Annotated in this window: 40 protein-coding genes, 1 tRNA gene, 1 other RNA gene and 3 pseudogenes; 28 read left to right on the top strand and 17 right to left on the bottom strand. The window is 43.1% G+C overall.

The window, feature by feature from the left end:
• The first annotated feature begins 1090 nt into the window (after positions 1 to 1090).
• From O9334_RS04165 to O9334_RS04125, 9 genes are all read left to right on the top strand, one after another.
• On the top strand, positions 1091 to 1372 hold the full coding sequence (locus tag O9334_RS04165) for a hypothetical protein (RefSeq protein ID WP_199308146.1): 282 nt from the start codon (positions 1091 to 1093) through the stop codon (positions 1370 to 1372).
• Positions 1373 to 1752: 380 nt separating this feature from the next.
• Complete coding sequence (locus tag O9334_RS04160) at positions 1753 to 2037, top strand: hypothetical protein (RefSeq protein WP_287999529.1); 285 nt, start codon at positions 1753 to 1755, stop codon at positions 2035 to 2037.
• Positions 2038 to 2251: 214 nt separating this feature from the next.
• Positions 2252 to 2527: a hypothetical protein gene (locus tag O9334_RS04155; protein WP_002752924.1), complete on the top strand. Its 276-nt coding sequence runs from the start codon at positions 2252 to 2254 to the stop codon at positions 2525 to 2527.
• Positions 2524 to 2892 carry a clan AA aspartic protease gene (locus O9334_RS04150; RefSeq protein WP_190357208.1) on the top strand — a complete coding sequence of 123 codons (369 nt, stop codon included), beginning with the start codon at positions 2524 to 2526 and terminating at the stop codon, positions 2890 to 2892. Before O9334_RS04155 ends, O9334_RS04150 begins: the two co-directional genes overlap by 4 nt.
• A gap of 109 nt (positions 2893 to 3001) precedes the next feature.
• Positions 3002 to 3142 carry a PEP-CTERM sorting domain-containing protein gene (locus O9334_RS04145; RefSeq protein ID WP_287999527.1) on the top strand — a complete coding sequence of 47 codons (141 nt, stop codon included), beginning with the start codon at positions 3002 to 3004 and terminating at the stop codon, positions 3140 to 3142.
• Between the two features lie 190 nt (positions 3143 to 3332).
• On the top strand, positions 3333 to 3578 hold the full coding sequence (locus O9334_RS04140; RefSeq protein WP_002770883.1) for a UPF0175 family protein: 246 nt from the start codon (positions 3333 to 3335) through the stop codon (positions 3576 to 3578).
• Positions 3575 to 4060 (top strand): PIN domain-containing protein, encoded by a 486-nt coding sequence (locus O9334_RS04135; protein ID WP_045356113.1) that lies wholly within the window; start codon positions 3575 to 3577, stop codon positions 4058 to 4060. The genes O9334_RS04140 and O9334_RS04135 overlap by 4 nt, the downstream gene beginning before the upstream one ends.
• A 292-nt stretch (positions 4061 to 4352) precedes the next feature.
• Positions 4353 to 4595 (top strand): antitoxin family protein, encoded by a 243-nt coding sequence (locus tag O9334_RS04130; RefSeq protein ID WP_002763431.1) that lies wholly within the window; start codon positions 4353 to 4355, stop codon positions 4593 to 4595.
• Complete coding sequence (locus tag O9334_RS04125) at positions 4582 to 4989, top strand: PIN domain-containing protein (protein WP_045356115.1); 408 nt, start codon at positions 4582 to 4584, stop codon at positions 4987 to 4989. Before O9334_RS04130 ends, O9334_RS04125 begins: the two co-directional genes overlap by 14 nt.
• A gap of 54 nt (positions 4990 to 5043) precedes the next feature.
• Here the strand turns inward: O9334_RS04125 and bioF are convergent, their stop codons facing one another.
• Together bioF and O9334_RS04115 are read right to left on the bottom strand one after the other, a co-directional pair.
• Positions 5044 to 6201, bottom strand: a complete 1158-nt coding sequence (gene bioF / locus O9334_RS04120; protein WP_287999525.1) for an 8-amino-7-oxononanoate synthase — start codon at positions 6199 to 6201, stop codon at positions 5044 to 5046.
• A 190-nt stretch (positions 6202 to 6391) separates the two neighbouring features.
• On the bottom strand, positions 6392 to 6751 hold the full coding sequence (locus O9334_RS04115) for a DUF6464 family protein (protein WP_045356117.1): 360 nt from the start codon (positions 6749 to 6751) through the stop codon (positions 6392 to 6394).
• Positions 6752 to 7165: 414 nt separating this feature from the next.
• Between O9334_RS04115 and O9334_RS04110 the strand changes: the two genes are divergently transcribed.
• Positions 7166 to 7714 carry an RDD family protein gene (locus tag O9334_RS04110; protein WP_045356119.1) on the top strand — a complete coding sequence of 183 codons (549 nt, stop codon included), beginning with the start codon at positions 7166 to 7168 and terminating at the stop codon, positions 7712 to 7714.
• Positions 7715 to 7839: 125 nt separating this feature from the next.
• Here O9334_RS04110 and O9334_RS04105 read toward each other — a convergent pair.
• A tRNA-Arg gene (locus tag O9334_RS04105) sits at positions 7840 to 7913 on the bottom strand.
• A gap of 162 nt (positions 7914 to 8075) precedes the next feature.
• Entirely contained in the window at positions 8076 to 8267 is a 192-nt protein-coding gene (locus O9334_RS04100; protein WP_045356121.1) for a hypothetical protein, read from the bottom strand.
• 206 nt (positions 8268 to 8473) lie between these two features.
• Between O9334_RS04100 and O9334_RS04095 the strand changes: the two genes are divergently transcribed.
• The gene (locus O9334_RS04095) at positions 8474 to 10999 is read left to right on the top strand and encodes a mannose-1-phosphate guanyltransferase (RefSeq protein ID WP_045356123.1); all 2526 of its coding nucleotides are present in this window, start codon (positions 8474 to 8476) and stop codon (positions 10997 to 10999) included.
• 79 nt (positions 11000 to 11078) lie between these two features.
• Here O9334_RS04095 and O9334_RS04090 read toward each other — a convergent pair whose 3' ends face one another.
• Positions 11079 to 12461, bottom strand: coding sequence for a flavin monoamine oxidase family protein (locus O9334_RS04090; protein WP_287999521.1), 1383 nt, complete (start codon positions 12459 to 12461; stop codon positions 11079 to 11081).
• 109 nt (positions 12462 to 12570) lie between these two features.
• On the opposite strand from O9334_RS04090, the gene O9334_RS04085 reads away from it, so the two are divergent.
• On the top strand, positions 12571 to 13419 hold the full coding sequence (locus tag O9334_RS04085) for a M28 family metallopeptidase (RefSeq protein WP_045356125.1): 849 nt from the start codon (positions 12571 to 12573) through the stop codon (positions 13417 to 13419).
• A 158-nt stretch (positions 13420 to 13577) separates the two neighbouring features.
• On the opposite strand, the gene O9334_RS04080 is transcribed toward O9334_RS04085, so the two are convergent.
• Together O9334_RS04080 and O9334_RS04075 are read right to left on the bottom strand one after the other, a co-directional pair.
• A complete protein-coding gene (locus O9334_RS04080; RefSeq protein ID WP_061433420.1) occupies positions 13578 to 14270 on the bottom strand; it encodes a helix-turn-helix domain-containing protein in 693 nt (230 codons plus the stop codon).
• 13 nt (positions 14271 to 14283) lie between these two features.
• The gene (locus tag O9334_RS04075; protein WP_041804185.1) at positions 14284 to 14565 is read right to left on the bottom strand and encodes a ParB N-terminal domain-containing protein; all 282 of its coding nucleotides are present in this window, start codon (positions 14563 to 14565) and stop codon (positions 14284 to 14286) included.
• Between the two features lie 115 nt (positions 14566 to 14680).
• Between O9334_RS04075 and O9334_RS04065 the strand changes: the two are divergent.
• The 11 genes and pseudogenes from O9334_RS04065 to O9334_RS04020 all read left to right on the top strand — a co-directional run bounded on the left by O9334_RS04065 (position 14681) and on the right by O9334_RS04020 (position 26963).
• A pseudogene (locus tag O9334_RS04065) lies at positions 14681 to 16443 on the top strand (SWIM zinc finger family protein).
• A 173-nt stretch (positions 16444 to 16616) separates the two neighbouring features.
• Positions 16617 to 18728 (top strand): bifunctional arginine dihydrolase/ornithine cyclodeaminase, encoded by a 2112-nt coding sequence (gene argZ / locus O9334_RS04060; protein WP_287999514.1) that lies wholly within the window; start codon positions 16617 to 16619, stop codon positions 18726 to 18728.
• A 436-nt stretch (positions 18729 to 19164) separates the two neighbouring features.
• Positions 19165 to 20499, top strand: a pseudogene (locus O9334_RS04055) (GUN4 domain-containing protein); the annotation flags it as partial.
• A gap of 192 nt (positions 20500 to 20691) precedes the next feature.
• A complete protein-coding gene (locus O9334_RS22790) occupies positions 20692 to 21123 on the top strand; it encodes a GUN4 domain-containing protein (RefSeq protein WP_312675909.1) in 432 nt (143 codons plus the stop codon).
• A gap of 114 nt (positions 21124 to 21237) precedes the next feature.
• On the top strand, positions 21238 to 21432 hold the full coding sequence (locus O9334_RS04050; RefSeq protein WP_190380465.1) for a RelB antitoxin-like protein: 195 nt from the start codon (positions 21238 to 21240) through the stop codon (positions 21430 to 21432).
• A gap of 49 nt (positions 21433 to 21481) precedes the next feature.
• Positions 21482 to 21802, top strand: coding sequence for a DUF6883 domain-containing protein (locus tag O9334_RS04045; protein ID WP_024968524.1), 321 nt, complete (start codon positions 21482 to 21484; stop codon positions 21800 to 21802).
• 12 nt (positions 21803 to 21814) lie between these two features.
• Positions 21815 to 22051: a DUF4926 domain-containing protein gene (locus O9334_RS04040; RefSeq protein WP_002743276.1), complete on the top strand. Its 237-nt coding sequence runs from the start codon at positions 21815 to 21817 to the stop codon at positions 22049 to 22051.
• Positions 22052 to 22209: 158 nt separating this feature from the next.
• Positions 22210 to 23202: a DNA cytosine methyltransferase gene (locus tag O9334_RS04035; protein WP_287999510.1), complete on the top strand. Its 993-nt coding sequence runs from the start codon at positions 22210 to 22212 to the stop codon at positions 23200 to 23202.
• A gap of 96 nt (positions 23203 to 23298) precedes the next feature.
• Positions 23299 to 24810, top strand: coding sequence for a threonine ammonia-lyase, biosynthetic (gene ilvA / locus O9334_RS04030; RefSeq protein ID WP_287999508.1), 1512 nt, complete (start codon positions 23299 to 23301; stop codon positions 24808 to 24810).
• A gap of 259 nt (positions 24811 to 25069) precedes the next feature.
• Entirely contained in the window at positions 25070 to 25942 is an 873-nt protein-coding gene (gene rsmH / locus O9334_RS04025; protein ID WP_287999507.1) for a 16S rRNA (cytosine(1402)-N(4))-methyltransferase RsmH, read from the top strand.
• Between the two features lie 171 nt (positions 25943 to 26113).
• Positions 26114 to 26963, top strand: a pseudogene (locus O9334_RS04020) (IS630 family transposase).
• Between the two features lie 65 nt (positions 26964 to 27028).
• Here O9334_RS04020 and O9334_RS04015 read toward each other — a convergent pair.
• From O9334_RS04015 to O9334_RS03985, 7 genes are all read right to left on the bottom strand, one after another.
• Positions 27029 to 28195: a pyridoxal phosphate-dependent aminotransferase gene (locus O9334_RS04015; protein WP_287999505.1), complete on the bottom strand. Its 1167-nt coding sequence runs from the start codon at positions 28193 to 28195 to the stop codon at positions 27029 to 27031.
• Between the two features lie 9 nt (positions 28196 to 28204).
• Positions 28205 to 28595, bottom strand: a transfer-messenger RNA (tmRNA) gene (gene ssrA, locus O9334_RS04010).
• A 1010-nt stretch (positions 28596 to 29605) separates the two neighbouring features.
• The gene (locus O9334_RS04005) at positions 29606 to 29845 is read right to left on the bottom strand and encodes a DUF2442 domain-containing protein (RefSeq protein ID WP_002773190.1); all 240 of its coding nucleotides are present in this window, start codon (positions 29843 to 29845) and stop codon (positions 29606 to 29608) included.
• Positions 29846 to 30018: 173 nt separating this feature from the next.
• Positions 30019 to 30303, bottom strand: coding sequence for a hypothetical protein (locus tag O9334_RS04000; RefSeq protein ID WP_287999503.1), 285 nt, complete (start codon positions 30301 to 30303; stop codon positions 30019 to 30021).
• 131 nt (positions 30304 to 30434) lie between these two features.
• Positions 30435 to 30842 carry a ferredoxin gene (locus tag O9334_RS03995; protein ID WP_190380429.1) on the bottom strand — a complete coding sequence of 136 codons (408 nt, stop codon included), beginning with the start codon at positions 30840 to 30842 and terminating at the stop codon, positions 30435 to 30437.
• A complete protein-coding gene (locus tag O9334_RS03990) occupies positions 30842 to 31228 on the bottom strand; it encodes a DUF1257 domain-containing protein (protein ID WP_002784281.1) in 387 nt (128 codons plus the stop codon). Before O9334_RS03990 ends, O9334_RS03995 begins: the two co-directional genes overlap by 1 nt.
• A 44-nt stretch (positions 31229 to 31272) precedes the next feature.
• Positions 31273 to 31488 carry a DUF2997 domain-containing protein gene (locus O9334_RS03985; RefSeq protein ID WP_002752708.1) on the bottom strand — a complete coding sequence of 72 codons (216 nt, stop codon included), beginning with the start codon at positions 31486 to 31488 and terminating at the stop codon, positions 31273 to 31275.
• Between the two features lie 310 nt (positions 31489 to 31798).
• On the opposite strand from O9334_RS03985, the gene bioU reads away from it, so the two are divergent.
• Complete coding sequence (bioU, locus tag O9334_RS03980) at positions 31799 to 32800, top strand: (S)-8-amino-7-oxononanoate synthase BioU (protein WP_045356156.1); 1002 nt, start codon at positions 31799 to 31801, stop codon at positions 32798 to 32800.
• On the opposite strand, the gene O9334_RS03975 is transcribed toward bioU, so the two are convergent.
• The 3 genes from O9334_RS03975 to O9334_RS03965 form a co-directional block, all read right to left on the bottom strand.
• Positions 32797 to 33723 (bottom strand): RluA family pseudouridine synthase, encoded by a 927-nt coding sequence (locus tag O9334_RS03975; RefSeq protein ID WP_045356158.1) that lies wholly within the window; start codon positions 33721 to 33723, stop codon positions 32797 to 32799. The genes bioU and O9334_RS03975 overlap by 4 nt on opposite strands.
• 459 nt (positions 33724 to 34182) lie before the next feature.
• The gene (locus O9334_RS03970) at positions 34183 to 34524 is read right to left on the bottom strand and encodes a phage holin family protein (protein ID WP_045356160.1); all 342 of its coding nucleotides are present in this window, start codon (positions 34522 to 34524) and stop codon (positions 34183 to 34185) included.
• A 37-nt stretch (positions 34525 to 34561) separates the two neighbouring features.
• Positions 34562 to 35365, bottom strand: coding sequence for a hypothetical protein (locus tag O9334_RS03965; RefSeq protein WP_287999499.1), 804 nt, complete (start codon positions 35363 to 35365; stop codon positions 34562 to 34564).
• 74 nt (positions 35366 to 35439) lie between these two features.
• Here O9334_RS03965 and O9334_RS03960 point away from each other — a divergent pair, with 74 nt between their 5' ends.
• The 4 genes from O9334_RS03960 to O9334_RS03945 all read left to right on the top strand — a co-directional run bounded on the left by O9334_RS03960 (position 35440) and on the right by O9334_RS03945 (position 40732).
• Positions 35440 to 35829, top strand: coding sequence for a DUF8738 domain-containing protein (locus O9334_RS03960; protein WP_045356162.1), 390 nt, complete (start codon positions 35440 to 35442; stop codon positions 35827 to 35829).
• A gap of 15 nt (positions 35830 to 35844) precedes the next feature.
• Positions 35845 to 36663 carry a WecB/TagA/CpsF family glycosyltransferase gene (locus tag O9334_RS03955; protein WP_238567714.1) on the top strand — a complete coding sequence of 273 codons (819 nt, stop codon included), beginning with the start codon at positions 35845 to 35847 and terminating at the stop codon, positions 36661 to 36663.
• A gap of 88 nt (positions 36664 to 36751) precedes the next feature.
• Positions 36752 to 37108, top strand: coding sequence for an iron-sulfur cluster assembly accessory protein (locus O9334_RS03950; RefSeq protein WP_045356164.1), 357 nt, complete (start codon positions 36752 to 36754; stop codon positions 37106 to 37108).
• Positions 37109 to 37498: 390 nt separating this feature from the next.
• The gene (locus tag O9334_RS03945) at positions 37499 to 40732 is read left to right on the top strand and encodes an Eco57I restriction-modification methylase domain-containing protein (protein WP_287999495.1); all 3234 of its coding nucleotides are present in this window, start codon (positions 37499 to 37501) and stop codon (positions 40730 to 40732) included.
• Positions 40733 to 40848 lie beyond the last annotated feature (116 nt).

The raw sequence follows: 40848 nt of genomic DNA, 5'->3' as shown, positions 1-40848 counted from the left end.
TACCCCAGAGAGTTTTATACAGAAAGTTGACCTATAATATGTGGTTAGGCGGCATGAAAGCACTATCACTCGTCCTACTCCTATCTCTTGCCACTCCCCTTACGTTAGCGCGTGAGGGCACTGTGCTTGAGAGCGAAATTTTGCTAGGTGGGATCGCGATCGGGGATTCGCCAAGCGAGGTCACAAATAAACTTGGCTTACCGTTACGCAAGGTAGAAGAATTAGGGTATCTGAGTCCCCACTATTACTATCCTCAAGTGCAAGTCTGGTTTAGTGAAAATGTGGTCGCCCAGCTGTATAGCGACAATCCAGCAGGGTGCACTCCAAGGCAGCTATGCCCGGGGGATCCGTTGGATAAGATGCGTTCTCTTTACGGGCTGCCTGTCATTGCTGACAGGGAGACGGGGCGCTTCTATGAATACAACGGGGCGGCCGACACTTGCTGGCTTCAGATCCGCCCCAAGGGCAAAAGGGTCTCATCAATCGCAGTGGTGTGTATACCGTGACGCTGAGGTTTATTTATTATGGGCTGGAGAAATAAGTACCTAAGCAAAATTAATTACACATTTCGATAAAGCTTTTGCCTCTTGCCTATTGCCTCTTGCCTGTCTTCACTAGGAAATTTATTTTGCATGACTACTTAGACGAAATTGATAATAAAGCAAGGATAAGGAAAGGTAATCTTTCAGAAAGATTAGATCATGTAAAAATAAAGCTCATGTCTGAGACCTAAGTAAAGGACAAAAAGCTTGAAAAGTAGTGCGATCGCCGATCTGGTAGGGTGCGTCCCACGCGCTGGGGACCTTAATTGAATGGAAACATCAACTAATTCCCCCTTATTTTTAGACTGAGGTGATTTGAGTTCCCACTCGCTGGGGACCTTAATTGAATGGAAACTATATTTAATTCATTGTGAGGTTCTAAAATTATGCAACTAATCAAATACACTACAGCGATCGCAATTTCTTGTCTACCTATATTCACAACACCTGTATTAGCTCAAAATAAACAAGAAAAGTGGGTAGATTTTGGTCAAACTAATAACGGTGAAATCATAAAATTAAATGAGCGTAGTGTCAAATTTGAAATTATGTTAGCTGACGATACTCTCAATAATGAAGATGGATTTTATAGCGAGAATGATACATACCCAAAGGTAAAAGTTGTTATCTTTGAATACAGTATTGGTGGCAGAACAAGAAATGCTTATACCAAGTCCTGTAATCATGGTAAATTAAGTGCTAATCCTAGCTGGAAAACCTACACTACTTTTATAGATTATTGGCCTCAATATTTTCTAGTTCCCGCTGATAGTATTGCTAGTCAGAATATGTTGCGACGAGTTTGTACTTTAAGTCTATCTAATCAGTAATCCTTTTTGATTATTTGAAGAAATGTAAAGTTCCCACTCGCTGGGGACTTTAATTGAATGGAAACCATCTGTTTATTGGGTAATTGTTGATTAATGGCTTTGTTCCCACTCGCTGGGGACCTTAATTGAATGGAAACATTTGAAGCTATCTTTATCTTCAATCATACTACCCATAGGAGTTCCCACTCGCTGGGGACCTTAATTGAATGGAAACCACTTAGAATCCCACCGACGTTTAGATTCGATCCACCGTTCCACTCGCTGGGGACCTTAATTGCATGGAAACACATATCCCTTTAGAATTAATAAAGATAATTGTTTTAGTCCCCACTCGCTGGGGATATTAATTAAATAGAAAAGCCGTAATCGGGAGTTAGTATATGCAAGCAATCCTTTTAAGCCGTGAAGAAGTTGCTCAACGTGCGGAGAAACTGTACGAAAGCAGAATCCGCCAAGAGGTGGAAGTTGAAGAAAACATTGGCAAGATGGTCATCATTGACATTGAAACAGGTGACTACAAAGTTGATGAAAATGGCTTACACGCTGCTGACTTATTGAGCGAGAAACACCCCCATGCTCGGCTCTTTGGGATCAAAATTGGCTACAACGTTGCTGCCGCTTTTGGTGGGGGTGTTATGGAGCGTGTAGTTAAGTGCGATCGCTGATCTTGTAGGGTGCGTTCCCTAATGCAAGTCCTACTGCTCCACTGATCGATTTTTGGGGAACGCACCATGCACATTGATTGAAGCGCCGATTCAAATTTGAAGTGCACCACTGGGGGGCTTCCGATGAGGCGGCTCATCAGTAGTAGAGCGGGAGCACTTCGTTAGAATAAATCAGAGTATAATTAAGGCAAAATACTGAGTTGAGGTCAACCAGATGGCAGTTCGTCAACGGCGTTATCCCAAAGATGAGTTAGCCGAGCGAGGGCAAAAACTCTACGAATCTGGCATTCGGCAGCAAGTCGAAGCCGGTAATGAAGGTAAGATTGTAGCGATCGACATTGAAACTGGAGAGTTTGAAGTCGATGAAAACGTTGTGCCTGCAACTAATCGGCTCTTTGAACGTCACCCCGATGCCCAACCTTGGATCATTCGTATCGGACATCGCGCTGTTTATCATTTCGGGGCACGGAGTTTGAAGAAAAATCCATGATGGAAGGTGTTGTCAATTGGCGGCGTGAAGCCACGCTAACGATTGTAGTCGGAAACTCAAATCGGCAACTGCAAGCGGTTGACGCGGTGATTGATACCGGGTTCAATGGATTTTTATCTTTGCCCTCTACAATCATCGCTACATTAAATTTACCTTGGAGTGGTTCTGATTTTGTCACGCTGGGTGATGGCAGTGAAACTTATTTTGATCTGTACACTGGGACTGTGATATGGGATGGGCAGTACCAAGAGATTGATATTGCAGAATCAGAAACAGAGCCTCTACTAGGAATGGCGCTGCTTTACAGATATCGGTTGCAGGTCGATAACATTGAGGGCGGTAAGGTCAAGATTGAAGCCTTATGAGCCAGTGCTAGAAGAGATTCGGTGAGGTGCGGTCTAACAACGCAGCCGTGGGGTGCGTTCCCTAATGTGGCTCCTACTGCTCCACTAATAGATTTTTGGGGAACGCACCATGCACATTTACTGTGGGTTTAAGTGCGATGCCGCTCCCCCCGCTCAAACCCCGGAACCCTCTGCCCTCGTTGGTCTGGGGGCTGTCGTCGCTCTGGGGGCTGGCTTCAAGCGCCGCCCCACTCAGGCAGACAAAAACTAAGCTTTAATTGAAGGTATTACAACAGGAGAACCGCAAGGGTCTCTTTTTTTGCTATTTAAAAGAGGATTATTTGATATTTGCTTCTTTTTAACGGAGATTGGAGAAATCATAAACCTCCCTCAAGGCACTAGACACAAGCGAGCTATCATAAAACCATCGCTGATTTGACAATCGCCAACCCCTAAAAATTATGAGCGTAGTTATTCCTAATGACATACTGACCGCATCAGGACTCTCCGAAGACGAGCTAAAACTAGAAATCGCCATCATGCTCTTTAAACAAGACAAAATCAGCATCGGCAAAGCCCGTCATCTTGCAGGCATGAACCTCCTCCAATTTCAACACGAACTTAATCTACGAGAGATTTGTGTCCATTATGACCTTGAAGAATTAGAAGAAGACATCCAAACCTTACAAAAACTAGGCAGACTATGATCGTCGTGAGTGACACCTCACCCATTACCAACCTAGCCGCCGTTAACCAGTTAACCCTTTTGCATCAACTCTATGGAACAATTATCATTCCTCAAGCCGTTTATGAGGAAATGGCGAGTTTAGGTTACGCCGTTCCTGGCACGATTGAAATCATGACCTTATCTTGGATAGAAACACGGCCCGTCACCCAGCAAAACCAAGTTAATCAACTACTCAATAAATTAGACCGAGGAGAATCAGAAGGGATTATTTTAGCGCTAGAATTAGGCGCAGATATATTAATTTTGGATGAAAGAAAAGGACGCAAAGTTGCACGATATCTTGGGCTAAATATTACTGGAATATTGGGCGTTTTACTCGAAGCCAAGCAAAAAGAATTGATTATGAATATTAAACCGATTGTTGATCAGCTAATCTCAAAAGCAGAATTCCGAATTAGCGAAACACTCTACAGAAAGGTTTTGACAATTGCGGGAGAATGAGTCTATTGCAATATTTCAACCCATTTTACAAAGTGCGATGCCGAAGGCACTGCGTAGCAGCACGCTGATCTGGTGGGGTGCGTTCCCTAATGTGGCTCCTACTGCTTCACCGATCGATTTTTGGGGGAACGCACCATGCACATTGATTGAAGCTGTGGGTTAAAGTGCAATGCTGATCTGGTGGGCCAAGTTGAGGAATGTTAGCTTTGGTTAAAATAGAGGGGCAATCCTGTAGGCTAGACTGTAAGCAGCTAACTAAATCACCCCTAATTCTTGTGATAGAGATTTCCCCATGCCCCAAGCTTTGAAAGCGATTTATCATAGTGGTACGTTCATCCTTCAAACAGCTTACGATTTACCTGAAGGCACTGAGGTGGAGCTTTTTGTAAAATCACCTCAAATTATTCCCCCAAAGATTACCGATATTGCGGCTAGGCAGAATTTTTTAAGGCTGCTTGTTGAGCGAATGCAACAAAACCCCATTCCCTCTAATGCTCCCCAGTTTACGAGAGATATGTTGCATGAACGCCGTTGACACAAATGTTTTAATTTACGTCAATGATTCGCGTTATCCTAGTGAGCAGGCAATCGCAGCTTCTCTAGTAGCTAATCTGACAGAGGGAGTTTTAATTTGGCGGGTTGCCTGCGAATATTTAGCGGCAAGCCGCAAACTTGAGCCATTTGGGTATGACAGAGCGCAAGCCTATCAGTACATTCGAGATTTGCAACAGGTTTGGTACACAGCTTTGCCAACTTGGGCTGTGATTAATCGTGCTGAGGACTTGATCAGCCGTTTTAGTTTGTCTCATTGGGATTCGATGGTGGTTGCTGCTTGTTTGGAAGCAAACGTCGAAACTCTCTATACAGAAGACTTTGGCTATTCAGACATTGATGGGCTGAAAATTGTCAATCCTTTCAAGAGTCCCTAAACCTGCCGCAGCATAAGCCGTTCCCATACCCTGCTCCCACCAAAAACTTTTTCCCTATGTGGGGAAAGATTCGCCAATAGACTGGACAAGAACCTCTAGATGGGCGAGGCTATGGGTAGCCATGGCAGTAAACCGCAGACGACTGGTGGGAACGGTAGGAGGACGAATGGCGGGGGCAAAAATCCCTTTTTCTAGCAGTTTTTGCGATAATTCTAGGGCTTGACCCGGATTGGCTACCGGTAAACATAAAATGGCCGCTTCCGAAGGCAATATATTAAGATTATTTAATTTACTCTTGACAAAATTAATATTTTGGTGTAGACGTTGGCGACGTTCCGGTTCCAGACGAATAATCTCTAAAGCCATTCTAGCGGCCGCGGTGTCGGCGGGGGATAAACCGGTAGTATAAATCCAGGTGGCGGCGCGATTGCGGATAAAATCGATAATTTTGGCGTTTCCGGTCACATAACCCCCTAAACTGCCCAAAGCTTTACTCAGGGTTCCCATCTGAATTAATTCCCGTCCCTGACAACCACAATATTCCACGCAACCTGTGCCATTTTCCCCCATAACCCCGGTAGCGTGGGCCTCATCCACCAAAACCATGCAATTATAAATCTCGGCTAGAGCGAGAATTCCCGCTAGGGGACAGATATCCCCATCCATACTAAACACTGTATCGGTGAGCAGTAAACAATGACGATGGTGATGACGGTGGGCTAATAACTGATTTTCTAAATCTTCGAGACTATTGTGCTGGTATTCTTTCACCGTGGCACCGCTTAACTTGGCTCCATTTTTGAGGCTAGAGTGATTGTATTGATCGCCTAAAATCAGGTCTTTCTGCCCCACTAAACAGGTAATTGTCCCCAAATTGGCTAAATATCCCGAACTAAAAACGATCGCGTCTTCGCTATTTTTAAAAGATGCGATCGCTAATTCTAAGTCTCGATGAAGATCTCGGTGTCCACTTAATAGACGCGAGCCGGTGCTTCCGGTTCCATAGCTTTGTGTCGCTGCTATGGCTGCCGCGATCATTCTTTCATCGGCTGCTAATCCCAGATAATCATTACTGGCAAAATTGAGCAGCGATCGACCCTCTAATTCTATAACGGCTCCGCCCCGGCCTTGAATGGTTTTAACCCTTCGATACCAATTGGCCCGATGGAGGGTTTTTAAGCTATCCTCGATCCAAGAATAAGGATGATTCATAGGCGATTGATCAATATAGCGATTAAGCTGTTCTTAATTTAAATTGCTTGTTGAGACGAGGCAAGAGGCAAGAGGCAAAAGGCAACAGTAAAGGGATTGGGGGCGGTTCGGCTAATCTAAGAGTAAGCGGTTTAAATGCGTCTTAGCTTAGCTGGGGAAAATAGCCAGATTGTTGCCGAAAAAGGCTCTTTTAAGGGTTAATAGTTTCGTAAAAACGACAATCTTGACAGGGACCGGAGGGGTTAATCGCACAGCGTAACAGTTCGGATCTGGCGTTAAAACGACAACTAGCATCCCCCATCACCCAACGTCCTTCAATAAAACTTTTTTCGTTAGGAGTGGGAGCAGTTTGTACATAAAGGGATATTTTGCGTAAACAATAGCCACCAATCTTGTATTGATACTGGTGGTGACGTTCCAAAACCGCATAGGTTTGTCCTTTTAAGGCCAAATAATTACCCGGTTGTGGCATCCAATCCAACTGTATCTCTCCCAAACTTTGCCGCGGATGGGTCAGAATAACCTCCGTTGTTAATGAATCTTGCTCCATGATTATCCCTGTATTCTGGGCTACCTTTGCTCAATGGTAGCTTAGATCTCCGAGTCGATTAATAATTATATCTCCTGCAAAAATCAAAAATCTGACCTTAGGTGAGGAGACCCCCAGACAGAAGACTCCGAGACGGGGGGAGAAAAAAGACAAGAGACAACTATCCTAGAATTGCCAATTTCCCGATTAAAGTGGAAGATAAACAGCAGGATTTTTCCGAGAATTTACTTTAAATCTCTTGCATAATTAATTTTTCAGGGTTCAAAAACGGCAAAAATAAGAATTAAATGGCATAAAGTCTGTAAATAGATTATTTAACTGATTATCATTCATTCTTAATTCTCCTGACTCCTGACTACTGGCTACTGACCCCTAACCCTAACAACAATTTTTGATTTTTACAAGAGGTCTTTTATGGTTTACCCCATCCCGCCTGAAGATAATCTACCGCAAAAATTTCCGAAAATTCCCTTAGATCGTCGCGCCTATGCTTTCCTGATCGACTTTGCCTCGATCTGGTTTTTAAGCTCCTTTGCTAATAGTGCGCCTGTACTGCAATTTTTCCTTTTTCTCCTGATCTGGTGGTGTTGGCGGGTGTTATTAGTAGCGCAGAATCAGGGTCAGAGTTTAGGACGTTGGGCCTTGGATATGAAGGTCATCGATCTACGACTTCAGCGTTTACCCGGAATTTTGGAGTTAAGCAAAAGAGAGGCGATCGCTGGTGGCGGGGCAGCTTTAATGATGGTAGGGTTAAATACTTTTTTTGGCAATCCTTTAAGTTTGATTTTATTATCTTCGCCCCTTTTCGCCGACTGTGGTATGGCGATCGGTGATGAGCAATTTAACCGCGCTTTCCACGATCGCATCGGTGGCACGATTGTTATTCCCACCAGTCGGGGTTTTTCTCTCGATCTACGTTTAAGAAGGCTTTGGTATCAAGTTAAGGGCAGAATGAGAAGATAAATATCAGTGATCAGTGATCAGTTATCAGTTATCAGTTTTAAGTTTTGAGTTTTAAGTGAGCAGTATTAAATAGCAGTTTCCCAGCATCTTTTCACTGTTTACTGATCACTGATCACTGAAAAAGGCGGGATCGGCCGGGATCGAACCGGCGGCCTAGTGCTTAGGAGGCACTCGCTCTATCCAACTGAGCTACGACCCCTTTTTTTCCCTAACCATAATAAGCCATCCACAGCTAAATTGCCGATTGCCATGGATTATTTAGGGTTTTTTGGGGGGGGTAATCTCGACTAATCCGGCAGAAAACGCCTCGATACCCACCCACTTTCTGTTTTATGGCCGTGACCTTGGCAGTATGTTAATTTTATTTGCCCTTGAGGGCTTTTTGAAAATTCTTGCGATAGGCGGGATTAACAGCCAACAGAAGCGGCCAGAACAGCGTTAGAGCTAAACGATTGGGTAAACTGGAACTAAAATTAGTGCTTCTGTATCCATTCCAGAATTTCCAACCACCGGCACCATAAACAATTATTAAGAGAAAAATAACCAGTCTCATGCCATCTCATCCTTAGATTTAGACAATTCACATCTCCTATTTTAAGCTTTGGTTTTGCTGGCTTGGGAAAAGAAAATATTGTTCTGAATCGGGGGGACGGTGTTAGAATGCCGGTTAGGGACTAGCTCGATCGAGGTCGGGAAACTCAAGCCAGAATTTGAAAAAAATATTTAAAAACGGCGAAAAGATAGCCTTGGGAGGAAATTATGCGAGCGGTATTAATGGCAGGTGGTTCGGGGACAAGATTACGTCCGCTTACTTGTGATCTTCCCAAACCGATGGTCCCGATTCTCAACCGTCCGATCGCCGAACATATTATCAATTTACTACGAAAACATGACATTACCGAAATTATCACCACCCTGCACTATCTTCCCGATGTCATGCGCGACTACTTTCAAGACGGCAGCGACTTTGGGGTAAAAATCACCTACGCTGTCGAGGAGGATCAACCCCTAGGCACCGCAGGATGTGTGAAAAATATTGCCGAATGGTTAGATGATACCTTTCTGGTGATTAGTGGCGATAGTATCACCGATTTTGACCTGCAAAAAGCGATCGCATTCCATAAAAGTAAAAACTCGAAAGCAACCCTCGTCCTGACGCGGGTTGCCAATCCGATCGAATTTGGGGTAGTGATTACCGACAAAGAAGGCAGAATTCGCCGTTTTATCGAAAAACCATCCACCAGCGAGATTTTTTCCGATACTGTCAACACCGGAACCTATATTCTCGAACCAGAAGTCCTCGATTATCTCCCCTACAAAGAAGAAACCGACTTTTCTAAAGATTTGTTTCCGCTGCTGCTGCAAAGGGGCGAACCTATGTATGGTTATGTGGCCGATGGTTATTGGTGCGATGTCGGTCATCTGGAGGCCTACCGAGAAGCGCAATACGATGCTTTATCCGGCAAAGTTAACCTAGAATTTCCCTATCGAGAAAAATCCCCCGGGGTGTGGGTCGGCACTAATACCTATATCGATCCTAGCGCCCAGATCGAGGCACCGGCCATGATCGGCAATCATTGCCGTATTGGTGCAAATGTTCTGATCGAGAGGGGTTCGGTTATCGGCGATAATGTCACCATCGGTGCTGGTTCCGATCTGAAACGTCCCATCCTCTGGAATGGTGTGGTGATCGGGGATGAGGTCAATTTAGCCGCTTGTACGATCGCTAGGGGAACCAGAATCGATCGACGGGCCCAGGTACACGAAGGTGCGGTGATCGGACAATTATCGATCGTGGGGGAAGAAGCGCAGATCAATTCTGGGGTCAGAGTCTGGCCGAGTAAACAGATCGAATCGGGAGCCATCCTCAATATTAACCTGATTTGGGGAAATACTGCCCATAAAAACCTCTTCGGTCAACGAGGAGTATCGGGCCTCGCTAACATCGATATCACGCCCGAATTCGCCGTTAAACTGGGGGCATCCTACGGTTCCATCCTGAAACCGGGGTCAACGGTAATCGTCTCCCGGGATCAACGTAGTGTCTCGCGCATGGTCAGTCGCTCGCTGATTGCCGGTTTAATGTCCGTGGGGGTGAATATCCAAAACCTACAAGCGAATGCTTTACCGATTTCCAGGACTTTAGTGGCTAAATTAAACGTAGTCGGTGGCATTCACGTTCGTATCCACCCGGATCGCCCGGATTTTCTCTTAATCGAGTTTTTAGACGAAAAAGGGATTAATGTTTCCAAAGCCAAGGAAAAGAAAATCGAAGGTGCTTATTTCAAAGAAGATCTGCGACGGGTGGGAATGCAGGAAATCGGCAGTATGTCCTATCCGGCTGATATTCTCGATAATTACCGCAAAACCTTTGAAACTCAGCTAAATGTGGAGGCCATTCGCAATAGTGGTTCCAAAATCGTCATTGATTACGCCTACGGAGTCTCAGGGGCAATTTTACCAGAATTACTGGCCAAATTTGGCTGTGATGCCGTGGTTCTCAATGCCAGTTTACGTCAGAATGCCCTTTCCATGCAGGAAAGAGAGTTACTGATCCATCAATTGGGCCATGTGGTGGAGGCCCTGAAAGCGAACTTAGGCGTACAAGTTTCGGCCAACGGAGAACAATTAGTCCTCGTCGATGAGAGTGGTTTATCGATTCGCGGGGAACAATTAACCGCTTTAATGGTGAATACAATTCTGACCGCCCATCCTCGCGGTACAGTGGTAGTGCCGGTTCATGCTTCTAGTGCCGTGGAACAGATCGCGCGTCGTCACGATGGCCGGGTGGTGCGGACAAAAGCCAGTCCTAGCGCTTTAATGGAAGGATGTCAAACCAATCCTAATGTGGTTTTAGGAGGATCAGGGCAAACTGGCTTTATTTTTCCGCAATTACATCCCGGTTTCGATGCCATGTTCAGCGTGGCGAAACTTTTGGAGATGTTAACCATTCAGGAACGTTCTCTAGCTCAGGTGCGGGCCGAGTTACCGCGCATTTATAATAAGAATACGGCGGTGCGTTGTCCTTGGAAAGTAAAGGGATCCTTGATGCGCTATCTGGTGGAAACTCACGCTACCGATAATCTAGAGTTGATCGATGGGGTGAAGGTGATTAATCCCCTTAATGATGACTGGGTATTGATTTTACCCGATGCCGGAGAACCTTTAGTGCATATCTACGCTAACAGTGAACATCGGGAATGGGTCGATCGGACAATTAAAGAATATCGTCATCGTGTCCAATATTTCGTCGAACATTACCAGGGCGAAATAGTGATGATTTAGGATTTTTCTGCCCTATTATCCACGAAAATTGACTATGATGACTTTTTTGACCTAAGGAGGTGCGTAGCCCTGTAGATGCTCATTTTTCGCGTAAAAGCAAGGCGATTCGATCGGCCGCTGCCTCACCGGTGCGGATCGCTCCCTCAAAAAATCCCGGCCAGCGATCGGCCATTTCTGTGCCGGCCCAGTGAATCGGTCCGACGGGAGTAAAAAGAGCCTCGCCGAAACTTGTCCAGACTCCGGGGGGCATAAAAGCGGAATATGCGCCACCAGTCCAGGGCTCCCCGGGCCAATCCACCTCATCGTAACTGATCGGGAAAAGGGCCTCTTGACCGAAATAAATAGCTAAATCCGAGAGGACGGCGGCACGGCGCGCCGGGCCACTCATCGAGCGCCAACGACTATAGCGATCGCCAACTAGGAAGGTGGCCATTACCCCGACGCCGGTTTCGGGATCGGAACTATCAGCACAGAGTTCCAACCATTGACAATTCCCTTGAGCAAGTCCCGCTAGTCCCTGTTTTCGCCAGAAAGGTTGTTCATAGGAAATCAGGACTTTAGCGCAGCATCCCATCGGTACTCGTTGGGTTAGTTGTTCTCGCTGGGGTGGCAGCGGGGGATGATAAATAATGCGGCCGGCAAGATGGGGCGGCATGGCAATGATGGCAAATTTGGCGGTAAAAGTGTTCTGGCTGGTTTCTACGGTCACGCCGGCCGAGTCATAATTAAGGCGAAAAACCGGTTCCCCCAGTCGAATTCGCCCTCCTAACTCCGCCGCGATCTTGTCGGGAATTTGTCCCGCTCCGCCATGGATCAGTTCGGCTTCTGGATGTTCAGCTTGAGCGGCGCAATTTTGTCCCCAAAGAACGTGCAGCAGTGATACTTGGTTGGGTTCGGCCGGCCCGAGAAACCCCACTGCACGGGCCATATAAGCAAAATACCATTGACCAAAATCTGTGGTGGTGTTTTCTTCAATCCACTGGGCAAAAGTTTTACTGTCTAGTTTTTTGGTGTGATCGTTGCTTTGGGGATAACCGGAAGGTAGGGTTTTGGCTAGTTCTTGAAAACGCGCCCATGCTGACATCGCATCTTGCCATTCTGCCGGGCCGATATCCGGTATTTCTCCCTCGTGGAAACCTTGAAAAAAACCGTTGAATTCATAGCGTTTTTTGTTAAAGACTAGGACGGTTTTTCCCTGATTGGGAGAGGGAAAACGACGTATTTGATACTCATCAAGGAGGGCTAAAAAACGCTCTTGGGTTGGGCCCACCCACTGACCACCTCGATCGATCCACTGTCCGGAGGGGAGATATTGACCAGACATTCTGCCACCGTAACGATTTCGCGCTTCGATTACCAGAACTTGATGACCTCGCCTCTGGAGATTACGCGCGGCGATTAATCCCGCTAATCCCGCCCCGATCACGATACACTCATAGCTAGTCAATTGGAGATTTGTCATGATTTTAGCTCCACAGAATACTTGATCATTAACAATTGTTATTTTCTCCGATTTTTGCCTCAGTTTCTCTATCCATTGGCTCTTTTAATTAAATTATCTGCTGCTATCAATGTTTGATCTTCTTAGCGATCGCTTAAGCCAACACCTAGAACAAATTGTCCGAGAAAGAAACCCTTTTTTCTCTAGTCAAGGACATTTTTATGTGCGAGAATACCTGCGACAAGAGTTAGGACAGTGGGGAAAGGTTGAATCACATTTTTTCCATTTTCGGGGAAAAGCTTACGAAAATTTAATCTTGGATTTGCCTAACAACAGTCAAAAACCTCCGATTTTAATTGGCGCTCATTATGACACGGTGCCGGGGTCGCCGGGGGCCGACGATAACGCTACGGGATTAGCGGTATTATTAGAATTAGCGAGGTTTTTTGGGGAGAATCATGCTAATTATCCAATTCGTTTACTTGCCTTCGATCTAGAAGAATACGGATTACTGGGGAGCATTGCCTACGCGGAAAAATTAAAACAAACTAAGCAGGATTTAAGGTTAATGTTATCCTTAGAAATGCTCGGTTACTGTGATAAAAATCCCCATTCTCAAAAATATCCGGCTTTTCTAGAATATTTTTATCCCAACACCGGGGATTTTATCGCTTTGATTGGCAATCTCAAAACCCGCAAGGATTTAAATTTTCTCAGTCGAGTCCTGCGGGAAAATCAGACTCCCTGCGAGTGGTTGCCCGTAATTTTTGGAGGTTATATCGTCCCCGATACTCGACGCAGCGATCATTCTCCTTTTTGGAGTCGCGGTTATTCGGCAATTATGGTGACAGATACGGCTAATATGCGTAATCCCTATTATCATAGTTCTCGGGATACAATCGCTACTTTAGACTTAAATTTCCTAACACGAGTGTGTCAAGGTCTTTGTTTTGGATTGCAATCTTTACCGATGAGATAAAAGCAGACCGTGAGAGAAGTTTTCACAGCACATATAAGCAAATTTGTCAAGATGCCAGAAACAATTTCTTTACCTTTGCGATCAATTATCGATATCGTTTTCAGAGAACTTCTCCGAAGACGTTTTCGCGGCGCTGAAGCTATGTAAGAATTATCACTTTAAGCGGTGACATTTTCTGTTTCTGCTGGTTGAATTTCCGGCATTTCTACTTTAATTAAACTCACTCTAGCACGATAAAGTAGTTTTTCCCCATGACGATAGCCCCGATAACGCACTAGAACGGGTGTACCGATTGCTGCTTGACCATCGATCAATTGATGGATTTGCGGATCATAACTCACATGATCACCGACACTGTCAATTGGTTGCACTCCCCAGCGCTCCAGTAACTGCATAATCGGTTTAACTAGGGAGAGGATTTTGACGGCTGCTAGGTCGGGATTTTTGCGGGCAACGGCCTCGGCCGTGGGCCATTGAACTAACCAAGATTCGATCGCTTCGATGCTTTGACGTTGAAATTCTGCGGCTAATTCTTCTTTTTGCTTGTCTAATTTTTGCTGTAAATTTTGATACTCTTGTTCGAGAATTTTTGATTCCCCTGAACGATCCTCTGTCCCCATCGTCGGGATTTGAAAATGAGCGAGAAGATCGCTAACTGGCAGCTGCAGCGCATTAGCTAATTTCACCAAAGATTCAGAGGATAATTTGGCGATTAACCCATGGCGAACTCTCTGCAATTGCCAAGAAGATAGACCCGATAACCGACTCAATTCTTCCAGATTTTTACAGCCAATTTCTGCCATTAACTGCTCTAATTTTTGCCGATGATATTTATATAAGGACTCATTCATGGGACTTCTCAGCTTAAGCGATGTGTTTAGCTAAAACGGATTTAGGGGCGCGACGAACTCGACAGAGAATTGTTTCTTTACCGAGACGCTGATGAGCGGCAAAGCGATGGCAACCGGAAAAACCGTAGTAGTTACCATCCACCTCCAAAACATCGATCGGTTCTCGTAATCCCTCCTCAGCGATCGATTGCATCAACTGATTAACTTTTTCGGGATCGGTTTGTCGCGGTAAAGGACGACGAATTTGGGACAGAGGAATGTTTTTAATTTCCATACTGTCTTTACTATAGCACATTTAGGCTAAACTGAAGATAAGTTGACTCGGTTGCTGATGCAGTGGTCTGTCTCGGTGCTGGCAGTTTTCTTGACACAGACAAGATTTTATCACCCAATCCTCTCCTTTGCTGACTATGACTATTCCTCCTATCAATGAAAAAATTATCCAGCAAAATAGCACCAATGCTTCCTATCAGCGCGGTCAATATTATTACGATAGCGGTGCAGTTATTTCTCTTTGGCAACGGGGGCAAAACCTGCAAGCTTTAGTGAGTGGTAGTGAGGTTAAACCCTATCGAGTTGCCATGGATTTTAACCAAGATAATCTTGAGAATGTCTCCTGTTCCTGTCCTACGATTACGAGGGTTGGTGTAAGCATATTGTGGCGGTTTTATTAACCTGTTATCGTCAACCAGAATTAATTATTAAAAAAGCCTCCCTAGAGGAGTTATTGACACCAATCGATGAAAGTAAATTAAGAAAATTACTTAATCATTTAGTGGCTAAACACCCAGAAATTATCGAGACAATTGATAAGTTTTTATTGCCAGCTACCCCAGTTAATAAAGCGGGAGGGAAGATAACTATTAATGTCAAAGCTTATCGTAATACTGTCCGTAATGAACTGCGGCAATCCCTACGAGCGATCGAAGAAGATTACTACGAAGAAGATCCAATTTCTGATGAAATTTATGCCCTAGTGGATGAGGCCAAAGATTATTATCAAAAGGGAGAACCAGATAATGCGATCGCTATTTTAGAAGCAATTATTAGCGCCTGTATCGAGGAATGGGATGATTTAGAAGATTACGGTGCTGTCAATGATGATTTAAGTGCCAGAATCGATCGAGTTCTAACTGAGGCAATTTTAAGTAAAGAATTTAATCCCCAAGAAAAGCAAGATTTAAGGGAAAAGATCGAGCAATGGCAAGATGAATGGAGTGCCGATTTTGAGATGAGTTTAGCAGCCTTACAACAGGGATGGGATGATCCTGTTTTAGAGAAGATTTTACGAGGAGAATCGGCTAATTTTTCAGAAATGTGGTCAGGGAATATCCCCCATTATGCCCAAAAATTAACTTCTATTCGCTTAGAAATTTTCGAGCAGCAGGAAAAAGATCAGGAATATTTGAATCTAGCTTTAGCTTCAGGACAAGTGGTAGAATACCTAACTAAGTTAGTCTATCTTGATCGCATTGACGAAGCGATGGCAGCGGCAAAAAATATGATAACTAAAAACGATGAAGCTTTCTTTTTTGCCAAAGCTTTACGCGATGAATCCGCACCAGAATCCGCCCTAATAATTGCCAGGGGTGGTCTAAATTTCCCAGGGAATTATTATTATCAATTAGCTCTCTGGACAAGTGAACTAGCGCAATCTTTAGGGGATATAGATACAGCTTTGGCTGCTAGAATTAAGGCATTTCAAGACCAACCTTCCTTTTCCCATTACCAAAAAATTGAGTCTTTAGCGGGGCAAGATTGGCCCGATTTAAAATTAGACTTGTTAGATTACTTGCGCGAGTTTAGCGGTGGACGTTCCACAGAGGCTAAAATCGATATATTTCTCCACGAAAATTTAGTTAGAGATGCAATTAAAGTCGTTTCTGATAATTCCTATGTGCAGTCTCACCTAATTTGGCGGATAATGGATGCGGCTGCTACCGTCGATCCTAACTGGGTGATCGATCACGCGCGTCCTCCTGCGGAAAAGATACTCGACGAAAAAAAGGCTGATCGCTACGAAGAAGCGATTAAATGGCTAAAAAAAGCTCGTAATGCCTTTTATATGTCAGGAAGACGGGAAGAATGGCAAACTTATCGGGAAAATTTAATTAAGGAACACGGACGCAAATCGAAATTTATGGGGTTATTTAAACATCAGGATTTACAATGATTTAAGCTTCTAGCCGTCAGTTATCGGCTAAAACTGGGCTGTTTTTAGCTTGTAGAGCGGTAATTGTCCTAATCTTAGGTTTAGTGACATTTCGGGGCAAAGTGGAGTATAATGGAAGATTGGTCTAAACTTATCTCCAGACTACTTATACTGAATATTCATTGTCAAAAAATATGACTGAAACTATTCGCTTTTTGATGTGTTCTCCCGATCATTACGATGTGGATTATGTGATTAATCCTTGGATGGAGGGCAACATTCACAAATCTTCCCAGGAAAAAGCTAGGCAACAATGGCAGCAGCTTTATCATGTTCTCAAAGATCGGGCGCTCGTGGATTTAGTCACACCAGAAAAAGGCTGGCCCGACATGGTTTTTACCGCTAATGCAGGTTTAGTTCTGGAAAAAACTGTCGTTCTCAGTCGCTTTTTACACAAAGAAAGACAGGGAGAAGAACCCTATTTTAAGCAGTGGTTTGAAGATAACGGTTTTACGGTTCATGAACTGCCCAAAGATTTACCCTTTGAAGGTGCAGGAGACGCACTATTAGATCGGGAAGGACGTTGGTTATGGGCAGGATATGGCTTCAGAACTGAGTTAGATTCTCACCCTTTAATCGCTAAATGGCTCGATATCGAGGTTTTATCCCTACGTTTAATCGATGAACGTTTCTATCACCTCGATACCTGTTTTTGTCCCCTTAGTGGCGGTTATCTACTCTACTATCCCGATGCTTTTGATGCCTATTCTAATCGGTTAATTGAGTTAAAAATTCCCGAAGAAAAACGCATTATCGTTGAAGAAGCCGATGCGGTTAACTTTGCTTGTAATGCAGTGAATATCGGTCAAATAATCGTCATGAATAAAATTAGTGACGACTTACAACATAACTTAGCCGCAAAAGGATTTGAAGTGGTACAAACTCCCCTAACGGAGTTCTTAAAAGCAGGAGGAGCCGCTAAATGTTTAACCCTGCGTACCACGGAACCCCTAATTCCAGACCATCACGCTAATGTCACCATTGAAAGTCGCATTCTCCAGTTAGAAGGTCATCTGCTCGACGCGGGAATTATGAATAAAGCTCTCGATGTTGTGGTGGGAAATGGCGGCAGTTTCAAGGTTTTAAACTTCACTTTGGGGATTGAGCGCCAAAGTACCTCCTCGGCCGAAGTGCGGGTTTCTGCACCCTCTCACGAGGTAATGGAGGAGATCATGGTACAATTGATCGACCTCGGTGCGGCCGCTCGTCCCCAAGAAATCTGTGATGTCAATACCGCCATTGTCGCTCAAGATGGGGTCGCTCCCGATGATTTTTATGTCAGCACCATCTATCCCACGGAAGTGCGGGTTAACTGTGAATGGGTGCGGGTGGAAAATCAACGCATGGATGCAGCCATCGTCGTCACTGAAAGTCCGGAAGGCAAAACGGCAAAATGTACTCTGCTGCGGGATTTAAAAGCTGGCGATCGCGTTATGGTGGGAGTTGAGGGCATCCGTACTATCCGACAGGCGGAATCCAGGGAACAACGCAACAGCACCCAGGAATTTACCTTTATGGGTGCGGGGGTTTCCAGCGAGCGCCGAGTCGAGTTAACCGTCGAGCAGATTGCCTGGGAAATGCGCCAAATTCGCGACCAGGGCGGTAAAGTGGTAGTAACGGCAGGTCCGGTGGTCATTCACACTGGAGGAGCGCAACATCTCTCCCGTTTAATCCGCGATGGTTACGTTCACGCTTTACTGGGGGGAAATGCGATCGCAGTTCACGACATGGAACAGGCGATCATGGGTACTTCTTTAGGGGTAGATATGCAGAAAGGCATCCCCGTGCGCGGTGGCCATCGTCACCACCTCAAGATTATCAACCTCATCCGTCGCCACGGCAGCATCGCCAAAGCTGTATCGGCCGGGGTATTGACAAAAGGCGTAATGTATGAATGCGTCAAGAATAATGTCCCCTTCAGTTTGGCCGGTTCAATTCGCGATGATGGTCCGCTTCCGGATACGGAGATGGATTTAATTAAAGCACAGGAAGAATATTCCCGCTTAATTCAAGGTGCAGACATGATTCTCATGCTCTCTAGTATGCTCCATTCCATCGGTGTGGGCAATATGACACCGGCGGGGGTGAAAATGGTCTGTGTTGATATTAACCCGGCCGTGGTGACAAAATTAAGCGATCGAGGTTCTGTAGAATCCGTCGGTATCGTCACCGATGTGGGTTTATTCCTGAGTCTGTTAACCCAACAGTTGGATAAGTTAACCCGTCCCTTGGTAGAAACGGTTTAAAACCCAAAATAGATATCGGGTGGGTTACGCTTTGCTAACTCACCTATTTTTATCGATATTTTCAACCAATTATCGGAGAAAATTTGCCCACTAGAGTCGCCCTAGCTTGCTTTCTTTTTCTATAATACTAAATCTGGTTATTAAGTAGCTGGTTATAATTAAATTAAAAATGTGTTTTAGGTTCGATCGCCCCTTAGTACTAGGTTTGATTCATAGTAGGGTTGATTCATGAATCAACCCTACCCTTAGTCCCCCCTTGATAAGGGTGGTGTCTGATAATTTTTAACGCCTACCTACTTAAAGACTGATTATTTATTCCCTTTTTTGCATGAGTGCATGAGCAGAAAACGGGTTTCTCGGAGAAACCCGTTTTCTGTGCGTTACTCAACGGATTTAGTATAATAGGGGTTAATCTTCCCACACTTGTCAAACGGCTATGAGTCTCTGTCTCAATCCCGATTGTTCGCACCAAAACACCCCCACGGATAAATTCTGTCATAAGTGCGGTTCTCAATTACTGCTCAGAGAACGTTATCGAGCGCTAAAATTAATCGGTCAAGGGGGTTTTGGTAAAACATTTCAAGCGATAGATGAGGATAAACCTTCAAAACCCTATTGTGTGATTAAACAATTTTTCCCGTCAGCACAGGGAACAGGAACTTTACAAAAAGCAGCAGAATTATTTAAAGAAGAAGCGATTCGTTTAGATAGTTTGGGAAGATACCCACAAATCCCCGAACTTTACGCCTATTTTACCGGTAATGACGGGCGACAATATCTCGTGCAGGAATATATCGAAGGACAAAATCTCGAACAAGAATTAAAACAGGAAGGAGTATTTAATGAAGCCAAAATTAAACATCTTTTGTCAGAGATTTTACCGATTCTAGAATTTATTCATAGTAAACAAGTAATTCATCGCGACATTAAACCCGAAAATATTATTCGCAGAAAAAGCGATAATAAATTGATTTTAGTGGACTTTGGGTCGGCAAAATTTGTCAGTCCTTTAAATCGTTCCATGACAGGAACAATTATCGGTTCTGCTGAATATATTGCCCCAGAACAGGGTAATGGCAAGGCAGTTAATGCCAGTGATTTGTATAGTTTGGGTGTAACTTGCCTTTATTTATTAACTGGAATATCTCCCTTTGATTTATTCGATGGGGGGGAACACCAATGGGTATGGCGACAGTGGTTGGTTAATAATCCTGTTAGTAATGATTCAGGGAATATTCTGGATAAATTAATCGAGTTTGGTACAAAAAAACGCTATCAATCCGCCTCGGAAGTGTTGCAAGCTTTGCAGATAAAAACATCAGTCTCTATACCCCAGACAACTATTACACAAACTCCCCCATCTATTCAGCTTAAAAGTGCCAAAGGAATCGATTATCGGAACTTAGAGGATTTACTGAAACGGCAGCAATGGAAAGAAGCGGACGAGGAAACTGCGAACTTGGTACGAAAAGTAACTAATCGTGTCAAAGACTGGTTAAGAGATGAAGATATACAGAAATTTCCCTGCGAGGATTTGCGAACTATTGACCAATTATGGGTTTATTACAGTAACGGAAAATTTGGCTTTTCTGTGCAGGGGCAAATCTATCGAGAAATCGGTGGCATGGAAGAATATAATGAAAGAAATTGGGATATTTTTGGCAGTTTGGTAGGCTGGCAAAAAAATAATAGTTGGAATTGGCAAGATATTAATTATAGTTTGCAAGCACCTCAAGGTCATTTGCCGCTAATACGCTACGGTTATAAGGGAGAAGGAAGTTATATTATCTATCATCTAACCTCAAGAATATTTGTTTGTCAGACTTCTAGTCACCAGATTATTAATCAAAAACAACCTGTAGCAACAATTATTCAATCTCCCATTATTTCCGTTCCTCAAACTCCCCCATCTATCCAGCTTAAAAGCGCCAAAGGAATCGATTATCGGAACTTAGAAGATTTATTGAAACGGCAGCAATGGAAGGAAGCGGACATAATAACTTTTGAAACTATGCTGAGAATTTGTAACAGACATGGATTTTTAAGAGTTAAAGATATAGATATTTTCCCTTGTGAAGACTTACAAATAATTGATCAATTATGGTTAAACTATAGCCAAGAAAAATTTGGCTTTTCGATTCAAAAACAAATATTTGATCAGCTTGATAATGGTCAACAATATAATGATAAGCTCTGGGATGACTTCGGTTTGATTATAGGATGGCGAAAGGAGAATAAAAACATTAGATACGACAGGGCTATTTTCGATATAAATGCACCTAGAGGACATCTACCATGCCGAATCTTTGATTTGTGGAATTGGGGAGGAGTTGGTGGTGGAACTGGGTCTTTATTTTATTCTCTCGCGTCGAGACTTGCAAAATGTAAAATCTAAGGATTACAGGCGTAGGTGGGGTGTTTTGATCTCTTCTCTCGCGTCGAGACTTGTAAAATGTAACATATAAAGGTAACAGCCAATTTTTAAGAATTGTATCGGAGGGAAAACCAAATGCTAGAAATTAACAAAAACTATGTATTAGACAAGGATCAAAAGCCGATTGCCGTTCAGATTCCCATTGCTGAATTTGAAAAAATCGAAGAAATCCTAGAGAATTACGGACTAGGAAAACTCATCGAAGAAGTTGAAAATGATCAAATCCTAGACAAAGAAAAAGCCTGGCAATACTGCCGGTATATACTGTAAAATCTATTTTATAGAAGTCTATAAAGAAATTGGCTAAATTACAATATAAATGCCTTATTTAAATCCCAATGCGACAATCCCACCAGCTAAATTAACCCGGTATTTGCTAGTTTTACAACCCAAAGATGATAAATCAGGCTTTCTGGCACAAGCGGGATATAATTTAGACAACTGGCAGGTATTGGAACAAGATTTAAGACGTATTCTTCTCAACGAGGCCACCTTAAATAAACAAACAAAGTTCGGTGATATTTATGAAATTAAAGGACTTTTACAAGGGGTTAACGGGATAAACTTACGAGTCTCTACTTATTGGATTATCGACTCACTTACGAAAGAAACAAGATTTGTGACTTTATTACCAGATTAAAAGAGTTAGACTATGAAATTTGATATGTTTTCCGAAGTTCAATTAACCGAAGATTTGCCAGAATCTAATTTGTCTCGTGGCACTCACGCGATTATCGTGGATTATTGTCCTCGACCCGAAGGCCAAGAGGATGGCTATGTTTTAGAAGTGTTAAATAATCAGGGAAAAGCCTATACAGTTATCGCTGTAGAAGTTTCCAAGATTGAATCGATTCAAAATCTTAAACAGGATGAATTGCAAATTATATAATTCTGTTATTCTTTTTTTATGTATGTCCCCAGGGATGACGACTGTTTTCAGTTTGTTACTCTCAAGCGCCAATGAAATATTTACCGTCCGCTCTTTGGTGAAAGTTGAATAAGTTAAAATCAAAGAGAATATCCCTATCGCTACAATTTTAATTATCGATGAATCTCCTGAAAGATAGTAAAAAAATTCGTTTTATTGACCTCTTTTCTGGTTTGGGAGGGTTTCGAGTCGCTATTGAACAAGTTTGTCGCCAACAAAACTTAGAATCTGATTGTGTTTTTTCCTGTGATATAGATAAACACGCTCGGTCAATTTATCACGCTAATTTTGGCGACCAACCCTGGGGAGATATTACCGAAATCCCTGCCCTAGATATTCCCAATCATGATATTTTAATGGCGGGATTTCCCTGTCAACCCTTTAGTATTTGTGGTGATTTAAAGGGGTTTGAAGATACCAGAGGCACGCTATTTTTTGAGATTGCCCGTATTTTAAAAGCCAAACAACCCGCAGCATTTATTCTGGAAAATGTCAAGCAATTGCAGGGACATCAACAGGGAAAAACCTTAGAAGTTATTCTCGATACTCTGCAAGATTTAGATTACTATACCGATTATCGGGTTTTGAATGCTCTTAATTTTGGTTTACCGCAAAAACGGGAACGAATTTTTATCGTTGGTTTCCGAGAAGCACGGGGTTTTATCTGGCCAAAACCAGCTTTATCTAGAACAACTTTAACGGAAATCTTAGAGGAAAATGTTTCGGATTTTTATTATGCTTCCGAAAGAATTCAAAAAAGTCGCTTCCTGAAAAGAGAGGGAAAAAAACCTTATAGTGAACCGACTATCTGGCACGAAAATAAAGGAGGTAATGTGAGTGCTTATCCCTATTCCTGTGCCTTGCGAGCAGGAGCATCCTATAATTATTTGTTAGTGGATGGGAAAAGACGCTTAACAGAAAGGGAAATGCTCCGTTTACAAGGTTTTCCCGATGATTATCAAATTGTCGGCAGTTATCAAACTATGCGAAAATTAACGGGTAATAGTGTGGCGATTTCCTGTGTGGCTGCTGTGGTTAATTCTGCGATCAATTCTTTGTTAAATCTTTATCCAGCTTCAGGGCAGCGGGGAGCTTTTTTCAGTGATCACTGATTCAAGGCTGATCGCATCTTTATTGCTAATCAGACCGACGATGATCTATTCTGGATCCTAGCCCGACTCGCGAATCCCCACCGCCAAAAAAGAATAATGTACTGCGATTACCTGGTTCAAATCCTCACCGCACGCGTCTACGATGTCGCCCAAGAAACCCCCTTAGAACTTGCCCCCAATCTCTCCCAACGCTTGCACAATCAGCTTTTACTCAAGCGCGAGGATATGCAGTCGGTTTTCTCTTTTAAACTGCGCGGTGCCTACAACAAAATGGCGCATTTGTCAAGAGATTTGTTACAAAAAGGCGTAATTGCTGCTTCGGCGGGAAATCATGCCCAGGGAGTCGCTTTGGGGGCGCGGCAATTGGGAACCCAAGCGATTATCGTTATGCCTGTCACCACTCCACAAGTCAAAATCGACGCGGTAAAAGCCCGGGGAGGGATTGTCGTCCTGCACGGTGACACCTACGATGATGCCTACACCTATGCGCGGCAATTAGAAGCGGAAAAAGGCTTAACTTTTATCCATCCCTTCGATGACCCGGAGGTAATCGCCGGCCAGGGTACGATCGGTATGGAAATTTTACGACAATATCAGCAACCGATCGAGGCCATTTTTGTCGCTATTGGTGGCGGTGGCTTAATATCAGGTATTGCCGCCTATGTCAAGCGTTTACGCCCAGAAATTAAAATTATCGGGGTGGAACCTGTGGACTCAGACGCGATGAATCAATCCCTAAAAGCCGGTTATCGGGTGCGTTTGTCTCAAGTGGGATTATTTGCCGATGGGGTAGCGGTGCGCGAGGTGGGAGAGGAGACTTTTCGTCTCTGTCAGCAGTATGTGGATGAGATTATCCTCGTGGATACGGATGATATTTGTGCCGCGATTAAGGATGTTTTTCAAGATACACGCTCGATTTTAGAACCTGCGGGGGCGTTAGCGGTAGCAGGAGCGAAAGCTTATGTAGAAAGAGAAGGAATTGAGGATAAAACCCTCGTTGCTGTGGCTTGTGGGGCGAATATGAACTTTGATCGTCTGCGGTTTGTGGCGGAAAGGGCGGAATTAGGGGAACGGCGCGAGGCGTTGTATGCTGTGACTATTCCCGAACAACCGGGCAGTTTACGGCGTTTTTGCGAATGTGTCGGCAAACGCAATTTAACCGAATTTAGTTATCGCATTGCCGATGAAAAAGAAGCGCATATTTTTGTCGGCGCCCAGATCGAAAATCGCACCGATGCCAAGAAATTAGCCGAGAGTTTTGAAGCTTGCGGCTTTAAAACCCTCGATATTAGCGATGATGAATTGACTAAACTGCATCTGCGCCACATGGTGGGAGGGCGATCGCATTTAGCCGAGCATGAATTATTTTATCGCTTCGAGTTTCCCGAACGACCGGGGGCTTTAATGAAATTTGTCGCCTCCATGAGTCCCCACTGGAATATCAGCGTTTTCCATTATCGCAATAACGGGGCCGATTATGGGCGCATCGTCGTGGGCATACAGGTCCCCCCCGATGAAATGAATCAATGGCAAGCTTTTCTCGATACTCTCGGCTATCGCTATTGGGATGAAAGTCAAAATCCTGCCTATCAGTTGTTTTTAGGTTAGAGTTGGCTGAATAAATCTAAAAACCTTGTTGGATAAGGCTTTTAGACTTTTTTCCCCTCAAAAAGTGCTGACCATTGGAGTGATCGGGGGTAAAATTCAGGCACTTTTTCCCTGAAAATTAGGTAACTGACTACCTCAAAATCGGTAAAACCCTACACCCTACACCCCACACCCCACACCCCACACCCTGCCCCCACCAACAAACTTTTTGCCGCAAACCCTAGGTTAAATCGCCATTTTCAGGAAGTTATCAGCACAGATGAATCAAGATTTTCCCCATATTTCCGTTTTGAGTCAAGAATTAATCGCCGGCTTAAATATTCAACCCGGGGGGCATTATCTCGATCTTACCCTAGGCGGTGGTGGACACAGCCGCTTGCTTTTAGAAGCCCATCCCCAAACGACAGTAACCGCCATCGATCGCGATCAAAGCGCCCTAGAAGCCGCTAAAATTAGTCTCGCCCCCTATCTAGATAGCCGTTTAACCCTCTGGTGGGGGAACTTCGCCGATTATAATGGACAAAATAGCAGTTTTGATGGCATTATCGCCGATTTAGGGGTCAGTTCTCCCCAATTCGATCAGAGCGAGCGCGGCTTTAGTTTTCGCCACACGGCAGCCTTAGATATGCGGATGGATCGCTGTCAATCCCTGACGGCAGCCGATATTATCAACCATTGGCAGGAAAAAGAATTAGCAGATCTTTTTTATCAATACGGAGAAGAACGTTTATCTCGTCCTATTGCTCGCTCGATCGTCCAAAAACGTCCTTTTACTACCACTACAGAATTAGCGGCTGTCATCGCTAGTTCTGTCCCCGCTAGTTACCGTTATGGACGTATTCATCCGGCAACGCGGGTTTTTCAATCCCTACGCATCGCTGTTAATCAAGAATTAGATTCTCTGCAAAAATTGTTAGATCAAGCCCCCCAGTGGCTAAAATCTGGGGGAATTATCGCTATGATCAGTTTTCATAGTCTAGAAGATCGTCTGATCAAGTATGGCTTTCGCGAAGATAATTCCTTGAAAATTATCACGAAAAAGCCGATTATTCCCAGCCGGGAAGAACAGGCTAAAAATCCCCGTTCTCGTTCGGCTAAACTAAGAATAGCCCAAAAGATAAGCTGTTCTTAATTTAAATTGCTTATTGAGATGAGGCAAAAGGCAACAGGCAAAAGGGAGAAGAAATAATCAGTTTTTAATAACTGGATTTAGTCTGAGCTTAAAGTATAGTCATTTCAAATAAGTATGATACAAGTAAAAAATAAGGTAAAATAAGGAGAAACAAGCAACCCATACAGAAAAATGTCCTATAGCCTAGACTTGAGAAAAAAAGTAATTGATTATGTAGAGAATGGAGGAAGCATAACCAAAGCCGCCGCTCTATTTAATATAGGAAGAGCCACAATATATAGATGGCTGAGTAGGGAAAAACTAGAAGCAACAAAGGTAAAACACCGTCAGAGAAAGCTGGACTGGAAAGCACTGTCAAAAGATGTCCAAGAAAATCCCGAGGCAAGATTAAGAGACAGAGCCGAGAAGTTTGGAGTGAGACCAAGTGCCATTTGCTATGCCTAAAAAAAAATGAAAGTTACCAGAAAAAAGAAGTAACTTCGTTATAAAGAAAGAAACCGAGAAGAAAGAATGAAATACTACAGAGTGCTGAGAGAATTGATTAAAATATATGGAAGTAAAAGCCTTGTATTTATTGATGAATCAGGGTTTGAAGAATTTCAAACCTGTTTTTATGCCCGATGCACAAAAAGGGAAGAAAGTATTGGGAGATAGACAAGGAAAACGAGGAAAAAGAGAGAACCTTGTCGCTGGGAGAAGAAAGGGAAAAAAAGACTTTATTGCACCGATGATATTTACGAGAAGCCTGAATGCAGAAGGTTTTGAAGGGTGGTTATCTTTATATTTGTTGCCCTCTCTAACCATAACATCAGTATTAATTATGGATAAGGCACCAATTCATCGGAAGACAGTCATTAAACAACTGGTAGAGGAAGCAGGTCATCAGGTAGTGTTTTTGCCAAAATACTCTCCTGATTTAAATGATATCGAACATGATTTTAGTGCATTAAAGAGGGCAAGAATGTATGCTCCTGTGGGTACACCCCTTGATGAAATTATTCGTACTTATTGTGTCGCCTAGTGTCTCGTTCTTATTTGAAATAACTATAAAAACCAAGAAAGAAAGCTGGTATTTATTCTTGAAAATCATTGACTAAAATAACGCAGTCCTTTTACCAATCTTTCCACTGCCGCTAAAGCCGTTTCTGGAGATAAAGCACCGTAGGCAAGACGCAAATAACAGCCTTCTGTTATCCCAAAAGTTGAACCGGGTAACACCGCCACCCGCTGCCGCTCGATTAAACTTTTAACTAACTGAAAATCATTCTTGTCTGTGGGAATTTTCAGGAAGAAATAAAAAGCCCCTTCCGCAGTGGCAACATCACAGATATCGCCGATTGATTCTAGAGCATTCAGGCAAATTTCTCTAACTTGACTGATGGTTTTTAACTGTTCTAAAGGATAGCTTTTACCCACCTGTAACGCCCCTAGTGCCGCGTATTGCGAAACCACCGGCGGACAGATTAAAATAGTATCCTGAATCTTATTAATCGCCTCAGATAAATGTTCTGGTACTACCATATAACCAATGCGCCAACTGGCAAAACCGTAGGCTTTTGAGAGACTAAATAAGGAAATAGTCCAGGATTCACTACCAACAATTGCCGCCGGAGAAAAGTGGCGAGCATGGTTATAGGTAAAATACTCATAAGCCTCATCGTGAATGTGATAGATGCCCTTTTTTTGACAAATTCGATTGACTTCTCTCAGGGTATTTTCTGGATAAACTACTCCGGTGGGGTTATTAGGAGAAATCGTCACCACTGCCTTAGTTTTTTCCGTGATTGCCTCTTCAATGGCGGCTGGACGCAATTGATAATTTTTGTCTGTGGCGACCAAAATAACTTGACAATCAGCCATTTTTATGGCCATTTCATGATTGAAATAAAAGGGAGTGTTGAGAATAATTTCATCCCCCGGGGAAGTAATGGCTAAAATGGCATTCATAAAAGCCATATTACTGCCCGCCGTCACAAAAATTGCCTGTTTATCGCTGATTTCTATCCGATTATCTTCGGCTAGTTTTTCCCGAATTACTGCTAATAAGGGGGGAATTCCCGCCACAGATTGATATTGATGATTTTTGGGATTAGCTAAGAATAAAGATAGAGATTCGATCGCTTCCCGGGGTGGATAATAGGAAACAACCCCTTGACCTAGGGAAATAGTGCCGGGGTTCGCTTTAATTAATTGACCGACCACGGGAATGATCGGCGTTTGCACCCCGTCCATGCGGGAGAGAAGGTTTTTCATTAAACTAATCAATGGAGCCGAGCAGAGTCGAACTGCTGTCCAAATTAGGTATTGACTGTCCGTTCATTCACAGGTTTAGTTTCGATTACCCTCGAAACGGGGACTGTCACTTATCCCGGACAGTGGGATGCTCTAGTTAAAGCTTAGACGGTTAACTAACTAGAGAAAGTTAAACGTGGCATCCGTTGGGGGTTGATCCATAGTCCTTAACGGAGTCAAACTATGAATGCTCGAGTCGATTAGAGACTATTAGGCAGCTACAGGAGCGGCTTTACGAGCGAAAGGAACGATGTTGTTCGCATTTACTTTTTGTTTGAGCCTTTGATTTACGAGAGGAGACTCACTCTCGACCTGTATCACGGGGGAGCTTTCGCTAACCTGTCGAAACCGTTACGGCCCCTTGTGCTTACATTCTGATTATAGCACATTTTTTGATTAAGCTAGTTTCCTTTCGCTTCGACTGAGGATTTTTCCCCTCTTGCCAAGGGTTAGAGCCTGGCTAGATCGGTAAAAAAGGTTTTTATCGCTGATTTTTCGGCAATAGCATCGGTATTAAAGAGATAAGCCATCAGGTTCTCTCGTCCAAGATATTATCCAGTTCTTCGGCTAATTCTTCTGAATCTTCCCAATTTTCGGTTAAATTCCCTAACCCTCCCCTAATTATTGATTGCCTCGGTTTGAATTGCCACCTATCAACAATCTATCTCCATACCACAATTTAGCCATTTTGTCAAAAAAAATTTGACTTTGCAACAAAACTACACAAAAATTAGATCAACGTTGTTCGGGAAAAAAGGGGCAATTGGCGAAAGTGTTTGGTTTTGCTAAAAGGGAAAGTCTAGATTTAGCAGTGGTTTCAAGGCAAGCTAGACCTTGAAAACTTCAAAAAAGACAAGAAGAAACCATCCTAGCATAATGCAAAATTATACCAGAATCGCTGGAAGTATTGCTATCTCGTAAATAAATAGAAATTATTCTCAATAAATTCTTAAGTAAAAATAAATATTACCAATTGTAAATTTAAATATTTTTAAGTATTGAAGGTATTTGCATATAAAATACTTATCATTTTGCCCCGATTGCCTCTAACTTTTCCCTTCCCACAGCAATCACCGGGTAAATAGAAAATTTCTCATCTTTCTCCTAGAGATGAAGTACAGACTAATCCTTACTCATCAAGTATTTTAGCAACAATAACTAATACTAAATCCAGTTATTAAAAACTGATTATTTATTCTCCATTTTGCATGAGTGCATGAGTAGAAAACGGGTTTCTCCGAGAAACCCGTTTTCTGTGCGTTACTCAACGGATTTAGTATAACCTCATCTTTCTGAGAAAGGCTGTAGCGAAAGAAAATCTGATCAGTGGGAGCGTTACTTTTGTTGTTGGGTTTCCTCGATCGAACTGTTCTAGGTTTGGGAAATGGAGTCAAGATAGAGAGTATCCGGACAGATATCTTGTTCGTTCGGCCAAGTTACCGTACCATCTAAAATTTTTACTTGATTAAAATACTGTTTGTTTTTAAGTTCTTGAAAGATGCCAAAATCGAGCAGTGGTGAACAATCATAAATTTTCTTTTCCTCATTAGTAAAGATGAGTTGTAATTGATAGTTTGGCAAAGGGATAACTTCTTTAACTCTAGGATTCATGATTTATCTCAGTGGTTCAATTTTATACAGTTGTTGTCCTGAAATCGAAGGACTGTCGCTCAGAAATAACCTCGATCAAATAAAATTCTTTCATCAGTAATCGTAAAATAGTTCACAATCAAACTCTCGTATAATTTCCGTTTAACTAGGGGAATATAATCAGCTATCTCCATCTAATTTGATCGTAAACTTATCTCTTTTCTAGCTGCCAATAGCATTTCATAATAAACATTCCACTCGAAATAATCCATAGCGTCCCCTAGCTCACCAGAACGAAATCTAGGATAGAATTCTTCCGAACTCATGCGATATTGATTTTCGTATTGCTTGACACGGGTTTCTAAATCCAAAATTTGAGCGTTAATCTGCAAATTTTCCCGTTGTTGGCTCTCAATTTTTCGATTCAGTAACTCTCTTTCTTCCTCGGAGAGAGAGAATAATTCGCGCGAGAGAATCAATCAGTTGGGTGTTCATTGTCGTTAAAATCCGAGATAGGATTATTTCCCCTGAGAACTGTAGCAGATTCGATCGAGAGCCGCTGCCATGACTTCTAGGAAATAATAGGTGGATGAGGCTGCACCTATCCACCCTAGAGATCTAAATCTGCGGGGCTAAATTTCTTGTGAATCTGAGGAAAACCTAACTGTTTAATCACTTGATGTTTGCGTTCTTCCTCAAGGAATTGCAAATTATTATAATTAACCCAGTGAATACAGTTAACCGGACAAGTTTCGATCGCTTCTTGAATAATTTCTTCTTCGTCACCGTCCTGATTATAGACGCGAGAGCGACCGTATTCACCTTCAATAAAAAAGGTATTGGGGGCAACGTGGGCGCAGTGTTTACAACCGATACAAGTGACCTCATCGACGTAAACCGCTTTCTGGCGCAGTAAACCGCCCAATTCCGGTTCAAAACCGGTGCGATCAGGGGAATCTCTCAGGAATCCCCCTAACTCTGGTTCAAAACCAGAGCGTTTGGGAGAAAAATCAGCCATTAGGCACTCCAACGTTGTACCACTAGACGAATAGAACCATCAGTATTTTTTTCCTGTGCTGCCACCTGAAAACCCTGTTTAGCAGTTTCTGCCAGAATGGTCTGGTAGGCATAACCTTGATTTACTTTTCTTAAAAATCCTTCTACGGTTAGGGGTTGTTGCCAGTATTGCAAATCGGCAACTAACTCGTACTCGTTACCATTCCAGCGAAAACCGATATCGTAATTGTTATCTTGCTCGATTACCACCTCTGCGGTTAAAGTTTGACCTTGATAACCTTTGATGGGGTGAGAACCCTCTTTCCATTCCATCCCCATATCGCTGAGGGCGGCTTTTAGGTAGGATAGATCGCGGATTTTGGTTTTGATATTGCTAAAGTGTGACATGGTTTTTCAGTGGCTTAAATAAAGGGATTGGGAAAGATGAAAAATTACCAGTCGCTAAAAGTGGCTGCGTTGCTGACTTTCTCTGACTGGCTGACGGTTTGATGGTAATAATCCGAGGTTTTCTCTTGAGACATCAGCTGCCCGAGTTGTGCCTCGATCGCCGCCGTCACCTCTTGACAAGATGAACCGACTATGCCTGTCACCTTTTCCATGACGCGACCATCGGGATAGATGATAAACTCTAGGCTTTCCATGCTCATAGGTCTTCTCGGCGTGATCTGGGGTTTGCAAAGCTCCCTATCGTTTTAATTTACGATAGTTTGCTAATCGTAGCAATCTGGTTAAAATTTTAGCAAAACTTTATATTATCTCGGCCAACCACTTTCATTTTTTGTAAGTTTCCCGTAACTTTTCTTTACCGTCAAGGGCAAACCTGTCCCCGGAGGGCATAATTTAACAAAACTACACAAAAAAGACGACCTGAAGCGATAAATTGAAAATAAAGGAGATGCAACGGCGAACCACGACCGCCGAGATCGGAGAATTTTGTCTATAGGAATCAGAACAAATATGAATAAACAAACAGCAGGCGATCGCCTTCGGATCGGTGTTTTAGGTTTTGGTGGTTTGGGACAGGCCGCCGCTAGAATTCTCGCCCCCAAACAGGAAATGCTCTGGACTGCCGCCGCCGATAAAGCTGGTTTTGCATACCACAAAGACGGTCTAGATGTCAATACCTGTAACAAAATTTATCATGACCGGGGTTCGATCGGTTATCTGGAAAATTACGGCAGTCTCAGCGAGAAAAGTATCGAGGAATTAATCAAAACTGCCGATGTAGAGGGCTATTTTCTCGCCTTACCGAATTTACCTAACAATTTCATGGCCGATATCGCTAAAACTTTCATTCGCTTAGGTTGGCGCGGAGTTTTAGTCGATGCCCTCAAACGTACCAGCGCCATGGAACAAATCTTAGCACTACAAGCAGACCTAGAAGCCGCCGGCATCACCTACATGACCGGCTGCGGCGCTACCCCCGGACTGTTAACTGCGGCCGCTGCCCTAGCTGCCCAGAGTTATGGGGAGATTCATAGCGTTAAAATTACCTTTGGCGTGGGAATTGCCAACTGGGAGGCTTATCGTGCCACTATTCGCGAAGATATCGCCCATTTACCCGGTTACGACCCAGAAACGGCGCACCGGATGAGTGATGCGGAAGTGGAAATGCTGTTAAATAAAACCAATGGCATTCTCAGCCTCGAAAATATGGAACACGCGGACGATATTATGCTGGAATTGGCCGGAATCTGTGGACGCGATCGGGTTTCCGTCGGGGGTGTGGTGGATACGCGCAACCCGAAAAAGCCGTTAAGTACCAATGTTAAAGTCACGGGGCGGACTTTTGAAGGCAAAATTTCCACCCATACCTTCACTTTAGGCGATGAAACCAGTATGGCGGCTAATGTCTGCGGGCCGGCTTTCGGTTATCTGAAAGCGGGGGTTTCCCTGCATCGTCGCGGTATCTACGGATTATGGACAGCAGCGGAGATTATGCCGCAATTTGTGCGCTAAGGGTTTCTCTGCCGTAAAATAGCTAAAACTTTCGGGAAAATAGCGGGTAAGGGAGCGATCGCTTCTAGGCTCTCTCCCGTGACCGGATGTATTAAAATTAGACGATGGGCGTGGAGTAATTGCCCGGGTAGATTAATCCCGATGGAACGACCGGAACTATAAAGGGGATCCCCAAGAATCGGATGACCGATGTGGCTGCTATGAACCCGAATTTGATGAGTTCTGCCAGTTTCTAGGCGAAATTCCATTAAGGTGTAGTTGCCTAGTCTTTCCTTGACTTGCCAGTGAGTGACGGCATTTCTACCGCCTTTTTCCACGGCAATAATAGCCATCTTTTGGCGATCGCTGCGGTGACGACCGATGGGCAGATCAATTGTACCTGTCTCCGTTTTGGGGACACCGTGGACGAGGGCGATGTATTCCCGGCGGGCAGTTTTGGTTTTTAGTTGTGCCTGTAGGTGTTGATGGGCCTGGTCGGTTTTGGCAATAACGATCGCACCCGTGGTATCCTTATCTAAGCGGTGAACTATTCCGGGCCGTTGAATTCCACCGATTCCGGCTAAATTTGGGCAGTGATGCAGTAAAGCGTTGACCAAGGTTCCCGATTCGTGGCCGGGGGCCGGATGAACCACTAAATCGGCCGGTTTATTGATAATAATCAGATATTCGTCTTCGTAAAGAATATCAAGATCGATCGCCTCGGCGCTTAATTGCAGGGGTTGACTGTCGGGAATGGTAATCTTTAAGCGATCGCCTTGAGCAACTTTAGTATTTTTATTAGTACAAATTTGACCATTTAACTGTATATATCCCTGTTCTATCAGTTTTTGCAGCCTCGATCTCGATAAATCGGGCAATTGTGACCCCATCCAAGCATCTAAACGTTCTTTTTTTCCCGCAACTTCTAAGTTTAATTGGTTCATCGATTTTTAGTGATCAGGGTGTAGGGTGTAGGGGAATCAAGAAAAACTGACTGGAGATTAGTTAATCTACTTAGCTCAACAATTCCAGTTATTTTAACAGTAATTGAACTTGCTCTGGCTGCTTGAGATGGAAATCTTGGGATTAAATTTTCCTGATTTTTAAGTAGGTAGGTGTTAAAAACGTTGAGATGTCCCCTTGTTAAAGATGGATTAAGGGTAGGGTTGATTCATGAATCAACCCTACGATGAATCAACCCTAGGATTAAGGGGGGATCGAACCCAAAATCTATCTTCAATTTAATTATAACCAGCTACTTAACGACAAAAGCCACAGCAAATCAGTAGAGATTTCCTCATCTCCAAAAAATAGAGAGACGTTGATTATAGCAACGTCTCTAGATCAGAAATTAATCGATTAGAGTAAGCCAAGCTGTTTTAAACAACCGAATTTTGCCCACTTTAGTCACTGAAAATGCTATTTAAAACTCCTGAAACGATCGAAACCACGATCGAACCGAATAAAGCAGCAAAGAATGATTCTACCTGAAAACCAGGGATAAAATAGGAGGCTAAAGAAAAGGAAATGGCATTGACCACAAAAATAAATAACCCTAGGGTCAAAATAGTTAAAGGCAGGGTAAAAAGAATCAACAGGGGTCTAATAATAGCATTAATTAAACCCAAGACGACAGCAGCTATCAAAGCCACGGTAAAATTTTTAATTTCTATACCTGGTACTATTTGCGCTGTAATCAATAAAGAGACGGCGGTAATCAACCAACGGAGGAAAAAAGATAACATAAGTCCATCCATCTAAGATAGTTCATCCTCATCTATTTTAATCGACATCGCCACTTAAAGGGATGCCGGTTTTCAGGGGATGGGAACGAAAAGTGATATTGACTCCTTCTTCTGATTGTTCCAATACCAATAAAGGAGTCGGTTTCGCTTTTTCATCCCAACTCATTAAAACTATTTGTCCATGAATAGTTGGTTGCCAATTAGCTTTATCTGAGTCCGCAGAAAGAAAGGTTTCTATACAATTAGTAATCTCGTTAACGGTAGCGGAACTGGTTTGGGTGGGAAGTTTTGTCAGTTTAATCTGAATCCGAAATAAAACCCCTTTATTCGATTTTCCTTCCTGTGCTTCCACTTCGTAGGTGACATCAAAAGTTTCATTAATCTGTCTTCCTGCACCGACAATTCCTCCGGCATTTTTTGCTGTATTTGGTCGTAAAGCTTCGCCGATTAAGTTAGTTATTTTCATCTTAATCTGGTTAAAAATGACGGAACGAAAAACCGCCTCATCCATCCTCATCCGCAAATAATCGAGATTAAATGCCCTAGAATGGACAAGATCGGGGTCGGTTTCCATTTTTTTGATGGTATGAAGTGCTAACTTCAACTTTTTTTTCAACTCTTTACTTTTAAATTGTTCAATCCTAACTTGTTTCTTGATCTGTTCTATTTTGAATTTGCCGTAAATAATTAAACCGATCAAAGCAATAGTTAAGGCAATTGTGCTATAAAGCCAAGGAGAATTGGAGGGAGAGATTTCAACCGCCGGTTCAGGAGAAGGAACTTGGACGATGGAATTTTCTTGAGAAAACACCGATGGACTCGACAACCAGAGAGGGAACATAGTTTCGATTACACTGATAATAAACAGGAAGATATGATCAGACTATCAATCCCAGAAAAGAGACAGGACTAAACATGATATCTAGAAAGAATTTTAGCCAGAACCGGCCAGGACCAATCGGTACAACGAGAATCGTTCAGGGAGCAACTGCTATTTTAATACTAGGGAGTCTGCTTTCTCTCCTCTTGGTACAACCTAGTTTAGCATCTCCTGGGCCACCTAATTCGGTCATCGAGGCCGCCCGTCAAGATTTGAGTCAGAAAACCAAGATATCCGTTAATCGCTTGCAAATTCAAGCAGCACAACGACAAACCTGGCCCGACGGTTGTTTAGGATTAGCTAAACCGGGAGAATTATGTACTCAAGCACTGGTGCCAGGATGGCGAATTGTTCTGACTGATAACCAAAAAACTTGGGTTTATCGCACCAATAGCAGTGGCGCTAATCTCCGCTTAGAAAAGTGAATTTCTCAATTTCCCTTGATCTTTTCTGGCTGCTTTTTGGGCATCCTCAAAGCAGTTAGTCCGGCAGCAGGAGACAATATGTTTTTAGCACATCGATCGATTATTGGCACTCGTTTGGATGCCACCAGTTATCAAGATGCTTGCGATCGCATTCAGTCCTGGGTGGAAAATAATCTCTCCTGCTATATTGTCGCCGCTAACGTCCATCTGGTGATGATGGGTTATTGGCACAAAGCCTATCGTCGTCTGATTAATGGCGCTAATCTGGTGACACCGGATGGAATGCCTCTCGTCTGGGGATTGCGCTTACTGGGGATTAAACAACAAAGTCGCGTCTATGGCCCTGATCTTATGTTAGCCTGTTGCGAGCGGGCTGCCCGCTGCCAAATCCCCATCTATCTCTACGGTGCCACAGAAAAGACCCTAATTGATCTGCAAGCCAATCTTAAACAGCGTTTTCCTGATTTAATTATCGCTGGTAGCTATTCCCCCCCTTTTCGTCCCCTCAGCGACGATGAAGAAGCGCAAGATAGGGACAGAATCCAGCAATCCGGGGCTAAATTGGTTTTTGTCGGGTTGGGATGTCCCAAACAAGAACAGTGGATGGCCCGACAACAGGGAAAATTAAAGGCTGTTATGTTGGGAGTCGGCGCCGCTTTTCGTTTCCACAGTGGTGAAGTGTCTCAAGCACCCGGTTGGGTGATGAAAATCGGCTTAGAATGGCTCTATCGTTTGTTTCAAGAACCTGGTCGTCTCTGGCAACGCTATTTAATTAATAATCCCATTTTTTTGCTTCTTTTTGCCCTGCAACTCCTGCGAGGCCGGGAAAAGTAAACAGTAATCCAGTCATCAGTCCTCAACTATCGTTAAGATGGATAGGAGAAGGCAAAGTTTTATCTACGTTTAGGAGTTCCTGCTAACGATGACACAAGCTACTCAGATTCAAGGAAAAGGAATTTTACTCAGTGAGGCTGCCCTCAAACACCTTACCACGCTCAAAAAGCAACAGGGCAAGGATTTATGTCTGCGCGTGGGTGTGCGTCAAGGTGGTTGTTCGGGAATGTCCTATATGATGGATTTTGAGCATCCTAGCAATATTGGCCCCCAAGATGAGGTTTTCGATTACGATGGCTTTAAAATTGTCTCTGATAAAAAAAGTCTGCTCTATCTCTACGGTCTCATGTTAGATTACAGCAACGCGATGATCGGCGGCGGTTTCCAATTCACTAATCCCAACGCCAGTCAAACCTGCGGCTGTGGTAAGTCTTTCGGCGTTTAATTAGGGCTTGCTGAATAAATCTAAAAACCTTGTTGGATAAGACTTTTAGACATTTTGTCAATCAAAAAGTACCGGATATGGGAGTGATCGGGGGGAAATTTAGGCACTTTTTCCCTGAAAATTAGGTAATTGACCGCCTGAAAATGGGTAAAACCCTACACCCCACACCCCACACCCCACACCCTGCCCCCACCAACAAACTTTTTCAGCAAACCCTAATTATTTCTCCAGGGTGATACCTTTCACCCCCGCCTCCGGCGATTTTTTTTTGGCCAAAACCCTTGACAAAATCGGAGACTTGACATATACTTTTTGTATAATGGGAATCCGTGCCTGCCTGCGAACCCTTCATTTTTAGGCTAGATACCCTCAATGTTAGGATAATCGGCCATGTCAGGACAAACGGGCAATAAACCACTTTTTTCTCAACACTATCTTGAGCATCGGCTGCCGGATTCTCCGGAATGGCAAGAGGATGTATCGGTGGCATTTTCCCGCTTAGAGAGTCTTTATCAACAAAAAAAGGCGATTTTGCCGACTCTTAACGAAGCGCAAACGGAAGCAGAATTAATACAACCGATTCTAGAAATTCTCGGTTTTAGTTATATACCGCAGGTAAGCAGTAGGGGAAAAGGAAGGTCAGAAAGGCCAGATTATGCCCTATTTGCCGGAGAAAATGACCGTTATCAAGCCTATTCTCTCCAGAATAATGAAAGAGCCTTTTATAGTCAAGTTTTAGCGATCGCTGAGGCCAAATACTGGCAACGTTCTCTTAGTGACGTTTCTAAGAATGATCAGCGAGATATCTGGAAAAATAGTAATCCTTCCTTTCAGATCACCAATTATCTGACGGGGACGGGAGTAGATTGGGGTATTCTTACTAATGGTCGAGAATGGCGCTTATATTACCGTCAAGCGTCCTCCACAGCCACGGAATTTTATCTAGTGGACTTGATGGAACTATTAGAAGGGGGAGACCGGCAAAAATTTCGGTATTTCTGGTTATTTTTCCGTCAAGAGGCTTTTATTAAGGATATTCACGCTCAGAATTTCCTTGAACGGGTCCGGGAGGGGAGTACCACCTATGCCACCAGAGTGGGTAACGAGTTAAAAGAGTTAGTCTTCGATCGCATTTTTCCCGATATTTCTAAGGGTTTTGTATCATTAAATACAGACATACAGCCAGATTTATTGTATGAAGCGAGTTTATCCCTGCTGTATAAATTATTATTTCTGCTCTACGCAGAAGCGCGGGACTTGCTGCCGGTGAGGGGAGACTATCGCGATTACAGCTTATTGCAAAAGACGCGAGAAATTGCCGTTAAAATCGATCGTCAGCAGGCCTTTAGTGGCACCTCGACGGGAATATACGATGCTCTCCTCAGTTTATTTCGTATTGTCGATCGAGGGGATGCTAATTTAGCCGTACCTCGTTACAACGGGGGTTTATTTGACATGGAAGAAGGCCGGGTGAATTGTTTTCTCGGTCAATACAAGTTATCCGATGCGGTTTTAGCGCCCATCTTAGACAAGTTAGCACGTTTTGAGGGACAGCCGATCGACTATAGTTTTTTAGGTGTGCGACAGTTAGGATCAATTTACGAAGGATTACTGGAATATCGCATCGTGATTGAGGGGGAATCGGTGCATCTGGAAAATGATCGGGGAGAAAGAAAAGCCACCGGTTCCTATTACACTCCCGATTACATTGTTAAATATATTGTCAGTCATACCCTCAAACCAATTTTAGAGCAAAGAGCGCGACAGTTCGGGGATGTGATGACAGAAATCGCCACCCGAAGACAAGAAAGCAGCGATAGACGTTTAGGAAATCTCAGTCAGCAGGGATTAGAAAAAGAGCTACAACGCTTAGAAAAAAAAGCGATCACCACCTTACTTGATCTTAAACTCTGTGACCCCGCCATGGGAAGCGGACATTTTTTAGTAGAAGCAGTGGACTATCTCACCGATGAGTTAATCCAGATTCTCAATCTTTATCCCGAAGATAATCCCGTTTTAACCATGTTGGAAACCACCCGACAAAACATTATCGACAATCTCCGACAACAGGGAATTATTCTCGATTCTCCCACCCTTGAACCCACGCAATTATTACAGAGAGTGGTGATGAAGCGCTGTATTTATGGGGTGGATATCAATCCGATGGCTGTAGAATTGGCCAAGGTTAGTCTCTGGTTACATTCTTTCACAGTGGGCGCACCTTTGAGTTTTTTGGATCATCATTTACGTTGTGGTAATTCTCTGATCGGAACTACCGCCAAGGATGCAGAAGCCGCTATGATCGAGGAGGAAGGTGGTCAATTAACTCTTTTAACTGGCCCTTTTGTTGGGTTACTTCGGGCAGCAGAAATTATGCGGGGAATTAGTACCCTCAGCGATGCGACTTTTGCTGAAGTGGAAGCAAGCGAACAGTTATTCCGTGATTTTGATAGTCAAGCTAAACCCTACAAGCGTTTATTAGATGTTTTCCTTTCTCGCTTTTTTGGGGTTAAAACTGCTATCGAGTTTCTGCAGCGCTACGGTGGCAATATATCGGCAATTAATTGGGATAAGTTACCCCGATCAGATCAAGGAATTTTAGACCAAGCAGCTAGTTTATATAAAAGTAAGCGTTTTTTTCATTGGGATCTGGAATTTCCCGAAGTTTTTATCGATCTTGATTCCGCTTCTTGGAAGGATAACCCCGGTTTTGATGCAGTAATCGGTAATCCTCCCTATGTTCGACAAGAAGGATTAAAAGATATTAAACCCTTTCTAAAAGAAAATTATCAATCTTTTCATGGAGTTGCCGATTTATACGTTTATTTTGTCGAAATGGGGTTACTATCCTTACAGCAAGGAGGTCACTTGGGTTTGATTATATCAAATAAATTTATGCGTGCTAATTATGGAACGAAATTAAGACAATTTCTAACCCAGCAAACAACTATAAAAGAAATTATCGATTTTGGAGAATTGCCTGTTTTTTCGGAAGCGGCAACTTTTCCATCTATTCTACTGATTGAAAATAATATTGTAGCTCAACAAAACGTTTTAGTATCAAAGATTAAGTCTCTCAAATTCAATAGTTTAATTGATGTGATTAATGATCTGTCATATTATGTATGTGAAAATAGCTTGTCTGTGGAAGGTTGGTCATTAGCTAAAAATCAGATTGCAAAAATTATTAATAAATTAAATAAGGACAATATTTCTCTAGCTCAATATATACAGCTTCAAATATTTTATGGGATAAAAACTGGATGTAATGAAGCATTTTTTATTGATCAATATACCCGTAGTAAATTAATTGAATCTGATCCAAAGTCAGCAGAAATAATTAAACCGTTAGTAGTAGGTGACGACATTAGAAAATATGAAATTAATTATCAAGAAAATTTTTTGATATTTACTCGGCGTGGTATTAACATTAATGAATATCCAACTATCAAAAAACATTTAGAAAAATTTAAAAGTAAATTAGAACCTAAACCAGAACTACATTCAGGAAGTTGGCAAGGAAGAAAAGCTGGTAATTATAAGTGGTATGAGATACAAGACACTGTAGATTATTGGACTTTTTTTGAGCATCCTAAAATTCTAAGTACAGGACAAAAAGCTTGAAAAGTAGGCGGGAGTAGGGTTTTATGAGAAATAGCACTAATCTCGAAAACCCTATGAATCAGTATAGCGCCTTAAAGCAAGCCCTTCAACCCCATCTAGGATGGCATGGTGCCAGA

Origin of the sequence: Microcystis sp. LE19-8.1F, assembly GCF_027531715.1 — a bacterium.
GTDB classification, from domain to species: domain Bacteria; phylum Cyanobacteriota; class Cyanobacteriia; order Cyanobacteriales; family Microcystaceae; genus Microcystis; species Microcystis wesenbergii_A.
The sequence above is the reverse complement of the archived record's forward strand: the minus strand, read 5'-3'. Positions and strand labels throughout refer to the sequence as shown.

Bases quoted from the DNA above. Each gene is read 5' to 3' on its own strand.
- O9334_RS04040 (WP_002743276.1), top strand. From the start codon at position 21,815: ATGAAATTTGATATGTTTTCCGAAGTTCAATTAACCGAAGATTTGCCA.
- O9334_RS03985 (WP_002752708.1), bottom strand. From the start codon at position 31,488: ATGAGCATGGAAAGCCTAGAGTTTATCATCTATCCCGATGGTCGCGTC.
- O9334_RS03995 (WP_190380429.1), bottom strand. From the start codon at position 30,842: ATGGCTGATTTTTCTCCCAAACGCTCTGGTTTTGAACCAGAGTTAGGG.
- O9334_RS03970 (WP_045356160.1), bottom strand. From the start codon at position 34,524: ATGTTATCTTTTTTCCTCCGTTGGTTGATTACCGCCGTCTCTTTATTG.
- O9334_RS04110 (WP_045356119.1), top strand. From the start codon at position 7,166: ATGGTTTACCCCATCCCGCCTGAAGATAATCTACCGCAAAAATTTCCG.
- O9334_RS04145 (WP_287999527.1), top strand. From the start codon at position 3,002: ATGCACATTTACTGTGGGTTTAAGTGCGATGCCGCTCCCCCCGCTCAA.
- O9334_RS03950 (WP_045356164.1), top strand. From the start codon at position 36,752: ATGACACAAGCTACTCAGATTCAAGGAAAAGGAATTTTACTCAGTGAG.
- O9334_RS04135 (WP_045356113.1), top strand. From the start codon at position 3,575: ATGATCGTCGTGAGTGACACCTCACCCATTACCAACCTAGCCGCCGTT.
- O9334_RS04075 (WP_041804185.1), bottom strand. From the start codon at position 14,565: ATGTGCTATAGTAAAGACAGTATGGAAATTAAAAACATTCCTCTGTCC.
- O9334_RS04005 (WP_002773190.1), bottom strand. From the start codon at position 29,845: ATGAATCCTAGAGTTAAAGAAGTTATCCCTTTGCCAAACTATCAATTA.
- O9334_RS04050 (WP_190380465.1), top strand. From the start codon at position 21,238: ATGCTAGAAATTAACAAAAACTATGTATTAGACAAGGATCAAAAGCCG.
- O9334_RS04045 (WP_024968524.1), top strand. From the start codon at position 21,482: ATGCCTTATTTAAATCCCAATGCGACAATCCCACCAGCTAAATTAACC.
- O9334_RS03965 (WP_287999499.1), bottom strand. From the start codon at position 35,365: ATGTTCCCTCTCTGGTTGTCGAGTCCATCGGTGTTTTCTCAAGAAAAT.
- bioU (WP_045356156.1), top strand. From the start codon at position 31,799: ATGAATAAACAAACAGCAGGCGATCGCCTTCGGATCGGTGTTTTAGGT.
- O9334_RS04095 (WP_045356123.1), top strand. From the start codon at position 8,474: ATGCGAGCGGTATTAATGGCAGGTGGTTCGGGGACAAGATTACGTCCG.
- O9334_RS03960 (WP_045356162.1), top strand. From the start codon at position 35,440: ATGATATCTAGAAAGAATTTTAGCCAGAACCGGCCAGGACCAATCGGT.
- O9334_RS04080 (WP_061433420.1), bottom strand. From the start codon at position 14,270: ATGAATGAGTCCTTATATAAATATCATCGGCAAAAATTAGAGCAGTTA.
- rsmH (WP_287999507.1), top strand. From the start codon at position 25,070: ATGAATCAAGATTTTCCCCATATTTCCGTTTTGAGTCAAGAATTAATC.
- bioF (WP_287999525.1), bottom strand. From the start codon at position 6,201: ATGAATCATCCTTATTCTTGGATCGAGGATAGCTTAAAAACCCTCCAT.
- O9334_RS04115 (WP_045356117.1), bottom strand. From the start codon at position 6,751: ATGGAGCAAGATTCATTAACAACGGAGGTTATTCTGACCCATCCGCGG.
- O9334_RS04130 (WP_002763431.1), top strand. From the start codon at position 4,353: ATGCCCCAAGCTTTGAAAGCGATTTATCATAGTGGTACGTTCATCCTT.
- O9334_RS04155 (WP_002752924.1), top strand. From the start codon at position 2,252: ATGGCAGTTCGTCAACGGCGTTATCCCAAAGATGAGTTAGCCGAGCGA.
- O9334_RS04150 (WP_190357208.1), top strand. From the start codon at position 2,524: ATGATGGAAGGTGTTGTCAATTGGCGGCGTGAAGCCACGCTAACGATT.
- O9334_RS03990 (WP_002784281.1), bottom strand. From the start codon at position 31,228: ATGTCACACTTTAGCAATATCAAAACCAAAATCCGCGATCTATCCTAC.
- O9334_RS04100 (WP_045356121.1), bottom strand. From the start codon at position 8,267: ATGAGACTGGTTATTTTTCTCTTAATAATTGTTTATGGTGCCGGTGGT.
- O9334_RS04085 (WP_045356125.1), top strand. From the start codon at position 12,571: ATGTTTGATCTTCTTAGCGATCGCTTAAGCCAACACCTAGAACAAATT.
- O9334_RS04035 (WP_287999510.1), top strand. From the start codon at position 22,210: ATGAATCTCCTGAAAGATAGTAAAAAAATTCGTTTTATTGACCTCTTT.
- argZ (WP_287999514.1), top strand. From the start codon at position 16,617: ATGACTGAAACTATTCGCTTTTTGATGTGTTCTCCCGATCATTACGAT.
- O9334_RS03975 (WP_045356158.1), bottom strand. From the start codon at position 33,723: ATGAACCAATTAAACTTAGAAGTTGCGGGAAAAAAAGAACGTTTAGAT.
- O9334_RS03945 (WP_287999495.1), top strand. From the start codon at position 37,499: ATGTCAGGACAAACGGGCAATAAACCACTTTTTTCTCAACACTATCTT.
- O9334_RS04015 (WP_287999505.1), bottom strand. From the start codon at position 28,195: ATGAAAAACCTTCTCTCCCGCATGGACGGGGTGCAAACGCCGATCATT.
- O9334_RS04140 (WP_002770883.1), top strand. From the start codon at position 3,333: ATGAGCGTAGTTATTCCTAATGACATACTGACCGCATCAGGACTCTCC.
- ilvA (WP_287999508.1), top strand. From the start codon at position 23,299: ATGTACTGCGATTACCTGGTTCAAATCCTCACCGCACGCGTCTACGAT.
- O9334_RS04125 (WP_045356115.1), top strand. From the start codon at position 4,582: ATGAACGCCGTTGACACAAATGTTTTAATTTACGTCAATGATTCGCGT.
- O9334_RS04160 (WP_287999529.1), top strand. From the start codon at position 1,753: ATGCAAGCAATCCTTTTAAGCCGTGAAGAAGTTGCTCAACGTGCGGAG.
- O9334_RS04090 (WP_287999521.1), bottom strand. From the start codon at position 12,461: ATGACAAATCTCCAATTGACTAGCTATGAGTGTATCGTGATCGGGGCG.
- O9334_RS04165 (WP_199308146.1), top strand. From the start codon at position 1,091: ATGTTAGCTGACGATACTCTCAATAATGAAGATGGATTTTATAGCGAG.